The sequence below is a fragment of the Terrabacter aeriphilus genome (genome assembly GCF_039542985.1).
Taxonomy (GTDB): domain Bacteria; phylum Actinomycetota; class Actinomycetes; order Actinomycetales; family Dermatophilaceae; genus Terrabacter; species Terrabacter aeriphilus.
Window position 1 is genome coordinate 1 of record NZ_BAABIW010000025.1, and the last position, 42315, is coordinate 42315.

Annotated in this window: 39 protein-coding genes and 1 tRNA gene; 6 read left to right on the forward strand and 34 right to left on the reverse strand. The window is 72.7% G+C overall.

Going from position 1 to position 42315, the window contains the following annotated elements; all coding sequences use genetic code 11:
- Positions 1-72 precede the first annotated feature (72 nt).
- The 11 genes from ABD979_RS17460 to ald all read right to left on the reverse strand — a co-directional run bounded on the left by ABD979_RS17460 (position 73) and on the right by ald (position 10330).
- Positions 73-146: transfer RNA gene (locus tag ABD979_RS17460), tRNA-Pro, on the reverse strand.
- A 110-nt stretch (positions 147-256) separates the two neighbouring features.
- On the reverse strand, positions 257-1729 hold the full coding sequence (der, locus tag ABD979_RS17465) for a ribosome biogenesis GTPase Der (RefSeq protein WP_345508820.1): 1473 nt from the start codon (positions 1727-1729) through the stop codon (positions 257-259).
- Positions 1730-1783: 54 nt separating this feature from the next.
- The gene (locus tag ABD979_RS17470; RefSeq protein ID WP_345508786.1) at positions 1784-2458 is read right to left on the reverse strand and encodes a lysophospholipid acyltransferase family protein; all 675 of its coding nucleotides are present in this window, start codon (positions 2456-2458) and stop codon (positions 1784-1786) included.
- Complete coding sequence (cmk, locus tag ABD979_RS17475; RefSeq protein ID WP_345508787.1) at positions 2455-3162, reverse strand: (d)CMP kinase; 708 nt, start codon at positions 3160-3162, stop codon at positions 2455-2457. Before cmk ends, ABD979_RS17470 begins: the two co-directional genes overlap by 4 nt.
- Before the next feature lie 64 nt (positions 3163-3226).
- Positions 3227-4309 (reverse strand): prephenate dehydrogenase, encoded by a 1083-nt coding sequence (locus tag ABD979_RS17480; RefSeq protein ID WP_425584003.1) that lies wholly within the window; start codon positions 4307-4309, stop codon positions 3227-3229.
- A gap of 46 nt (positions 4310-4355) precedes the next feature.
- Complete coding sequence (locus ABD979_RS17485) at positions 4356-5333, reverse strand: pseudouridine synthase (RefSeq protein WP_345508788.1); 978 nt, start codon at positions 5331-5333, stop codon at positions 4356-4358.
- On the reverse strand, positions 5330-6058 hold the full coding sequence (gene scpB / locus ABD979_RS17490; RefSeq protein WP_345508789.1) for an SMC-Scp complex subunit ScpB: 729 nt from the start codon (positions 6056-6058) through the stop codon (positions 5330-5332). Before scpB ends, ABD979_RS17485 begins: the two co-directional genes overlap by 4 nt.
- The gene (locus ABD979_RS17495; protein ID WP_345508790.1) at positions 6051-7178 is read right to left on the reverse strand and encodes a segregation and condensation protein A; all 1128 of its coding nucleotides are present in this window, start codon (positions 7176-7178) and stop codon (positions 6051-6053) included. The genes scpB and ABD979_RS17495 overlap by 8 nt, the downstream gene beginning before the upstream one ends.
- Positions 7179-7192: 14 nt before the next feature.
- Positions 7193-8029, reverse strand: a complete 837-nt coding sequence (locus tag ABD979_RS17500) for a ParA family protein (RefSeq protein WP_345508821.1) — start codon at positions 8027-8029, stop codon at positions 7193-7195.
- 193 nt (positions 8030-8222) lie between these two features.
- On the reverse strand, positions 8223-9218 hold the full coding sequence (gene xerD, locus ABD979_RS17505; RefSeq protein ID WP_345508822.1) for a site-specific tyrosine recombinase XerD: 996 nt from the start codon (positions 9216-9218) through the stop codon (positions 8223-8225).
- Positions 9215-10330: an alanine dehydrogenase gene (gene ald / locus ABD979_RS17510; RefSeq protein WP_345508791.1), complete on the reverse strand. Its 1116-nt coding sequence runs from the start codon at positions 10328-10330 to the stop codon at positions 9215-9217. Before ald ends, xerD begins: the two co-directional genes overlap by 4 nt.
- 166 nt (positions 10331-10496) lie before the next feature.
- On the opposite strand from ald, the gene ABD979_RS17515 reads away from it, so the two are divergent.
- A complete protein-coding gene (locus ABD979_RS17515) occupies positions 10497-11108 on the forward strand; it encodes a hypothetical protein (protein WP_345508792.1) in 612 nt (203 codons plus the stop codon).
- A 48-nt stretch (positions 11109-11156) separates the two neighbouring features.
- On the opposite strand, the gene hisS is transcribed toward ABD979_RS17515, so the two are convergent.
- Complete coding sequence (gene hisS, locus ABD979_RS17520; protein WP_345508823.1) at positions 11157-12482, reverse strand: histidine--tRNA ligase; 1326 nt, start codon at positions 12480-12482, stop codon at positions 11157-11159.
- A 29-nt stretch (positions 12483-12511) separates the two neighbouring features.
- On the reverse strand, positions 12512-13213 hold the full coding sequence (locus ABD979_RS17525; RefSeq protein ID WP_345508793.1) for an MBL fold metallo-hydrolase: 702 nt from the start codon (positions 13211-13213) through the stop codon (positions 12512-12514).
- A gap of 183 nt (positions 13214-13396) precedes the next feature.
- On the opposite strand from ABD979_RS17525, the gene ABD979_RS17530 reads away from it, so the two are divergent.
- A complete protein-coding gene (locus ABD979_RS17530; RefSeq protein WP_345508794.1) occupies positions 13397-14242 on the forward strand; it encodes a peptidylprolyl isomerase in 846 nt (281 codons plus the stop codon).
- Positions 14239-15912: a DUF349 domain-containing protein gene (locus ABD979_RS17535; RefSeq protein ID WP_345508795.1), complete on the forward strand. Its 1674-nt coding sequence runs from the start codon at positions 14239-14241 to the stop codon at positions 15910-15912. Before ABD979_RS17530 ends, ABD979_RS17535 begins: the two co-directional genes overlap by 4 nt.
- Positions 15913-16039: 127 nt before the next feature.
- On the opposite strand, the gene ABD979_RS17540 is transcribed toward ABD979_RS17535, so the two are convergent.
- The 10 genes from ABD979_RS17540 to pdxT all read right to left on the reverse strand — a co-directional run bounded on the left by ABD979_RS17540 (position 16040) and on the right by pdxT (position 26619).
- Positions 16040-18325 (reverse strand): RelA/SpoT family protein, encoded by a 2286-nt coding sequence (locus ABD979_RS17540; RefSeq protein WP_345508796.1) that lies wholly within the window; start codon positions 18323-18325, stop codon positions 16040-16042.
- A gap of 28 nt (positions 18326-18353) precedes the next feature.
- Complete coding sequence (locus ABD979_RS17545; protein ID WP_345508797.1) at positions 18354-18878, reverse strand: adenine phosphoribosyltransferase; 525 nt, start codon at positions 18876-18878, stop codon at positions 18354-18356.
- 31 nt (positions 18879-18909) lie between these two features.
- Positions 18910-20067 (reverse strand): protein translocase subunit SecF, encoded by a 1158-nt coding sequence (gene secF / locus ABD979_RS17550; RefSeq protein ID WP_345508798.1) that lies wholly within the window; start codon positions 20065-20067, stop codon positions 18910-18912.
- Positions 20064-22025, reverse strand: a complete 1962-nt coding sequence (secD, locus tag ABD979_RS17555; RefSeq protein WP_345508799.1) for a protein translocase subunit SecD — start codon at positions 22023-22025, stop codon at positions 20064-20066. The genes secF and secD overlap by 4 nt, the downstream gene beginning before the upstream one ends.
- A gap of 7 nt (positions 22026-22032) precedes the next feature.
- Positions 22033-22377 (reverse strand): preprotein translocase subunit YajC, encoded by a 345-nt coding sequence (gene yajC / locus ABD979_RS17560; RefSeq protein WP_345508800.1) that lies wholly within the window; start codon positions 22375-22377, stop codon positions 22033-22035.
- 232 nt (positions 22378-22609) lie between these two features.
- On the reverse strand, positions 22610-23740 hold the full coding sequence (gene ruvB, locus ABD979_RS17565; RefSeq protein WP_345508801.1) for a Holliday junction branch migration DNA helicase RuvB: 1131 nt from the start codon (positions 23738-23740) through the stop codon (positions 22610-22612).
- Positions 23737-24339, reverse strand: a complete 603-nt coding sequence (gene ruvA / locus ABD979_RS17570) for a Holliday junction branch migration protein RuvA (protein WP_345508802.1) — start codon at positions 24337-24339, stop codon at positions 23737-23739. The genes ruvB and ruvA overlap by 4 nt, the downstream gene beginning before the upstream one ends.
- On the reverse strand, positions 24336-25022 hold the full coding sequence (gene ruvC / locus ABD979_RS17575) for a crossover junction endodeoxyribonuclease RuvC (RefSeq protein ID WP_345508803.1): 687 nt from the start codon (positions 25020-25022) through the stop codon (positions 24336-24338). Before ruvC ends, ruvA begins: the two co-directional genes overlap by 4 nt.
- A gap of 173 nt (positions 25023-25195) precedes the next feature.
- Positions 25196-25954, reverse strand: a complete 759-nt coding sequence (locus tag ABD979_RS17580; RefSeq protein ID WP_345508804.1) for a YebC/PmpR family DNA-binding transcriptional regulator — start codon at positions 25952-25954, stop codon at positions 25196-25198.
- Entirely contained in the window at positions 25951-26619 is a 669-nt protein-coding gene (gene pdxT / locus ABD979_RS17585) for a pyridoxal 5'-phosphate synthase glutaminase subunit PdxT (RefSeq protein WP_345508805.1), read from the reverse strand. The genes ABD979_RS17580 and pdxT overlap by 4 nt, the downstream gene beginning before the upstream one ends.
- A gap of 111 nt (positions 26620-26730) precedes the next feature.
- On the opposite strand from pdxT, the gene ABD979_RS17590 reads away from it, so the two are divergent.
- Both ABD979_RS17590 and kynU read left to right on the forward strand, forming a co-directional pair.
- Complete coding sequence (locus tag ABD979_RS17590) at positions 26731-27549, forward strand: class I SAM-dependent methyltransferase (protein WP_345508806.1); 819 nt, start codon at positions 26731-26733, stop codon at positions 27547-27549.
- A gap of 88 nt (positions 27550-27637) precedes the next feature.
- Complete coding sequence (kynU, locus tag ABD979_RS17595) at positions 27638-28891, forward strand: kynureninase (protein WP_345508807.1); 1254 nt, start codon at positions 27638-27640, stop codon at positions 28889-28891.
- On the opposite strand, the gene ABD979_RS17600 is transcribed toward kynU, so the two are convergent.
- The 11 genes from ABD979_RS17600 to ABD979_RS17650 all read right to left on the reverse strand — a co-directional run bounded on the left by ABD979_RS17600 (position 28884) and on the right by ABD979_RS17650 (position 41885).
- Positions 28884-29897 carry a DUF4037 domain-containing protein gene (locus tag ABD979_RS17600; RefSeq protein WP_345508808.1) on the reverse strand — a complete coding sequence of 338 codons (1014 nt, stop codon included), beginning with the start codon at positions 29895-29897 and terminating at the stop codon, positions 28884-28886. The genes kynU and ABD979_RS17600 overlap by 8 nt on opposite strands.
- A 101-nt stretch (positions 29898-29998) precedes the next feature.
- Entirely contained in the window at positions 29999-30946 is a 948-nt protein-coding gene (gene pdxS, locus ABD979_RS17605; RefSeq protein WP_345508809.1) for a pyridoxal 5'-phosphate synthase lyase subunit PdxS, read from the reverse strand.
- Between the two features lie 98 nt (positions 30947-31044).
- Positions 31045-31596 carry a LemA family protein gene (locus ABD979_RS17610; protein WP_345508810.1) on the reverse strand — a complete coding sequence of 184 codons (552 nt, stop codon included), beginning with the start codon at positions 31594-31596 and terminating at the stop codon, positions 31045-31047.
- Positions 31593-32765, reverse strand: coding sequence for a glycosyltransferase family 4 protein (locus ABD979_RS17615; protein ID WP_345508811.1), 1173 nt, complete (start codon positions 32763-32765; stop codon positions 31593-31595). Before ABD979_RS17615 ends, ABD979_RS17610 begins: the two co-directional genes overlap by 4 nt.
- Positions 32762-33763 (reverse strand): phosphatidylinositol mannoside acyltransferase, encoded by a 1002-nt coding sequence (locus ABD979_RS17620; RefSeq protein WP_345508812.1) that lies wholly within the window; start codon positions 33761-33763, stop codon positions 32762-32764. The genes ABD979_RS17615 and ABD979_RS17620 overlap by 4 nt, the downstream gene beginning before the upstream one ends.
- Positions 33760-34383, reverse strand: coding sequence for a phosphatidylinositol phosphate synthase (gene pgsA, locus ABD979_RS17625; RefSeq protein ID WP_345508813.1), 624 nt, complete (start codon positions 34381-34383; stop codon positions 33760-33762). Before pgsA ends, ABD979_RS17620 begins: the two co-directional genes overlap by 4 nt.
- Positions 34384-34490: 107 nt before the next feature.
- Positions 34491-35054 carry an HIT family protein gene (locus ABD979_RS17630; protein ID WP_345508814.1) on the reverse strand — a complete coding sequence of 188 codons (564 nt, stop codon included), beginning with the start codon at positions 35052-35054 and terminating at the stop codon, positions 34491-34493.
- A gap of 539 nt (positions 35055-35593) precedes the next feature.
- Entirely contained in the window at positions 35594-37579 is a 1986-nt protein-coding gene (gene thrS, locus ABD979_RS17635) for a threonine--tRNA ligase (protein ID WP_345508815.1), read from the reverse strand.
- Positions 37580-38387: 808 nt separating this feature from the next.
- Complete coding sequence (locus ABD979_RS17640; RefSeq protein ID WP_345508816.1) at positions 38388-39245, reverse strand: MaoC family dehydratase; 858 nt, start codon at positions 39243-39245, stop codon at positions 38388-38390.
- A 7-nt stretch (positions 39246-39252) separates the two neighbouring features.
- Positions 39253-40587: a 3-oxoacyl-ACP reductase gene (locus ABD979_RS17645; RefSeq protein ID WP_345508817.1), complete on the reverse strand. Its 1335-nt coding sequence runs from the start codon at positions 40585-40587 to the stop codon at positions 39253-39255.
- A 2-nt stretch (positions 40588-40589) separates the two neighbouring features.
- Positions 40590-41885, reverse strand: coding sequence for an acetyl-CoA C-acetyltransferase (locus ABD979_RS17650; protein WP_345508818.1), 1296 nt, complete (start codon positions 41883-41885; stop codon positions 40590-40592).
- A gap of 108 nt (positions 41886-41993) precedes the next feature.
- Here ABD979_RS17650 and ABD979_RS17655 point away from each other — a divergent pair.
- Positions 41994-42315: TetR/AcrR family transcriptional regulator (locus tag ABD979_RS17655; protein ID WP_345508819.1), on the forward strand; the 322-nt coding region annotated here is incomplete at its 3' end.

Genomic DNA, 42315 nt, shown 5'->3' on the forward strand with positions numbered 1-42315 from the left:
CCGCAAAAACGAATGAGCCGGACCTACATTCCGTAGGTCCGGCTCATTCCGATGTCTTGCGACATCACACCGTCGGGCTGACAGGATTTGAACCTGCGACCCCTTGACCCCCAGTCAAGTGCGCTACCAAGCTGCGCCACAGCCCGAGTGCCCCGCGGGGCGAAAGGAACATTAGCGCACCGGATGCCGCTGGTCCCAATCGGCCCCCGCGAGGGCCCCGCGAGGGCCCCACGAGAGCCCTGCGAGGGTCTTCGCGTCAGCGGCGGCGCTTCTCGCGCACGCGCACCGAGACCTCGATGGGCGTGCCCTCGAAGCCGAACTGCTCGCGCAGGCGACGCTCGATGAAGCGCCGGTAGCCGGCCTCGATGAAGCCCGACGCGAAGATGACGAAGCGCGGCGGACGGGTCGACGCCTGGGTGGCGAAGAGGATGCGCGGCTGCTTGCCACCGCGCAGCGGGTGCGGGTGCGCCGCGACGATCTCGCCGAGGAAGGCGTTGAGGCGGGCCGTGGGCACGCGGCTGTCCCACGACTCGAGCGCGGTCTCGATCGCCGGCACGAGGCGGTCCATGTGGCGTCCCGTGCGGGCCGAGATGTTGGCCCGGGGCGCCCACGGCACCTGCACGAGCTCCTTGTCGATCTCGCGCTCGAGGTAGTGACGACGCTCCTCGTCGAGGGTGTCCCACTTGTTGTAGGCGATGACGAGGGCGCGGCCCGCGTCGATGACCTGCTGCACGACGCGCACGTCCTGCTCGGCGATCGGCTGCTCGGCGTCGATGAGCACGACGGCCACCTCGGCCTTCTCGAGGGCCGTCTGGGTGCGCAGCGACGCGTAGAAGTCCGCTCCGCGGGCCTGGTGCACCCGACGCCGGATGCCGGCCGTGTCGACGAAGCGCCACGTCTTGCCACCCAGCTCGATGAGCTCGTCGACGGGGTCGCGCGTGGTGCCGGCGACGTTGTCGACGACGACGCGCTCGCTTCCGGCGAGCTTGTTGAGCAGGCTCGACTTGCCGACGTTCGGGCGGCCGATGAGCGCGACCCGGCGCGGACCGCCCTGGGCGTAGGCGCCGTGCGCACTGACGTCCGGGAGCACCTCGAGCACCGCGTCGAGCGCATCGCCGCTGCCCCGGCCGTGCACGGCCGAGACGGGGTAGGGCTGGCCGAGCCCGAGGCTCCACAGGGTGGCCGCGTCGGCCTCACCGCGCTGGTCGTCGACCTTGTTGGCGACGAGCACGACCGGCTTGCCCGAGCGGCGGAGCAGCTTGACGACCGACTCGTCGTCGTCGGTGGCACCGACCGTGGCGTCGACGACGAACATCACGACGTCGGCGAGGTCGATGGCGATCTCGGCCTGTTCGGCCACGCGCAGGTGGATGCCCGTGGCGTCGGCCTCCCAGCCGCCGGTGTCGACGATGGTGAAGCGGTGCCCGCCCCACTCGGCCTCGTAGGACACGCGGTCGCGGGTCACGCCGGGCACGTCCTCGACGACGGCCTCACGGCGGCGCAGGATGCGGTTGACCAGGCTCGACTTGCCGACGTTGGGGCGCCCGACGACGGCGAGGACCGGCAGCGGTCCCTGCTCGGTGGCGCCGGCGGCATACGGCCCCTCGGCGTCGAGCAGCGCCTGGTCCTCGGGGCTCAGCTCGAAGTCGTCGAGACCGGCCCGGAGCGCGCGCTCGACCGACACCTCGTCAGGGGCGTCGACGGCGACGGTGGGGTCGGCGGTCGAGATCGGAGCGCCCTCGTCGGTGGGGCGGGCGGTCTCGTCAGTCACGGTGTCCTCGAATCAGTGAACGTCTGTTGAAGGACCATTCTCCCACCGCGCGGAGCGTACGTGCGACGCGAGGGCGTCGCGCAGCTGGTCGCTGGCGAGCCGGAGCCGGTCGCGGCCCGGCACACCGCTCGGAACGGTCAGCGTGAACGGCTCCCCGAAGACCACGTCGAGGGTGCTGCGCGGACGCGGCCAGGCGTCCGCTGAGCCGCCCGGGGGCCGCGTTCCGCTCACCGCGACCGGCACGATGGTCGCACCGGTGCGCAGGCCGATCCAGGCCGCGCCCTGGTTGACCTGCTCGACCTCGCCGGTGCCGCGGTTGCCCTCGGGGAAGATGCCGACCGCTCCCCCGCGCTCGAGCACGGCCGTCGCCGTGGCGAGGGCTGCCCGGTCGCCCACGGTGCGGTCGATGGGGATCTGGCCGACGGCGCGGATGAGCCAGCCGAAGAAGCCCCTGAAGGCCTCCTGCTTGACGAGGAAGTTGACGGGTCGGGGTGCCATCGAGAAGACGAACGGACCGTCGAGGAAGGCGGCGTGGTTGGCGACCAGGATGACCGGACCCGTGAGGGGCACGCGCTCGACGTGCTGCGCCCGGCCGCGGTAGAGCGAGTGGAAGATGGCGATGCCGATCCAGCGGCCGACGACGGCGCGCCGCGGGTGCGGCGCGGCGGTCTCGCCGGTGGCCGTCATGCCCGTGCCGCCTCGACGACCTGGAGCACCGCCTCGACCGAACCCTCGAAGTCGAGGTGCGAGGTGTCGATGGTCGTCACCCCGTCGGCCGCCACGGTGAACTGCGTCACGGCCGAGTCGGCCTTGTCGCGGTCGACGATCTGCGAGCGGGTGGCCGCGACCGAGTCGGCGTCGGCGGCGCCGTGCAGCTCCTTGGAGCGCCGGGCGAGGCGGGCTTCCTCGGAGGCGGTGAGCAGCACGCGCACCGGCGCGTCCGGCGCGACGACGGTCGTGATGTCGCGACCCTCGGCCACGACCCCGCCGCGGGCCGCGCCCGCCTCGGAGATGAGTCGACGCTGCAGCACGCGGAGGATCTCGCGCACCGGGATGACGCCCGCGACGGCCGAGACGTTCGTCGAGATGCGCGTCTCACGGATGTCGGCCGCGACGTCGGTGCCGTCGACCTCCACGGTCGGCGCCTCGGGGTCGGTGCCGATGGTCAGCGGGAAGCGTTGTGCCGCAGCGAGAACCGCGTCGGCGTCCGTGGGGTCGACGCCCTCGTGCAGGCACCACCACGTGAGGGCGCGGTACATCGCGCCGGTGTCGAGGTAGCCGTAGCCGAGCGTGCTGGCCACGCGCCGGCTCACGCTCGACTTGCCGGATCCCGAGGGGCCGTCCACGGCGATGACGAATCCGGACAGGTGCTCCTCGGCGGTCTCAGGCATGGCGACGAGGATAGTGCCTCCCCCGCCGGCCCCCTGCGGTCGTCCGCCGCGGCGCCGGTCTCGCTCAGTCGTGGACCCGCCAGCCGAGCCGCGCGAGCTCGGTGAGCAGCGGCTCCACCGACGCCGGCACGACGGAGATCTCCGCGACGCCCACCGCCTGGCCCAGGCCGTGCTCGAGGTGCAGGTCCTCGAGGTTGATGCCGGCGTTGCCCATGTCGGTGAGCAGCCTTGCCAGAGAGCCCGGTTCGTCGGGAACGACGACCGACACGACGCCGTATGCCGCCGGCGCGGACCCGTGCTTGCCCGGGATGCGCGCGTGGCCGAGGTTGCCCGCCTCGAGCACGCGGCTCAGCGTGCCGAGCGACCCGTGTCCGTCGGCCTCCACGAGCTCGTCGAGCGCCCCGATGACCGCGTCGACGTCGGCCCGCACGTGGCGCATCACGTCGCGGACGGCCGGGGCGTTGCCGGCGAGGATCTGCGTCCAGAGCCGGGGGTCGCTCGCCGCGATCCGCGTGACGTCGCGGATGCCCGGGCCGGCCAGCCCGACCGCCGTGTCGGGCAGGTCGCGCAGGCAGGCCGCGACGATGCTCGAGGCGAGCTGCGGCACGTGCGAGACCGCGGCCACCGCCTCGTCGTGCTCGTGGGCCGGCATGACGCTCACGGCGGAGCCGACCGCCACCGCGAGGGAGCGCACGAGCCGCACCGCGGCCTCGGTCGAGCCCTCGTGAGGCACGACGACCCACGCGCGGCCGTCGAAGAGGTCACCGCGGGCGGCAGCGGCGCCGGAGCGCTCGCGCCCCGCCATCGGGTGCGACCCGACGTAGCGGCTCGCGTCGGCGCCCGAGTCGAGCACGACGCGCAGGATCGACTCCTTGACGGAGGCCGTGTCGGTCACGACGGCGTCGGGCCAGCGGTTCAGCTCCGTGACGACCACACGGGCCGCGACGTCGGGCGGGGCCGCGACCGCGACGACGTCGGGCGGGGGCATCGCGTCGTCGGCGATCTCACCGGCCCGGAGGTCGCGCGCCAGCCGCACGGCCGTCGGGGACGGGTCGACCAGTGAAACACGGAATCCCTTGTTCGACAGGGCGATTCCGAGGCTGGTGCCGATGAGGCCGGCGCCGACGATGCGGACGTGCGTGGTCACCTCGTCAGCGTAGCGAGCGGACGAGGCGACCGGCGCAGCGTCCGGATCACAGACCGGCGGCCTTGTACAGGGCGCCGATCTCCGCCTTGTTGAGCCGCCGCGTGCGACCCGACTTGAGGTCGGCGAGGCGGATCGGCCCCACCTCGGTGCGCACGAGCTCGACCACCGGGTGCCCGACGGCGTCGAGCATGCGGCGCACGACGTGCTTGCGTCCCTCGTGGAGCACGACCTCGACCATGGCCTTGCCGGGCTGGTGGTCGACGATGCGGAACGAGTCGACGCTGACCGGGCCGTCCTCCAGCTCGACGCCCTCGCGCAGGCGCTTGCCGACGTCGCGCTGGACCGGCCCGCGGATCGTCGCGACGTACGTCTTGAGCACGCCGTATGCCGGGTGCTGCAGCCGGTGCGCGAGGTCGCCGTCGTTCGTCAGCAGGAGCAGGCCCTCGGTGTCGGCGTCGAGCCGGCCGACGTGGAAGAGGCGCTGCTCGCGGTTGCCGACGTAGTCCTCGAGCGAGACGCGGCCGAGCTCGTCGTGCATCGTCGTCACGACGCCCTTGGGCTTGTTGAAGGCGAGGTAGACCCGGTCCTCGTCGAGGTTGACGCGCACCCCGTCGACGTGGACGGTCTGGGTCTGCGGGTTGATCCGCACGCCCAGCTCGGTGACGACCTGCCCGTCGACCTCGACCCGGCCCTGCTCGATGAGGTTCTCGCAGACGCGGCGCGAACCCACGCCGCCCGCCGCCATGAGCTTCTGCAGGCGCACGCCGTCGGGGTCGTGGACGTCGATCTCGGGGCGGGCCTGGCGCTCGGGCAGCCGCGTGGGCTGGCTCGCCTTGGTGGACCCGGCGAAGCGCGGACCGGCGCCCTTGGTGCCGCGGGCCGGCTTGGCGTGCTTGCCACCGGCCACCGGACGACCGGCGCCCTTGCCGCCGGGGCCGCCGCGACGGGCACCTCCCGGGGCGCCGCCCGAGCCTCCCGTCGACTTCTTGCGGGGCTGGCGGGGAGACCTGGAGTACTCGCTCATGCGTGTCCTTCCTCGATGAGCTCGTCGATGACGTCGACGTCCGGTAGATAGGGCGCGAGGGCCGGCAGGTCGTCAAGACTCGACAGGCCCATGCGCTGGAGGAAGAAGGGCGTCGTGCGGTAGAGCACCGCGCCGCTCTCCCCCACGTCCTCGACCTCCTCGATGAGGCCGCGCGAGGTGAGCGTGCGCACGACCCCGTCGACGTTGACGCCGCGGACGGCGCTGACGCGGGCGCGCGAGACCGGTTGGCGGTAGGCGATGACGGCCAGCGTCTCGAGGGAGGCCTGGGTCAGCTTCGCCTGCTGCCCGTCGAGCACGAACTTCTCGACGACGGGCGCGTAGTCGGAGCGGCTGTAGACGCGCCACCCGCCCGCGACGCTGCGCAGGGTGAACCCGCGCTGGGCGGCGGCGTACTCCTCCTCGAGCGCCTCCAGGTGGCCGCGCACGTCCTTGACCGGCAGCTCCAGCGCCGACGCGAGGGCGAGCTCGGTCACCGGCTCGTCGACGACCATGAGCACGGCCTCGAGCGCCGAGCGGGCCCCACCGGGGAAGGCGTTGATGTCGAACGCGATCTGCTCGTCGGCGCCCTCGACGCCCTCGGCACTCTCGTCGCCCTCGGCGTGCGCGTCGAGCTCGGCCGCCCCGGTGGGCTCGGCACGCTCGTCGATCTCGGTGGGAGGGGTGGCGTCGGTGGTCGCCTCGGGCGGCGCCGCCTGGTCACTCATCGTCTGCTCCTGTCGCTGCGGGGACGTCGCCGCCGCGCGGGGGCCCGTCGGCGTCCGTCGGGGTCTGCGTGTCGTCCGTGGGGGTCGCGGCGTCGTCCGGCGCCTCCGCGCCCACCTCCGCGTCCGACGTCCCGTCCGCGTCCTCGTCGAACTCGTCGTCGATGGCGACGTCGCCGTCCTCGGTGCCGGTCCAGCGCACGTCCAGCTCACCGAGCGCCTCGGCCTGCTCGAAGGCGATGGCCGCCTCCTTGAACAGCTCGAGGAGGGCGAGGAAGCGGGCGACGATGACGAGGGTGCTGTCGGCATCCGCGACGAGAGCGCGGAAAGAGACCTGGCCGCGGTGGCGCAGCCGGTCGACGATGATGGCGGCCTGCTCGCGCACGCTGACCTGCGGCGCGTGCAGGTGCTCGAGGCCGACCGTCGGTGCGACCTTGGGGGTCATCGCCCGGGCGGCGATGCGGGCGAACTGCTCGGGCGTCACGGCGATGACGAGCTCGGGCAGCAGCCGCTCGAACTCGGGCTCGAGGCCGGCCTGGCGCGCGGTGATGCGCCCCGCCGTGGCCATCCGGTCGCGGAACGTGCCGGCGATCTGCTTGTACGCGCGGTACTGCAGCAGCCGCGCGAAGAGCAGGTCGCGCGCCTCGATGAGCGCGAGGTCCTCGTCGTCCTGCGGTCCGGACTGCGGCAGCAGGCGCGCGGACTTGAGGTCGAGCAGCGTGGCGGCGACGAGGAGGAACTCCGAGGCCTGCCCGAGGTCCCAGTCGCTGTCGGCCGCCTGCGCGGCCTTGATGTGCGCCACGAACTCGTCGGTGACCTTGGCGAGCGCCACCTCGGTGATGTCGAGCTTGTGCTTGCTGATGAGGCCGAGCAGCAGGTCGAAGGGGCCGGAGAAGACGTCGAGGTGCACCTCGAACGTGGTGCCGCCGCGGCGCGTGATGACGCCGCCCGGTGTCAGCTCACGAGCCGGGGCGGGGAGCTGCGCGTCGGCGACGAGCGTGTCGCCGTCGTCGAGGCCAGCGGGCTCGGTGGGGTCACCGACAGCGGTCGTCCCACCTTCCGCCTCCCGCTCGGCCACCTCGCGCTCGACCAGCTCGCGGTCGACCGTGCCCTGCCCGTTCATCGGGTCACGGCCGGTCAGGCCGCGCCGCCGCGGGCGATGAGCTCGCGCGCGAGCTGGCGGTAGGCGTTGGCGCCCGAGTGGTCGGAGGAGTACGACGTGATCGGCTCGGCCGCGAGCGTGGCGTCGGGGAACTTCACCGTGCGGCTGATGACCGTGTGGAACACCTGGTCACCGAAGTGGTCGACGACCGAGCGCACGACCTCGCGGCTGTGCAGGGTGCGGCCGTCGTACATCGTGGCGAGGATGCCGTCGACCTGCAGGCGCGGGTTGAGCCGGTCGGTGATCTTGTCGATGGTGTCGATGAGTAGGGCCACGCCGCGCATCGCGAAGAACTCGCACTCGAGCGGGATGACGACCCCGTGCGCGGCCGTGAGCGCGTTGACCGTGAGCAGCCCGAGCGAGGGCTGGCAGTCGATGAGGATGACGTCGTAGTCGTCGGCCACCGGTCGCAGCACGCGCGCGAGGATCTGCTCACGGGCCACCTCGCCGACGAGCTGCACCTCCGCCGCCGACAGGTCGATGTTGGCCGGCACGACGTCGAGGTTGGCCGTGCGCGTGGGCGTGATCACGTCGCGGATGTCGTGCCCGCGCTCGACGAGCAGGTTGTAGATCGTGACGTCGAGCTCCTGCGCGTTGACGCCGAGCCCGACCGACAGGGCGCCCTGCGGGTCGAAGTCGATGACGAGGACGCGACGCCCGAGCTCGGCGAGCGCCGCACCGAGGTTGATCGTCGTCGTCGTCTTGCCGACGCCGCCCTTCTGGTTGCACATGGCGATGATGCGCGCCGGCCCGTGGCTCGTCAGCGGCGCGGGGTCCGGGAAGTCGGGCACCGGTCGGCCGGTGGGGCCCATGACGGCGCCGTTCGACTCGATGCCGGGCAGGTGGGCCACCGGGGAGGCACCGGCCTGCGCCGGAGGGGCGAGGTCCTCGGACGGCACGGACTGCATGGTCTCGTGTGACTCCTCGTTCACCGGGTGTTCCAACTCCGCTCGGCCTTGCCCTGAGATGCTGCGGTCAGCCTCTCGCTGATCACGTGTGACCCTATCAGCGGGCTCGGGGGTGGGCGCCCGCGTACACCTCGCGGAGCCGCTGGACCGAGACCATGGTGTAGATCTGCGTCGTCGTCACCGACGCGTGCCCGAGCAGCTCCTGCACCACGCGGACGTCGGCGCCGCCGTCGAGCAGGTGCGTCGCGAACGAGTGCCGCAGCGTGTGGGGCGACACGTGCTGGCCGAGGTCGGCCCGCTCGGCCGCCTGCTGGATGACCGCCCACGCCGACTGGCGCGAGAGCCGGGCGCCGCGCCGCCCGAGGAAGAGCGCCGGTCCCCCGCGCCCGCTCGCCGCCAACGTGGGTCGTCCCCGCACGAGGTATGCCGTCACGGCCTCCACCGCGTAGCGCCCCACCGGCACCACGCGCTCCTTCCCGCCCTTGCCGAGCAGGCGCACCGAGGCCGCACCCCCACGACCGGGGTCCCCCGGGCTGCCGGAACCGCCGCGTGCGGCGTCACCGAGGTCGAGGTCGTCGACGTCGAGGCCGACGGCCTCGCTGATCCGTGCGCCCGTGCCGTAGAGCACCTCGAGCAGCGCGCGGTCGCGGAGCGACTCCGGGGTGTCGCCGAGCGAGGCGGCCGCGAGCAGGCGCTCGACGTCCTCGACGGGGATCGCCTTGGGCAGCCGTGCCGGCGGCTTGGGCGGCGCCACGGCCGCCGCGGGGTCGGAGCCCACCTGGCCCTCGAGGGCGAGGAACCGGTGGAAGCCGCGCACCGCGACGAGCGTGCGGGCCGCGGACGACGCCGCGAGGCCGCGCTCGCGCAGCGAGGCGAGGAAGTCGGTGACGTGGGCCTCGGTGACGGCTCCGGCGTCGTCGACGCCCCGCCCGGCGAGGAACGCGCTGTAGGCGCGCAGGTCGCGCGCGTAGGAGCTCAGCGTGTTGTCCGAGGCGCCCTTCTCGACGCGCACGTGGTCGAGCCACCCGCGGACGTCGCGCTCGAGGCGTGAGGCGCGGCCCGCGGGTGGCTCGGTGGGGGCGTGCTCCGTCAGGACAGCGCCGTCTCGAGGCTGACGGACTCCATGCCGTGCGCCTCGGCGACGCCGGCGTACGTGACGTGACCGGCGTGCGTGTTGAGGCCGAGCGCGAGGGCGTGGTCACCGCGCAGCGCCTCGTGCCACCCCTGGTTGGCGAGCTTGACGGCATACGGCAGCGTGGAGTTCGTCAGCGCGTAGGTCGACGTGTTCGGCACGGCGCCGGGCATGTTGGCGACGCAGTAGAAGACCGAGTTGTGCACGGTGTAGGTGGGGTCCGCGTGCGTCGTCGCGTGGCTGTCCTCGAAGCAGCCACCCTGGTCGATGGCGATGTCGACGAGCACCGAGCCCGGCTTCATCTGCGAGACGAGCTCGTTCGAGACGAGCTTCGGGGCGGCGGCGCCGGGGATGAGCACCGCGCCGATGACCATGTCGGCCTGCATCACCTGCTCCTGCACGGTGAGCTTGGAGGACGCGAGGCCGTGCACGCGGTTGTCGTAGCGCCAGAACGACATCCGCAGCTTGTCGAGGTCGGTGTCGAGCAGCGTGACGTCGGCGCCCATGCCGAGCGCGATGTTCGCGGCGTTCTGGCCCGAGACGCCCGCACCGAGGATGACGACCTTGGCGTTGGCGACGCCGCCGACGCCGCCCATGAGCACGCCGCGGCCACCCTGCGCGCGCATGAGCGCGTGGGCGCCCACCTGCGGGGCGAGGCAGCCGGCGACCTCCGACATCGGGTAGAGCAGCGGCAGGCCGCCGGAGGGCAGCTGGACCGTCTCGTAGGCGATGCCGGTGACCTTGCGCTTGACGAGCTCCTCGGTGAGCGGCTTGTCGGCGGCGAGGTGCAGGTAGGTGAAGAGGGTGAGCCCCTCGCGCATGCGGTGGTACTCCTCGGCCACGGGCTCCTTGACCTTGAGCACCATGTCCGCGTCGCCCCACACGTTGTCGGCCGAGTCGAGGATGCGGGCGCCGGCGGCGACGTAGTCCGCGTCGCTGATCTGCGAGCCGACCCCGGCGTCCTTCTCGATGAGCACGTCGTGACCGTGATCGGTGAGCTCGTGCACGCCCGAGGGGGTGATGGCCACCCGGTACTCGTGGTTCTTGACCTCGCGAGGGATGCCGACCTTCATGCGCTGACACTTCCTTGTCCGAGTTGCCCTGTCCGGGTTGCCCCGACAGGGGGTGACGACCGGTCGGCTCTGACCGGCGAGCCCACTCTAGCGACGCCGGGGCGCGCCCTCGCGCGGCACCGGTCCCCGTGACCTAGGTTGGGCTCGCAGGACGACGGGAGGCGCCATGAAGCTCTACGCGGACACCACGGGGCGACGCACCCGGCAGCTGCTCTCCGACGTGCTCGTGCTGCTGTGGGTGGCCACGTGGGCGTACGCCGGTCGCCGGGTCCACGACACCGTCGAGCAGCTGCGCGGACCCGCCGACTCGATCACCTCGGCCGGCCGGTCGGTGAACGGCTCGCTGTCCGGGGCGGGCGAGCAGGCGGCCCAGCTGCCCCTCGTCGGTGACCAGCTCAGGTCATGGCTCGACAGCGCGGCCGGCTCCGGCACGACGCTGGCGCAGGCGGGCACCTCGATGTCGGGCACGGTCGACCAGCTGGCGCTCGCGCTCGGCTGGACCGTCGCGCTCGTGCCCTCGCTGCTCGTGCTCGGTGTCTGGCTCTTCGTGCGAGGCCGGTTCGTGCGCAACGCCCTGACGTCGCAGCGCTACCTCGACGCGAGCGAGGACCTCGACCTCTTCGCCCTGCGCGCCATGACGACCCAGCCGGTGCGGGCGCTCGCAGCGGTCTCCGACGACCCGGCGGGCGCGTGGCGCCGCCGGGACCGCGACGTCATCCGCCGCCTCGCCCTGCTCGAGCTGCGCGACGAGGGCCTGCGGCCGCCACCCGGGGTGTGAGGTCCGCGTGGCGACCGCTCGCCGCCGGCCGGCGTGTGCGGTGGGCGCTCAGCTGCCGGCGTCGGTGCGGGTGACCACGGGCGCCAGGTCCTCGGCCGGCGGCGTCCAGGCGTCGGCGGAGGCCGGCACCTGCTCGCCGCTGCGGATGTCCTTGACCTCGTCGCCCGCCTCCCCCGCCCCGGGGAACCAGACGTAGGGGATGCCGCGGCGCTCGGCATACCGGATCTGCTTGCCGAAGCGGGCGGCCGCGGGCGCGACCTCGCAGGCGATGCCCCGACGGCGCAGCGCGGTGGCCACCGAGACGGCCTGCTCGCGCGAGTCGTCGTCGGTGAGGGCGACGAGCACGGCCGCCGGCGTCGAGCGCGAGGCGGTGACGAGCCCACGGCCGACGAGCAGCCCGAGGATGCGCGTGACGCCGATCGAGATGCCGACGCCGGGGTAGGTCGTCCTGCCGTCGCTCGCCAGCGCGTCGTAGCGGCCGCCGGAGCAGAACGAGCCCCACGACTCGTGGCCGACGAACTGCGTCTCGTAGACCGTGCCGGTGTAGTAGTCGAGGCCGCGGGCGATGCGCAGGTCGGCCACGAGCCGGCCGGGCGCGTGCGCCATGCCGGTGCGGATGACGTTCGCCAGCGACTCGAGGCCCTCGTCGAGGAGGGGGTGCTCGACGCCGAGGGCGCGCACCTGCTCGACGAAGCCGAGGTCGGTCGAGCGGATGGCGGCGAGCGCGAGGCACTGGTCGGCCTGCTCGGGGGTCGTGCCGGACTCGACGAGCAGCGCCTTGACCTTGTCGGGCCCGATCTTGTCGAGCTTGTCGACGATGCGCAGGGTGCCGATGACGTCGGTGATGCCGATGCCCTGGTAGAAGCCGTTCGGGATCTTCCGGTCGTTGACCTGGATGACGAACTCGCCGACGGGGAAGCGGCTGAAGACGTCGGCGATGACGAGCGGCATCTCGGCCTCGAAGTGCGGCGAGAGCTGCCCGACGTCGACGACGTCGATGTCGGCCTGGGTGAACTCGCGGTAGCGGCCCTCCTGCGGGCGCTCACCGCGCCATGCCTTCTGGATCTGGTAGCGCCGGAACGGGAAGGCGAGCTTGCCGGCGTTCTCGAGCACGTAGCGGGCGAACGGCACCGTCATGTCGAAGTGCAGGCCCCACCGGGCCTCCTCGTCGCTGCCGCCGGCGAGGCGCGAGACCGCGTAGATCTCCTTGTCGGCGTCCTCGCCCTGGCTGCTCAGGCGCTCGATCGGCTCGATCGAGCGCGTCTCGACCGAGCTGAAACCGTGCAGCTCGAAGGTCTCGCGGATGACGTCGAGGAAGCGCTGCTCGACGATGCGCTCGGAGGGCAGGTACTCGGGGAAGCCGCTGATCGGCATGACCTTGGCGGCCTTGGGCTGCGGGGAGTTCACGCGGGCAAGTCTTTCAGGTAGGGGTTCGTGGCACGCTCGTGGGCCATCGTGGTGGCGTGGTAGTGCCCGGGGAGCACGAGCGTCGTGTCGGGCAGCGGGAGCACGACGTCGCGCAGGCTGCGCTGCATGGCGGCCGCGTCACCGCCCGGAAGGTCGGTGCGGCCGATCGAGCCGGCGAAGAGCACGTCGCCGCTGACCATGGTGCGGTCGACGTCGACCTGCTCACGGATGCCGTCGGGCACGCCGTCGATGCCGAACATCACCGAGCCCTCGGTGTGACCGGGCGCGTGCAGCACGTCGACGTCGAGCCCGGCGAGCTTCAGTCGGGTGCCGTCGCCGATCTCCACGACGTTGGTCGGCTCGGTCCACGTCGCCGCACGGCCGAACTGCTGCTCGAGCATCGCGACGAGGCCGGGGTTGCTCTGGCCGAGGAGGTCGTGCAGCCGGTAGCGGTCGTCGCGGTGGATGTAGGCGGCGGTGTCCGCGCCGCACACGGGGGTCACCGAGTAGACGTGGTCGACGTGCCCGTGCGTGAGCAGCACCGCGGCGGGCCGGAGCCGGTGCTCGGTGAGCACCTCGCGCAGCGTCTCCTCGACCCCGATGCCCGGGTCGACGACGAGGCACTCCTCGCCCGCCTGCGTCGCGAGGACGTAGCAGTTGGTGTCGAAGGCCTGGGCCGGGAAGGCGATGGTCAGCACGTCTGGAGCCTAGCGACGGCCCCGCAAGGGGGCCCACCGCATCCGGCCCGGGAGGACGAGCCGGAGGGCGAACGGGAGATGTCACGCAGTCGTGACCCCTCCCGCTGCGCCGACGCGCGAGTCGTTCCCTAAAATGACCGGACGCCCGGCGACATGCCCTGTGGCCCGTACGAGGAGAGGTTCGTGACCAAAGAGCAGGAACGCGCACGTGCGCGCCGCCGCCATGAGGAACAGCAGAAGACCGCCAAGCCCCCCGTGGGTGACGCGACGCGCGACAAGCAGGTCTTCGGTGTGATCCTCGCGGTCATCCTCGTCATCGCCGCCGTCATCGCGGTGCCCAAGATCGTCGGCAGCTCGGACACCCCGTCCGCGGCGTCGACCGCGCCGGCGACCCAGCCGACCGACGGCGCCACGACCTCGTCGGGTGGCCTCGCCGCCGGGCAGAAGCTGGCGGCAGGCTGCACGGCCCCCCCGGCGCTCCAGGCCAAGCCCAAGCAGCAGACCACGGTCCCGTCCAAGGCGACGGCAGCCGGCAAGACGTTCGTCGCCACGGTCAAGACCACCTGCGGTGACCTCGTGCTCGAGCTCGACGGCGCCAAGGCCCCGCAGACGGTGGCGTCGTTCCTCAACCTCGCCAAGACCGGCTACTGGGCGCCGAGCCCGTGCCACCGCCTCACGACCGAGGGCATCTACGTGCTGCAGTGCGGCGACCCCACCGGCACCGGCCAGGGCGACCCGGGCTACGGCTTCGGCATCGAGAACGCACCCAAGGACGGCAGGTACCCCCGTGGCGTGCTCGCCATGGCCCGCACCCAGGACCCGAACAGCAACGGCGGCCAGTTCTTCATCACGTACAAGGAAACCCAGTTGCCCACCGACGGTGGCGGCTACACGATCTTCGGGAAGGTGACCAAGGGCCTCGACATCGTCGACAAGATCGCCGCGGGCGGTCTCGTCGCGGCGGGCGAGCCCACGCCGGTCAACCCGATCAGCATCCTCAGTGTCACTGTGACGGAGAAGAAGGCATGAGCGACATGAACCAGCCCGAGCCTGACGAGATCACCGCGGTCGCCGAGGCGACGGAGACGTCTGAGACGTCTGAGCCCGTGACGCCGGCGGAGGCCGAGACGGCCGACGCCGTCGCATCGGTGGCCAGCACGGAGGGCGCCGACAGCGCCGAGGCCACGACCCACTCGCCGGAACCCGTTGCCGCAGAGGCGGCCTCGACCGAGGACGCGCCCGAGGCAGAGGCGCCCGCACTGCCCACGCCGGCCCCTGCACCGGCCCCTGAGCCGGCCCCTGCCCCGTCGGCCCCGTCGGCCCCGTCGGCCCCGACGCCGGCGAGCGTGCCGAAGCCCTCGGCCATCCCGACGCCGGCGGCCCTCGCCAAGGCGGTGCCGCACCCCGCGGTGCCGACCGCGCCGGCGCTCATCACGACGGACCACTCGGCGTCGGCGGCATACGGACGCGTCGACGACAACGGCACCGTCTTCGTGCGCACCAAGGAGGGCGAGCAAGAGGTCGGCTCCTACCCGGGCGCGAGCAACGAGCAGGCGCTGACGTACTTCGCGCGCAAGTACGACGAACTCTTCGCCTCCGCCGTCCTGCTCGAGCAGCGCCTCGCGCAGCCGGAGGTGCCGAGCAAGGACGTCGCCGAGGGGCTCAAGACGCTCACCGCGCAGGTCACCGACGCGACCGTCGTCGGCGACCTCGACGCGCTCGCGGCCAAGCTCGACGAGATCCAGTCGGGCATCGCGAGCAAGCGCAAGGTCGAGCAGCAGCACCGGGCCGAGGCCCGTGCGGCGGCGACCGCCGAGCGCGAGCGGATCGTCGCCGAGGCCGAGGCCATCGCCGGCCAGCCCGAGAGCCGCATCCAGTGGAAGACGAGCGGCGCGCGCATGCGTGAGCTGCTCGACGAGTGGAAAGCCCACCAGCGCGCCTCCGTCCGCCTCGAGCGCGACACCGAGTCGAGCCTGTGGACCCGCTTCAGCTCGGCGCGCAACGGCTTCGACAAGGCCCGCCGCAGCCACTTCGCCGGTCTCGACGCCGCGCACGCGGACGCCAAGTCGGCCAAGGAGCGCCTCGTGGCAGAGGCCGAGGCCCTCGCCTCGAGCACCGACTGGGCGGCCACGGCCGGGGCCTTCAAGCGGCTCATGGACGAGTGGCGCCGGGCCGGCCGGGCGAGCCGCTCGGACGACGACAAGCTGTGGGCCCGGTTCAAGGCGGCGCAGGACAGCTTCTTCGCGGCCAAGGACGAGGTCGTCGCGGCCGAGGAGGAGCAGTACCGCGGCAACCTCGAGGTCAAGGAGGCCCTGCTCGTCGAGGCCGAGGCGATCCTGCCGGTCACCGACCTCGAGAAGGCCAAGAGCCAGCTGCGTACCATCCAGGACAAGTGGGACGCCGCCGGCAAGGTGCCGCGCGCCGACATGGACCGGGTCGAGAAGGCCATGCGCCGGGTCGAGCAGACGGTGCGCGACGCCGAGGACCGCAAGTGGAAGTCGAGCAACCCCGAGGTGGCCGCGCGCGCCAAGGCCATGGTCGACCAGCTCGAGCGGGCGGTCGCCGACCTCGAGGACGACCTCGCCAAGGCGGAGGCCTCCGGCAACGCGGGCAAGGTCAAGAAGGCGCGTGAGGCCCTCGAGGCCCGCCAGGTCTGGCTCGACCAGGCCCGCGCCGGCGTCGCCGAGTTCGGCGGCTGACACCCACCCCACCCGTCGAGAGGCCACAATTTGCGGCTTCGCACCCAACGAGAGGCCAGTTCCTGCTGCAGGAACTGGCCTCTCGTTGGGTGCGATCCCGCGAGAAGTGGCCACTCGACGGGTGGGGTCAGGCGGTCGACTTGCCGCCGTTGACGCGGTAGACGTCGAAGACGCCGTCGATCTTGCGCACGGCCTTGATGACGTGGTCGAGGTGGGCGGGGTCGCCCATCTCGAAGGTGAACCGCGAGATCGCCACCCGGGCGCGTGACGTCTGCACCGAGGCCGACAGGATGTTGACGTGCTGGTCGGAGAGCACCCGCGTCACGTCGCTGAGCAGCCGGTTGCGGTCGAGCGCCTCGACCTGGAGCTGGACGAGGAAGACGCTCGCCGAGCTCGGGGCCCACTCGACGTCGATGAGCCGCTCCGGGTTGGCCGTCAGCTGGTCGGCGTTCGTGCAGTCGACGCGGTGCACCGACACACCGCTCCCCCGGGTGACGAACCCGATGATCGGGTCGCCCGGCACCGGGGTGCAGCACTTCGCGAGCTTGACCCACACGTCGGCCGTGCCGACGACGACGACACCCGGGTCGCCGGCCCGCCGCCGGCTCGCCGCCCGCGTCGGCACCGTCGCCTCGGCGAGGTCCTCGGTGGCCCCCTCGACGCCGCCCATCGAAACGACGACCTTGCCGACGACGTGCTGGGCCGAGACGTGCCCCTCGCCGACGGCGGCGTAGAGCGCCTCGATGTCCTGGTAGCGCAGGTCGGTCGCGATGGCCGTCATCGAGTCGTGGCTCATCAGCCGCTGGAGCGGGAGGTTCTGCTTGCGCAGGGCCTTGGCGATGGCGTCCTTGCCCGCGTCGATGGCCTCCTCGCGCCGCTCCTTGGAGAACCACTGCTTGATCTTGTTGCGCGCGCGCGGGCTCTTGACGAACTGGAGCCAGTCTCGCGAGGGCCCGGCGCCGTCGGCCTTGCTCGTCAGCACCTCGACGACGTCGCCGTTCTCGAGCGTCGACTCGAGCGGCACGAGCCGGCCGTTGACGCGCGCGCCGATGCAGTGGTGGCCCACCTCGGTGTGCACGGCGTAGGCGAAGTCGACGGGGGTGCCACCGACGGGCAGGGCCACCACGGATCCCTTGGGGGTGAAGACGTAGACCTCGCTGCTGCCCATCTCGAAGCGCAGCGAGTCGAGGAACTCGCCCGGGTCCTCGGTCTCGCGCTGCCAGTCGAGCAGCTGGCGCAGCCACGCCATGTCGTTCTGCGGCGTGATCTCGCCGGGCCGCGCGGGCCCGCCGCCGGCCGCCTGGTCCTTGTACTTCCAGTGCGCGGCGACGCCGTACTCGGCGCGACGGTGCATCGTGTGCGTGCGGATCTGGATCTCGACGGGCTTGCCCTGCGGACCGATGACCGTCGTGTGGAGCGACTGGTACATGTTGAACTTCGGCATCGCGATGTAGTCCTTGAACCGGCCGGGCACCGGGTTCCACCGCGAGTGCAGCGCGCCGAGCGCCGCGTAGCAGTCACGCACCGTGTCGACGAGCACGCGCACCGCGACGAGGTCGTAGATCTCCTCGAAGTCGCGGCCGCGCACGATCATCTTCTGGTACACGCTGTAGTAGTGCTTGGGCCGGCCGGTGACCACGGCCTTGATCTTGGCCGCCGTGAGGTCCTCGTTGACCTGGCTGCGCACGCTCGCGAGGTACTCCTCGCGGGCCGGGGCGCGCTCCGCGACGAGCCGCACGATCTCGTCGTAGACCTTGGGGTAGAGCGTCGCGAACGAGAGGTCCTCGAGCTCCCACTTGATGGTGTTCATGCCGAGCCGGTGCGCGAGCGGCGCGTAGATCTCGAGCGTCTCGTTGGCCTTGCGCTTGGCCGACTCGGCGCTGACGTAGCGCCACGTGCGCGCGTTGTGCAGCCGGTCGGCGAGCTTGATGACGAGCACCCGGATGTCGCGGGCCATCGCGATGACCATCTTGCGGACCGTCTCGGCCTGGGCGGCCTCGCCGTAGGTCACCTTGTCGAGCTTCGTCACGCCGTCGACGAGCATCGCGATCTCGTCGCCGAAGTCGCGCCGCAGCTCGTCGAGGCCGTATGCCGTGTCCTCGACGGTGTCGTGCAGTAGCGCCGCCGCGAGGGTGGGCGGCGTCATGCCCAGCTCGGCGAGGATCGTCGTCACGGCGAGCGGGTGCGTGATGTACGCGTCGCCGCTCTTGCGCATCTGGCCGTCGTGCGCGCGCTCGGCGACGGCATACGCCCGCTCGATGACGGAGAGGTCGGCCTTGGGGTGGTTCTGCCGGACCGCCGTCATGAGCGGCTCGAGGACGGGGTTGCCCGTCGGGCGCGTGGCGCCGAAGCGGGCGAAGCGCGCGCGCACCCGCGACGGGGTGGACAGCTCGCTGCGGACGTCCTCGCTCATGGAGAGAGTCTAGGCGCTCGCGCGGAGGTCACACCGTGAGGATGGCGTTGACGGGCCGGTCGCCGAGCCGGCTGCGCCCGTCGAGGAACCCGAGCTCGAGGACGACCTCGATGGCGGCGACCTGCGCACCGGCGCGCTCCACGAGGAGCGCCGTCGCCTCGGCGGTGCCGCCGGTGGCGAGCACGTCGTCGATGACGAGGACGCGCTGGCCCGGCTCGAACGCGTCGGTGTGCACCTCGATCTCTGCCGTGCCGTACTCGAGGGCGTAGGACTCCTTGAGCGTCTCCCCCGGCAGCTTGCCGGCCTTGCGCACGGGCACCATGCCGAGGCCGAGCTCGTAGGCCACGGCCGCACCGAGGATGAAGCCGCGGGCCTCGATGCCGACGACGACGTCGACCGACCCGGCGTAGCGCTGCGCGATGTCGCGCACCAACTCGCGCAGGGCGGGTCCGTCGGCGATGAGCGGTGTGAAGTCCTTGAAGAGGACGCCCGGCTTCGGGAAGTCGGGGATGTCGCGCAGCCTGCTCGCGACGAGGTCACTGATCTGGCTCACGCCGTGTCTCCTGAGGTGGTGCCCGCCGCGGTCAGCGGCGCGACTTGGGGGCGCGCTTGGGCTGGTTGCGCGGGCCGGCGGCCTGGGCGTACTTGTGCACCGGGCGCGGTGCCCCCTCGGGCAGCGTCGCGTCTGAGGCGACCGCTGCAGCACCCGTGCGGTCGGCACCGACGGCTACCGGCTCCTCGGCATGAGCCGCTGGAGCTGCACCTGCCTTGGCGGCCTGGCGGGCGACGTGCTTGTCGAGCTCGAGCACGGCCGGCTCGTTGCGACGCAGGTCGACGAGCAGCGGGGTGGCGATGAAGATCGAGGAGTACGCACCGACCGCGATGCCGATGAAGAGGGCGAGCGACAGGTCGAGCAGGGTGCCGGGGCCGAGCAGCGTGAAGCCGACGAACAGCACGGCGGCGATCGGCAGCAGCGCCACGACCGTCGTGTTGATCGAGCGGACGAGCGTCTGGTTGACGGCGAGGTTGGCGGCCGCCGAGTAGGTCATCCGACGTGTCTGGAACGCCTCCGCCGTGTTCTCGCGCACCTTGTCGAAGACGACGACGGTGTCGTAGAGCGAGTAGCCGAGGATCGTCAGGAAGCCGATCATCGAGCTCGGCGTGATCTCGAACCCGAAGAGCGCGTAGATGCCGACGGTGATGACGAGGTCGTGCAGCAGCGCGACGAGGCCCGACACGGCCATCTTCCAGGTGCGGAAGTAGAGGGCCATGACGATCGTCACGAGGACGAGGAAGACGATGAGGCCCTGGATGGCCTGCTTGCTCACCGAGGCGCCCCAGCTCGGGCCGATGAGCGAGGCGCTGACGGAGGTCTTGGCGACCCCGAACTCCTGGGCGAGCGCGGCGCTGGCCTCGTCGGTCAGGCCGGCGGCGGCCTCCGTCTGAACGCGCACGGTGTTCTGCCCGACGATCGTCGAGACGACGTTGCCCTCGATGCCGGCGTCGGAGACGGCGGTCTGCGCCTTCTGCTCGTAGTTCTCGCTGTTCGTGACGCCCTGGACGCGGAACTCCGAGCCACCGCTGAACTCGATGCCGAAGTTCAGGCCGCGGGCGAAGATGCCGAGCAGGGCGAGCGCGATGAGGACGGCCGAGACGGCATACCAGGTCTTCTGGCGCTTGATGAAGTCGATCGAGCGCTTGCCGGTGTAGAGGTCGTTGCCGACCTGGGCGAAGTTGATCATGCCTGGGCCTTCCCCTCGGCGACGCGGGCCGAGCCCACGGTGGCGGGCGGGCGCTGCGCGCCGGGAGCCCCGAACTGGCCGCGCCCGCGGTAGCGGACCGACTCCTTGGCGCCGAGGCGCTGCGGGTCGAGGCCCGACCACTTGTGCCCGTTGCCGAAGAACTCGGTGCGGGCGAGCAGCTGCACCATCGGGTGGGTGAAGAGGACGACGACGAGCAGGTCGATGAGCGTCGTCAGGCCGAGCGTGAACGCGAACCCGCGGACGTTGCTCGAGGCGAGGAAGTAGAGCACGCCGGCCGCGATGAAGTTCACGGCGTCGGCCGCGATGATCGTGCGACGGGCGCGCTTCCAGCCGGTCTCGACGGCGGCCACGAGCGGACGGCCGTCACGCACCTCGTCACGGATGCGCTCGAAGTAGACGATGAAGCTGTCGGCCGTGACGCCGATGGCGACGATGAGGCCGGTGACGCCCGCCATGGTGAGGCGGAAGCCGTGGGTCGTGCCGAGCACCGTCACCGCGAGGTAGGTGATGGCCGACGCGACGACGAGCGAGAGCACCGTGACCATGCCGAGGGCGCGGTACTGGATGAGGGAGTAGACGACGACGAGCAGCAGGCCGATGAGGCCGGCGAGCAGGCCGATGCGGAGCTGCTCCTCGCCGAGCTGCGGCGTGATGTTGTCCTGCGTCTGAAGCGCGAAGGAGATCGGCAGCGCGCCGAACTTCAGCTGCTCGGCGAGCTGCTTGGCCGAGTCGATGGTGAACGAGCCGGTGATCGAGGCGCGACCGTCGGTGATGACGGCCTGCGACCGCGGCGCGCTGATGACCGACTTGTCGAGCACGATGGCGAACTGGTCGAACGGCGGCTGCGACTGCTGGGCGTAGAGGCGCTTCGTGACGGCGGCGAACTTCGTCTTGCCGGCGTCCTTGAACGACAGCGCGACCTCGACGATGGAGGTGGGCTGGCCGTTCGGGCCGACCTGGAAGCCGCTCGAGGCGTCGGCGATCTCGCTGCCGTCGATCTCGCTCGGGCCGAGGACGTACTTGGTGACGCGGTCCTCGCCGCAGGTGGCGAGCGGCAGGGCCGGGTCGTCCTTGATCCTGTCGACGGCGCCGGGCGTGGCGCAGTTGAGCGCGGCGTACTGCCGGGCGACCGTCGCGGCGGCCGCGTCGGCCTTCTCCTTGGTCCAGCCGAGGCCGACGAGCCCGGTGCTGGCCTGCGCCTTGACGGCGGCCTCGGTCTCGGCAGCGGTGGGGGCGGGCGCGGTCTGCGCGGGGGTGGGCGTCGTCGCGGACGGCGCCGGGGTGGCCGAGGTCGAGCCCGTGGGCGTCGCGGCGGGGGTCGGCGCCGTGGTGGCGGCGGCGAAGGCCTGCGGGACGACGCCGTTCGCGGCGGTCGAGGAGCCGGACGGCGTCGCGGTGGCGCTCGGGGTGCCGGTGGCCGGGGCGGTCGCGCTGCCCGTGGACGTGGCGGTCGAGGTGCCGGACGGTGTCCCGGTCGAGGTGCCGGACGGCGTCGGGGTGCCGCCGGGGTTGACGGTCGAGCCGGCCTGGGCGGCGTTCGGGTCGACGGCCTCGACGAAGACGGCGCGGAAGCGCAGCTGCGAGGGCTTGCTCAGCGCGTCGAGCTGCTCGGCCGTGGGCGCCCCGGGGATCGAGACGACGATGTTCTGGCCACCCTGCGTCGAGATCTCCGACTCGGAGACGCCGTTGGCGTCGATGCGCTGGCGGATGATGTCGACGGCGCGGTTGACCTGGCCCTCGTTGACGGTCTGGCCGTCGTTCAGCTGCGGCTTGAGCACGAGCTCGGTGCCGCCCTCGAGGTCGAGGCCGAGGCGCGGGACGGCCTGACCGTCACCCCACTTGGTCAGGCCGCCGACGAGGGCGCCCAGGCCGAGGATGACGACGATGAGGGCGAGGAGGCTGCGTCTCGCCGACTGCTTGGTGGAACTCTTGGCCACGGAACCCTCACTGACCGTTCTGCGGGGAGCCCGGCGTCGTGCCCGGGGCGTCGTCGGCGACGGGAGCGGCAGGGGCACCCGGAGTCGTGGGGTCGGCCTGCTTCATGGCGATGGCGCGGCGGTCGACGCGGATCGTCGTGCCCTCCGCGATCTCGAGCCACGCGCTGGCGTCGTCGAGGTGCTTGACCGTGCCGTAGATGCCCGAGGACGTGACGATCGCGTCGCCGACGTTGAGCGAGGAGCTGAAGTCGCGCATCTGCTTCATCCGCTTGTTCTGGGTGTAGAACAGCCAGCCCAGCAGGAGCAGGGGAAGGGCGAAAATCAGCAACGAGAAGGTCCCGTTGGTGCTCATGTCAGCTCAGTCCTTCGTGTCTTCGTCCGGTTGTCGGGGCGCGCGCCACGACCCGGCGATCGGGGTCGGATGTCGCGTCAACGACCGGGGGCACCGGATGGTGCCGCGGCACCGGCGATGGTGCCCGCAGGAGTCTACGGGCGCCGGTGCAGTTTGTCAGACCACACGGGCCCGCGGACCGTCACGCGCCGGTCACGTTTCGACCGGTTTCGCCGGCACGTGCGCCAGCCGCTCAGGCGTCGAAGCGCGCGCCGCCGGCCTCGTCGATCGGCAGGGTCGCCGACCACATCGACTGCGCCTCGATCGGCGGGGTCAGGCCAAGGTGCTCCCAGGCGAGCGAGGAGGCCGCGCGGCCCCGCGGCGTGCGGACCATGAAGCCCTCACGCACGAGGTAGGGCTCGGCGACCGTCTCGACGGTGTCGGGCTCCTCCCCCACGGCGACGGCCAGGGTGGAGAGGCCGACAGGCCCCCCGTTGAAGCGTCGGCACAGGGCCTCGAGCACGGCCCGGTCGAGGCGGTCGAGGCCGCGCTCGTCGACGTCGAAGAGCTCGAGCGCCTGGCGGGCCGCGCCGTGGGTGACGCGGTTCTCGCCGTGCACCTGCGCCCAGTCGCGCACGCGGCGCAGCAGCCGGTTGGCGATGCGCGGGGTGCCGCGAGAGCGCAGCGCGATCTCGGCGATGCCGTCGGCGTCGGCGTCGAGGCCGAGCAGCCGGGCGGAGCGGTGCAGGATCGTCTCGAGGTCGGCGGCCGCGTAGTAGTCGAGGTGCCCGGTGAAGCCGAACCGGTCGCGCAGCGGGGCCGGCAGCAGTCCGGCCCGGGTCGTCGCGCCGACGACCGTGAAGGGCGGCAGCTCGAGCGGGATCGCGGTCGCGCCCGGGCCCTTGCCGATGATGACGTCGACGCGGAAGTCCTCCATCGCGAGGTAGAGCATCTCCTCCGCCGAGCGCGACATCCGGTGGATCTCGTCGAGGAAGAGCACCTCCCCCTCGGCGAGCGACGACAGCACCGAGGCGAGGTCACCGGCGTGCTGGATGGCCGGCCCCGAGGTGATGCGGATCGGCTGCTCGAGCTCGCTCGCGACGATCATCGCGAGGGTCGTCTTGCCGAGGCCGGGAGGACCCGAGAGGAGCACATGGTCGGGAGGCGTGCCGCGGTGCCGGGCCGCCTTGAGCACGAGCCCGAGCTGGTCGCGTACGCGCGTCTGCCCGGGGAAGTCCTCGAGGCGCTTGGGGCGCAGGGCCGCCTCCACCACCCGCTCGTCGCCGTCGCTGCCGACGTCGACGATGCGGGCGGTGGCGTCGAACGAGCCGTCGGCCCAGGTCTCGGGGGCCTGCTCGAGCTCCCAGCCGCCGTCGACGCTCATCGGCCCAGCTCCTGCAGGGCGGCGCGGAGCAGCGCCGACACGCCGGCGCCCTCGGCCGCGCGGGGAGCGACCTTGTCGAGCGCGTCGTCGGCCTGGCGCACGCTCCAGCCGAGGCCGACGAGGGCCTCGCGCACCTGCTCGCGCCAGGCCTCGCCGGTGTCGAGCGGGGCCGGCTCGGCGTGACCGGTCGAGCCCGGCAGCGCGCCGAGCTTGTCCTTGAGCTCGAGCACGAGCCGCTCGGCGCCCTTCTTGCCGATGCCGGGCACCTTCGTCAGGGCGACGAGGTCGCCCGTGCCGAGGGCCACGCGCACGGCATCCGGCGAGTGCACGGCGAGCACGGCGAGCGCGAGGCGCGGCCCGACGCCCGAGACCGTCTGCACCGTCTCGAAGACGTGCTTCTCGTCCTCGGTGGCGAAGCCGTAGAGAGTCAGGGAGTCCTCGCGCACGACGAGGCTCGTGGCGAGCTCGGCCGGCTGGCCGAGCCGCACCGAGGTGGCCGTGGCCGGGGTCGTGTGCACGAGCATGCCGACCCCGCCCACGCCGACGACGACGGAGTCGAGGCCGACCTTGAGGACGGTGCCGGAGAGCGAGGCGATCATCGGGGCTGGGCTCCAGGGGTCTGGCGGGTGGGGCTGGTGGGAGGCAGCCGGGTGGGCGTGCCGGGAGACTGTCGGGTGACGGCGTCGGAGGCGGCACGCAGGCGGCGCTGGGCGGGCGCGGCCCCCGGCGGCACCCGACGAGGGATGCCGGTCCCCCGGCTGCCGCTGCGCGCGAGCACCTCGAGCCGGGCGTCCTCGAGACGGCTCTGGGTGCCACCGCGCCACACGTGGCAGATGGCGAGGGCGAGCGCGTCGGCGGCGTCGGCCGGCTTCGGCGGCGTGGCGAGGCCGAGCAGGCGGGTCACCATCGTCGTCACCTGGGCCTTGTCGGCCCGGCCGTTGCCGCTCACGGCCGCCTTGACCTCGGTCGGCGTGTGGAGCGTGACCGGCAGGCCCAGGCGCTCGGCCATGATCATGACGATGCCGGTCACCTGCGCGGTGCCCATGACGGTGGAGACGTTGGTGTCGGCGAAGACCCGCTCGATGGCGACCGCCTCGGGGCGGTGCCGGGCGAACCACTGGCGCATCTCGTCCTCGACGGCGACGAGGCGCTTGGGCGTCGGGTCGCCGGCCGGGGTGCGGATGACGCCCACCTCGACGAGCGAGAGCCGCCGACCGGGCACGCCGTCGACGACGCCGACGCCGCACCGCGTGAGCCCGGGGTCGACCGCGAGGACGCGCACGGCATACCTCCTCGGGGTGCGGGTGGGCGGGACGGTCGGGGACGAACCGAACAGGTGTTCGGGACCAACGCTAACGGGCGGGTGCCGGAACGACGGGAGGCACGCCGGTCACCGGCGTGCCTCCTGCTCGGACCTGTGGGCCCGGAGCCCGTCGCGGGCGCGTGCCCGCGGGCTCACTCCTCGTCGTCGAGCTGGGCCAACACGTCGTCGGGGATGTCGCCGTTGGCGAAGACGTTCTGCACGTCGTCGCTGTCCTCGAGCGCCTCGATGACGCGGATCATCTTCTTCGCGCCGTCGAGGTCGAGCGGCACCTGCAGGTTGGGCACGAAGGACGCCTCGGCGGACTCGTAGTCGATGCCGGCGTCCTGGATCGCCTGGCGCACCGCGACGAAGTCGGTGGCCTCGGAGATGATCTCCCAGGTGTCGCCGTTGTCGTTGACCTCCTCGGCGCCCGCCTCGAGGACGACCTCGAGGATCTCGTCCTCGGAGCCGGCGTCCTTGAGCACCGTCACGACGCCCTTGCGGTTGAAGACGTAGGACACCGAGCCCGGGTCGGCGAGCTGGCCGCCGTTGCGGGTGAGGGCCGTGCGCACCTCGGCGGCCGCGCGGTTGCGGTTGTCGGTGAGGCACTCGATGAGGACCGCGACACCGTTAGGGGCGTAGCCCTCGTACATGATCGTCTGCCAGTCGGCGGCGCCCGCCTCGGCACCCGACGCGCGCTTGACCGCGCGGTCGATGTTGTCGTTGGGCACCGACGTCTTCTTCGCCTTCTGGATGGCGTCGTAGAGCGTGGGGTTGCCCGTCGGGTCGGCACCGCCCTGGCGGGCCGCGACCTCGATGTTCTTGATGAGCTTGGCGAAGAGCTTGCCGCGCTTGGCGTCCTTGGCAGCCTTCTGGTGCTTCGTGGTGGCCCATTTGGAGTGGCCGCTCATGCAGTGTCCTCGCGTTCCGGTGACTGGCGGGCAGCCGACTGCTGGAGTCGGTGCTCTCTGACGATCGAGACGAACTCGGCGTGGATCCGGCGGTCGGCGCCCACCTCGGGGTGGAACGACGTGGCCATCAGGTTGCCCTGCCGGACCGCGACGATCCTACCGGCGGCGGGCCCATGACCCACGCGGGCGAGCACCTCGACGTCCGGGCCGGCCTGCTCGACCCACGGCGCCCGGATGAAGACGGCGTGGACCGGGCCCGCCGGGGCGAGGGCCTCGGGGTCGCTCCACGCGTAGTCGAGCTCCGTCTCGAAGGAGTCGACCTGGCGGCCGAAGGCGTTGCGCCGCACCGTGATGTCGAGGCCGCCGAGCGTCTGCTGGTCGGGACGGCCGTCGGCGATGCGGTCGGCGAGCATGATCATGCCCGCGCACGAGCCGTAGACGGGCAGGCCCTCGGCGATGCGCCGCACGAGCGGCTCGCGCAGCTCGAAGGCGCGCACGAGCTTGTCCATGACCGTCGACTCCCCGCCGGGGATGACGAGCCCGTCGACGGCCGCGACCTCGGCGGGGCGTCGCACGGGAACGGCCTCGGCGCCGAGCGACACCAGGGCGGCGAGGTGCTCGCGCACGTCGCCCTGCACGGCGAGGACTCCCACGGTGATCTCCACAAGAGCCAGATCGTATGCCGTGCGCGCGCGACCGTCGGGACCGGGTGGACCGGCGCGGCCCGTCCCGCGGAACGGCGGCCGTGGCCGGCTCCCCGGCGGCACACTGGTGGGGTGGACGGCGAGCTCCCTGCCGGCGCCCGCTGGGACCGCCCGGCGGGCATGACCGGCGCCGCCTACGACGCCGGCTACGTGGCCACGGCGAGCACGTCCCTCCTGCGCGACCTCGCGGCGCAGGCCTACGGCGAGGACTACCCGAGGGAGGTCGAGCCCTTCGGCATGACGACGTGGTGGGTGCTCGGCCAGGTCGTGGCGCACGCGCGCGTCGGGCCCGGTCATCGGCTCGTCGACCTCGCCTGCGGCCGCGGCGGGCCCGGGCTGTGGCTCGCGCGCGCGACCGGCGCCTCGCTCGTCGGGGTCGACTGGTCGTCCGTCGCGGTCGAGGCCTCCCGGGAGCGGGCTGCCTCGTTCGTGCCCGAGGGGCGGGCGCGGTTCGTGGTCGGCGACCTCGCGGAGACCGGCCTGCCCGACGGCTCCGCCGACGCCGTCGTCTGCCTCGACGCCATCTTCTTCGCGCCCGACCGGGTGGCGACGCTGCGGGAGGTGCGCCGGGTGCTCCGCCCCGGGGGCCGGTTCGTCTTCACCGCGTCGGAGGGCGTGACCGCCCCGGGTCGGCACGCCGTGCCGGACTGGGAGCCGCTCCTGTCGGCGGCCGGCCTCACCCTCGAGTGGCGGGCGCCGGTGCCGGGCTTCGCCGAGCACCTCAGGCGGATGTACGCCCTGTGGCTCGAGCACCTCGACCGGATCGTCGCCGAGCTGGGCCCGGGCCCGGCCCGGTCGATGGAGCAGGAGGCGCGCAGCCTGGGTCCGACGCTGCAGCCCGGCCAGGGGGTGCTCGTCGTCGCACGCCGCCCGGGCGGCACGGACTCGTGAGGTCGCGCCGGTCGACAAGCGTCTGGCATGCGAGACACCGTGGGTGGGCGCCTGACGACGAGCGCCCGTCACCGGATACGTTGCGGCCATGACGACGGTGCACACCTCAGACGACCTCACCGCCCGCGCCCGCGAGGCCGACGACGCCTCGCCCCTGCGGGGCCGGCGCGACCTCTTCACGCTCCCCGACGGCGTGGTCTACCTCGACGGCAACTCCCTCGGCGCGCTGCCCTCGGCCGTGCCGGGGGTCGTCGACGACGTCATGCACCGGCAGTGGGGCGAGCGCCTCATCCGCTCCTGGAACGAGGCCGACTGGTGGGGCGCGCAGACCCGGGTCGGCGACCTCGTCGGCCGGCTCGTCGGCGCCGCACCCGGCCAGGTCGTCGTCACCGACTCGACCTCGGTCAACCTCTTCAAGGCCGTCATCGGCGCAGGGCGGCTGCGACCGGGCCGCCGGGTCGTGCTCACGGACCCCGACTCGTTCCCCACCGACCTCTACATGACCGAGTCGGCCGCCGCCCTCGCCGGGCTCGAGGTGCGCCGGGTGCACCCGCGCGACGTCGTGGCCGCGATCGCCGAGATCGGCGACGACCTCGTCCTCGCGTCGTACTCGAGCGTCGACTACCGCACCGGCGAGCTGTGGGACCTGCGGGCCGTCACCGAGGCGGCCCACGCCGTCGGTGGGCTGGCCTGCTGGGACCTCTGCCACTCGGCGGGCGTCGTCGAGGTCGACCTCGACGCCGGCGGCGCCGACCTCGCCGTGGGCTGCGGCTACAAGTACCTCAACGGGGGTCCCGGCGCGCCGGCCTTCCTCTACGTCGCGACGCGGCACCAGGACGACTTCGACCAGCCCCTCACCGGCTGGCAGGGCCACGCCCACCCCTTCGCCATGCGCCCGGACTACGAGCCGGCCCCCGGCATCACCCGGGCCCGCGTCGGCACCCCGCCCCTGCTGTCGGTGCTCGCGCTGGAGGCGGCGCTGACGGCCTACGACGGGCTCTCCCCCGCCGACGTGCGCGCGGCGTCGCTGTCGGTGACGCAGACGTTCATCGACGCGCTCGACGCGCTGGGGGTCGACCTCCCGCTCGCGACGCCGAGGGAGCCGGAGCGCCGCGGCTCGCAGGTGTCGCTGCGCCACCCGCAGGCCTTCGCGGTCGTGCAGGCGCTCATCGCGCGCGGGGTCATCGGCGACTTCCGCGAGCCCGACATCATCCGGCTCGGCTTCGCTCCCCTCTACGTCACCCACGTCGACGCGGTGCGCGCGGCCGAGCACCTCAAGGCGGTGCTCGACGGGCGCGAGTTCGAGCGCCCCGAGTTCGCCGAGCGCGGCGCCGTCACCTGAGGCGTCGCGACGCGTCCACGAGCACGTCGACGTTGTCGCTCCACTGCTCGACCGACCCGACGCCGCGGGGCAGGGCACGCACCTCCGGGTCCTCGATGCCCTCCTCGAGCGCGACGACGACCGCCTCGCGCACGCCGCGGTAGGGCCGGTCCCAGAACGGCTCGACCGGGTCGTCGACGGTCGGCAGCCCCACCTCCCCCTGCAGGTCGTGCAGCAGGCGGAGCGCCTGGACAAGCGCGCCCTCGCGCTCCCGCCAGCCGTCCGCGGCCAGGGATGCGTGCAGTCCTTCGGTCGCCGCCGCGGCGCGCGGCAGCCGGGCGAAGCTCGTGCCGAGCCACTTGGCGTAGGGCGGCCAGCGCCGCTCGAGCAGGTGCCCGAGGTGCATCGCGATGCCGGCGAGCCGCGCGGCGACGACGCGCGAGCCGAGCTCGTCGCCGCGCTCGGCCGTGCGCCCGACGAAGGGCAGCTCCTGCCCGAGCCGCGCCCAGTCCACGGCGACGACGTGGCGCCAGACGTCGTCGGGGTACCACGCCAGCCGACGCCGTATGCCGCCCAGCTCGCCCGCGCCGTCGGCGAACACCTCTCCCCCGGTGACCTCGAGGACGGCTTGGCCCGTCAAGGCGAGCCAGTCGTCCACCGTCAGCTCGCCGGTGGGGTCGACGCCGAGCCGCGAGACAGCGAGGTCGCGCGCCGTCTCGACCTGCACGCGGTGGCGCACGGCTGGGTCCCACGTCGTCGCGAACGCGGTCGGGTGGCCGGCGAACGACTCGGGCAGGTGGGCGGCCAGGTGCGCGTCGACGTCGACGACCACCTCGCGCGGCACGAGCAGGTTGAGGCGCAGGCCCCAGTCGTGGTCGCGCGACAGCGCGTCGTCGAGCCCGAGCACGTCCGATCCGCTGCCGAGGCGGGCGGCGGCAGACGGCAGCCCCGGCCAGCGCGCCTCGACGAGGGGTCGCACGACCTGCTCGAAGTACGACCGCGACAGCTGCGCTCCGGTGGGGCTCACGCTCCCGATCGTGCCAGCCCGGCGCGGGGATGACGCACGTATGCCGCCGCGCCTGGTGGGGCACGGCGGCATACGTCAGCGGGTGGCGGGGTGGCCGCAGGTCACCAACCGCGCTCGGCGAGCCGGTGCGGCTGCGGGATCTCGTCGACGTTGATGCCGACCATGGCCTCGCCGAGCCCGCGCGACACCTTGGCGATGACGTCGGGGTCGTCGTGGAAGGTCGTGGCCTTGACGATGGCCTCCGCGCGCTGGGCGGGGTTGCCCGACTTGAAGATGCCGGAGCCGACGAAGACACCCTCGGCACCGAGCTGCATCATCATCGCCGCGTCGGCGGGCGTCGCGATGCCGCCGGCCGTGAAGAGCACGACGGGGAGCTTGCCGGCCTCGGCCACCTCGCGCACGAGCTCGTAGGGCGCCTGCAGCTCCTTCGCCGCGACGTAGAGCTCGTCGGGGCTCATCGAGCGGAGGCGGTTGATCTCCGCGCGGAGCGTACGCATGTGCGTCGTCGCGTTGGAGACGTCGCCCGTGCCCGCCTCGCCCTTGGAGCGGATCATCGCCGCACCCTCGGTGATGCGGCGCAGGGCCTCGCCGAGGTTCGTCGCGCCACAGACGAAGGGCACGGTGAACTGCCACTTGTCGATGTGGTTGGCGTAGTCGGCGGGCGTGAGCACCTCGGACTCGTCGATGTAGTCGACGCCGAGGCTCTGGAGCACCTGGGCCTCGACGAAGTGGCCGATGCGGGCCTTGGCCATGACGGGGATCGAGACGGCCTCGATGATGCTGTCGATCATGTCGGGGTCGCTCATCCGCGACACGCCGCCCTGCGCGCGGATGTCGGCGGGCACGCGCTCGAGGGCCATCACGGCCACCGCGCCGGCGTCCTCGGCGATCTTGGCCTGCTCGGCCGTGACGACGTCCATGATGACGCCGCCCTTGAGCATCTCGGCCATGCCGCGCTTGACGCGCGTCGTGCCGGTGCTGCTGCCCCCGGCGGGGGCGTTCTGCTGGTCAGCCGCGGGCGTGCTGCCCGTGGTCGGGGTGGTGCTCACGATGTCCTGCTTTCCCGGGGACCCGGTAGAGGGTGGGGGTGGAATGACACACAGGGTAGGCCCCTCGGCAGGGTGCGCACGACGGGGTCCGGGCCGCGTCACGCGGGCGCGAGGTGCTCCGGCATCTCGTCGTTGAACTCGACGGTGTGCGGCATGGGCGTGTAGCCGGCGAGGTGGAAGACGCGGATCGGCCACGTGCGGCGCACCCGGCGCACGTCGGTGACGGCGTCGTTGTGGAAGCGGCGCGCCAGCTGCACGCGGGTGCACGCGGAGCCGACCCGGCCCAGCACGTCCTGGCCGAGCGCCGTGGCCTGCAGGTGGCCGACCGCCTCGGGGCTGAGCGCGAGGTCGAGGGCCTCGGTGAGGTCGTTCTCGGCGAGCTCGCGGGCGCCACCGTGCTCGGTGGGGGCCTCGAGCGACTCGGCCGCGGCGTTGGCGAGGATGAGGGAGGTCGCGCCGTCGAGCAGGCCGCTCGTGGCGAGCTCCATGGCGGCCTCGGCCCGCCGCACGAGGCGGGCGTCGAGGGCGGCGAGCGTGCCGCTCAACCGGACGTGCAGCCGGTCGAGGCGGGCCGCCGTGTAGGAGAGGTACCACGCGATGACGACGACCACGAAGAGGATCGCGAAGACCCACGAGAGCACCTCGCTCACCGGGCACCCCCTCGCAGGAAGCGGTTCCAGCGGTGCGGGGGCTCCCAGCTGGCTGCGGCCCGCCCCTCGATGACGGTCTCGTAGACCGCGAGGATCTGGCCGGCGACGACCGACCAGTCGAAGAGGCGCGCCCGGCGCTGCCCGGCCTCGGCGAGCTCGGCACGGCGCGGCGCGTGGCCCAGCAGGTCGACGAGCACGCGGGCGAGGTCGTCGGGCTGCTCGTTGGCGAACATCGCGCCCGCGGCGCCGCCGTCGAGCACCCGGGAGAAGGCCGAGATGTCGCTCGCCAGCACGCAGGCGCCCGCCGACATCGCCTCGATGAGGATGATGCCGAAGCTCTCGCCGCCGGTGTTCGGGGCGACGTAGACGTCGACGGAGGCGAGCAGCGAGGCCTTGTCGGCGTCCGAGACCGAGCCGAGGAAGGTGCACGCGGCCACGACCTCGGGCGGCCACCCCTCGGTGACCTCCTCGGGGTCGCCCGGACCCGCGACGAGCACCCGCAGCCCGGGCACCGCCCGCAGCACGGCGGGCAGGGCGGCTGCGAGCACGGGCAGACCCTTGCGCGGCTCGCCCATGCGGCCGAGGAAGGCGATCGTCGGCGCGGCAGGGCTGCCCATCCAGGCCGCGCGTCGCGGTGCGTCGGCGAACCGGTCGACGTAGACGCCGTTGGGGATGACGACGGCGTCGCCGCCGACGTGCGTCGTGACGGTGCGGCGGGCGTCCTCGCTGACGGCGATGCGCCCGGCGATCTTCTCCAGGCTGGGCCGGATGATGGGGTATGCCGTCTGCATCGTGCGAGACCGCAGCATCGAGGTGTGGAAGGTGGCCACGATCGGCCCGTCGGCCGCCATCAGGGCGAGGACGCTGACGCTGGGCGTCACCGGCTCGTGCAGGTGCAGCACGTCGAACTCGCCGGCCTCGAGCCAGCGGCCGACCTTGGAGGCCGTGACCGGCCCGAAGTTGAGGCGCGCGACGGAGCCGTTGTAGCGCACGGCCGTTGCCCGCCCCGCCGATGTCACGTAGTCGGGCAGCTCGGTCTCGCTGTCGGCCGGCGCGAGCACCGACACGTCGTGGCCGAGGCCGATGAGGTGCTCGGCCAGGTCGCGCACGTGGAACTGGACCCCGCCCGGCACGTCGAACGAGTACGGGCAGACGATGCCGACCTTCACGCGGTCGGCCCCGAGGTCGTGGTGGTGGCGGTGGTGGCGGTGCTCGGCGCGGGCCGGTTTCCGCGGGCCGGGTCGAGGTCGTCGACGAAGACGCGCTGGAGCATGTGCCAGCTCGACGTGTGCTCGCGGATCGCGCCCGCGAGGTGGTCGGCGCACTGCTGCACGAGGTCGGCCGCGCGCTCCGGGGTCGGGCCCTGCACGCGCGGGTGCAGCTGCTCGCTGAACTCGATGACGGTCTTGTGGCCTCCGAGGCCGGTGCCGGGTGCGGCGGGCTCGTACCAGATGCGGGCGCAGAAGAGCGGCGCCCCGGTCATCAGCGAGAGCACGGCGGGGCCCTTGGCCATGCGGGCCCGGTGACCGAGCAGGTCGACCTCGACGCCGTGGTGGGTGAGGTCGCGGTCGGCGGCAAGGGCGATGATGCGCCCACCCGAGCGGGCGGCCTCGAGCAGTCCGTGGAACGGGTCGTCGCCGCCGGTGAGCGGGATGATGTCCATGTCGATGCTGCGCCGGAACGCGACGAACTCCTGGAACACCTCCTCGGGCTTCAGCCGCTCGGCGACCGTCGTCACGGGCATCAGGCTGCCCGCCGACCAGGCCGCCGCGAGGTCGAAGTTGCCGAGGTGGCCGACGAAGACGACGACGGTCTGCTGCTGCGCGCACAGCTCGCGCACCGGGGCGTCCCCGCGCACCTCGACGGCGCCGTCGATCTGCGCGCGCGTCAGCGACGGCAGCCGGAACGCCTCGCAGTAGTAGCGCATGTAGGAGCGCATGCCCGCCGAGACGAGCGCGTCGAGCTCGGCCTCGGACAGCTCGGGCCGCGCACGCCGGTAGTTCGAGCGCAGGCGCTCGATGCCCTTGCCCCCACGGCGCACGACCACCGCCGCCACCCGGTCGAAGAGGGCGTATGCCGTGCGCTCCGGCAGCGCGCGCACGACCTTCCAGCCCGCCCGGAAGCCGAGCACGCTGAGCGTGTCGGTCACGCGAGCGGTCGCGCTCACGGCTTGACCTCGCCGGACGCGAGGGCCTGCCGGCGCACGGTGAGCATGCGCTGCAGCACGGTGACGAAGCTCGCGACGGCGAGCAGGCCGAGCACCACGCCGAGCAGGACGGTCGAGTTGAAGACGTCGGCGAAGAACGCGGCGACGAGCACCGCCACGAGGCGGTCGGCGCGCTCGGCGATGCCGACGTTCGCGGTGTAGCCGAGCCCCTCGGCGCGCGCCTTGGCGTAGGAGACGACGCTGCCGAGGATGAGGCAGGCGAGCGCGAGCCCGGCCATCAGCTGGTTGTTGCCCCGGCCGGCGTAGAAGAGCACGAGGCCGCCGAAGATCGCGGCGTCGCCCACGCGGTCGAGCGTCGAGTCGAGGTAGGCGCCCCACTTGCTCGAGCGGCCCGACTCGCGGGCCATGATGCCGTCGACGTTGTCGGAGAAGACGAAGGCCGTGATGACGAGCACGCCCACCCAGATCTCCCCGCGGGGGAAGAACGCGAGCGCGCCGACGCACACCCCGGCCGTGCCGACGATCGTGACGATGTCGGGGCTGATGCCGAGCCGGAGGAAGAGGTGGGCGATCGGACCGAGGATCTTGGTCATCGACGCGCGCAGGAGTCTGTTGAGCATGGTGGGGACAGCGTACTGATGACGACCCCGGCCTCGGGCACACGGACCACGGCTGGCGCGTCAGCCGTGCGCCAGGTCGTGCGCCAGGTCGTGCGTCAGGTCGTGCGTCAGGTCGTGGGCCAGGCCGACACGAGGCGCGACCGGGTGTCTTCGAGGAGCACCGGCAGTGCCTTCGTCTGGCCGATGATCGGCAGGAAGTTCGAGTCGCCGCTCCAGCGGGGCACGACGTGCTGGTGCAGGTGCGCCGCGACGCCCGCGCCCGCGACGGCGCCCTGGTTCATGCCGAGGTTGAAGCCGTGCGGACCGGAGGCGGCCTCGAGCGCGCGCACCGCCTGCTTGGTGAGGGCCGTGAACTCCGTCGTCTCCTCGTCGGTGAGGTCGACGTAGAGGGAGACGTGGCGGTAGGGGCAGACGAGCAGGTGGCCCGGATTGTAGGGGAAGAGGTTGAGCACGACGTAGCAGTGCTCGCCGCGGTGCACGACGAGTCCCTCCGCGTCGCTCTTGCCCGGGGCTGCGCAGAACGGGCACCCGGTCCCGGCGTCCTCGCTCGGCTTCTCGCCCTCGATGTAGGCCATCCGGTGCGGTGTCCACAGGCGCTCGAAGCCGTCCTCGACCCGGGCGAAGTGCTCCGCCGGCTCGGGCGTCGTCGGGCCGCTCCCCTGCGTCGTCATGACACGTGATCCTAGGACGCGGGCGCCGACGGCCCGCGCGCGGCTCCCGCGCCCCGGCGCCGCGTGTCGATTTCCGGTTGCCCCGGGCGTTCGGTTCAATGGACACGGCCCTGCGGTGTGTGAGACCGCAGGGCCTACGACGTCCCCCAACCGTCGAGGGGCCACTTCTTGCGGGTCTCGAAACGTCGAAAGGCCACCTTTCGCTGGTCTCGAAACGTCGAAAGGCCACCTTTCGAGGGTCCCGCAGGGTCGAGGGGCCACTTCTTGCGGGTCTCGAAACGTCGAGGGGCCGATCCCGGCGGGTGCCCGACGGGCCGACCTGCCGCTCAATGACTCGCGCGAACGATTGCCTCTCGACGGGACGCATCCGCAAGAGGTGGCCTCTCGACGGTGGGCACCCGCAAGAGGTGGCCTCTCGACGGTGGGCACCCGCAGAAGGTGGCCTTTCGACGGTGGGGAGGCGGGAGCCCCCGCCGACGACGTCGGCGGGGGCTCCCGGACCGTCACCACCCGGCATACGTGCTCGGTGGCCGGCGACCTCAGACCTGCGCGCGGCTCTCGATGGCGGCCAGGATCTCGGCGATCGCGTCGTCGACGGGCACGCCGTTCTTCTGCGAGCCGTCGCGGTAGCGGAACGAGACGGCGCCGGCCGCGCGGTCCTCCTCGCCCGCGATGAGCGTGAAGGGCACCTTCGACTTGCTCGCGTTGCGGATCTTCTTCGGGAAGCGGTCGTCGCTCTCGTCGAGCTCGACACGCACTCCCTTGCGCTTCAGGCGGTTCAGCACCTCGGCGAGGTAGTCGGCGTAGTCCTCCGCGACGGGCACGCCGAGCGCCTGAACCGGGGAGAGCCACACGGGGAAGGCGCCCGCGTAGTGCTCGACGAGCACGCCGAGGAACCGCTCGATGGAGCCGAACTTCGCCGAGTGGATCATGACCGGCTGCTGGCGCGAGCCGTCGGCGGCCTGGAACTCGAGGCCGAAGCGCTCGGGCTGGTTGAAGTCGTACTGGATCGTCGACATCTGCCAGGTGCGACCGATCGCGTCGCGGGCCTGGACCGAGATCTTCGGGCCGTAGAAGGCGGCGCCGCCCGGGTCGGGCACGAGCTCGAGCCCCGAGGCGGTGGCGACGTCCTCGAGGACCTTCGTCGCGACGGCCCACTGCTCGTCGGAGCCGATGAACTTGTCCTTCTTGTCGCCCTCCTCGTCGCGGGTCGAGAGCTCGAGGTAGAAGTCGTCGAGGCCGAAGTCGCGCAGCAGGCTCAGCACGAAGTCGAGCAGGTGCTGGATCTCGGCGGGCGCCTGCTCCGGGGTGACGTAGCTGTGCGAGTCGTCCTGCGTCATGCCCCGCACACGGGTCAGGCCGTGCACGACGCCCGACTTCTCGTAGCGGTAGACGGACCCGAACTCGAAGAAGCGCAGCGGCAGCTCACGGTAGGAGCGGCCCCGCGAGGCGAAGATGAGGTTGTGCATCGGGCAGTTCATCGCCTTGAGCTGGTACTTCGCGCCCTCGAGCTCCATCGGCGGGAACATCGTGTCGGCGTAGTACGGCAGGTGCCCGGACGTGTGGAAGAGCCCGTCCTTGGTGATGTGCGGGGTGCCGACGTAGTCGAAGCCCTCCTCGATGTGCCGACGGCGGACGTAGTCCTCCATCTCGCGCTTGATGACGCCGCCCTTGGGGTGGAACACCGGCAGGCCGGAGCCGAGCTCGTCGGGGAAGCTGAAGAGGTCGAGCTCGGCGCCGAGCTTGCGGTGGTCCCGGCGCTCGGCCTCGGCAAGGCGGTCGAGGTAGGCCTTGAGCTCGTCCTTCGTCGGCCAGGCGGTGCCGTAGACGCGCTGGAGCTGCGGGTTCTTCTCCGACCCGCGCCAGTACGCAGCGGCCGAGCGCATCAGCTTGAAGGCGTTGCCGATGAGCTTGGTGCTCGGGATGTGGGGGCCGCGGCACAGGTCGCCCCAGGCGCGGGTGCCGTCGCGGCGGATGTTGTCGTAGATCGTCAGCTCGCCCGCGCCGACCTCGACGCCCGCGCCCTCTGCCGCCTCGTCCGCGTTGCCGCCCTTGAGGCCGACGAGCTCGCACTTGTACGGCTCGTCCTTCAGCTCCTCGAGCGCGTCGGCGTCGCTGACGACGCGGCGCTCGAAGGTCTGGCCCTCGTTGATGATCTTCTGCATGGCCTTCTCGAGGGCCTTGAGGTCGTCGGGGTTGAACGGGGTCTCGACGTCGAAGTCGTAGTAGAACCCGTCGCGGATGGGCGGGCCGATGCCGAGCTTGGCGTCGGCGTGGAGCGACTGCACGGCCTGGGCGAGCACGTGCGCGGTCGAGTGCCGCAGCACGGCGAGGCCGTCCTCGCTGTCGACCGTGACGGCCTCGACGACGTCGCCGTCGGCGAGGACGTGGAAGAGGTCGCGCAGCTGGCCGTTGACGCGCGCGACGACGACGGCGCGGTCACCCTCGAAGAGCTCACCCGCCGTCGTCTGCTCCGCGACCGATCGCTCGCTCCCGGCGACGGTGACGGTGATCTGTGCAGACACGGTTGGTGCTCCTCGTTCGTGGGGGACCCGCCGGTGGGGCGGGTCGGGCTGGCTCTGCCGCCGGTGGCGGCACGAGCAAGGGTATCGAGGCCCCGAGCCGCCCAGCGACACGGTTTGGTCGCCGGCGGATACTGGCCTGGGCGGCAGGTGCATGCCATCCGCACGGACTTCGCGTGGCTCTTCACCTCCCCCGACCTCTACGAAGGTCTCGTCGCGCTCGAGGCGGTCGACCCCGATGGCGCGATGCTCGGCGTGGGGTTCACGGCGCACCCGCGCTACGCACCGCCCGGGCGTGCCTTCCTGCGCATCACCGTTGCGCGCGCGCACGAGCGCCGGGGCGTCGGGCGGGCGCTGAGGGCGGCGCTGGTCGCCCGCCTCCCTGCGGGCACGACCGACCTCGTGGGCGGCGTCTTCGACGACGACCCGCGCTCGCTCGCCTTGGCCCACCACTGGGGTTTCGAGGAGGTGGAGCACGCCGTCGAGTCGGTGCTCGAGCTCACCGACCTGCCCCGGGCGCAGCCGCCCCCGGGAGTCACCCTGCACGAGGTGCCCGACCTCGTCGTCGACGACCCTGAGGCGGTCGAGCGGATGCTCCTGGCGAGCCAGACGAATCCCGAGGCCGAGCAGGGCTGGCTCTTCGACCTGGCGAAGCTGCGCGCGCTGGTGGCCGAGGGCGAGGTCCCGGTCGGTGTGCTCGCCCGGGTCGACGGGGTGCCGGCCGCGATCACCTACGGCGGCGTCGAGGGGGCGTCCCTCTCGATCGCCTACAGCGGCGTCGACCCCGCCTACCGCGGGCGTGGCCTGATGGTCACCAGGTGTTCTCGACGACGGCGTGCTCGACGTCGCCGGTCGCGCTCCGCAGGACCGACAGGGTGCGGTGCGGTGCGGCGGCGGTGCGCAGCGCCACGGTCGACGGGAGGCGCACCGGCTTGCGGAACCAGACCCGGCTCGTCAGGCCGCGCTGCGGCAGTCGCGGGCCGAGCGAGGCCATGACCCGGGCGTAGGTGTACATCCCGTGCGCGATGGCCGACGGGAAGCCGAGCGGGCGGGCGGTCAGGGCGTGCACGTGGATCGGGTTCCAGTCGCCCGACACCGCGGCATACGCCCGCCCGGTGCCCGCACCGAGGCGCCACGTCGGCCCGCCCGCGACACCGGCGAGCGCGCCGAGGTCCGGGGGGTCGGATGCCGGCGCGTCCGGGTGCTCCGTGCCGCGCGCCAAATAGGTGCTGACCCCGCGCCAGACGACCTCGCCTGCCACGGCGACCTCCGAGACGAGGTCGACCTGCCGGCCCCGTCGGTGCGGACGCAGGTCCTGCGCCCGCACCGTCACGTCGAGCCGCTCGTCGACACCGACGGGCCGCACGACCTCGATCCGGTTCTCGACGTGGACGGCGCCGAGCAGGGGCAGGGGGAAGCCCTCACCGCCCATCACCGCCAGCTGCAGCGGGAACGCGAGCAGGTGCGGGTAGGTGACCGGAAGGTCTCCCCCGACGCCGAACCGGCACACCCGGGCGTAGGCGACGAGCTCGTCCACGTCGACCCGGACGCCGGCGCGCGAGAAGCGCACGTCGGGCAGCGTGGTGCCGGTCGCACCGCGGCGGCGCAGGGCCGAGGCGTAGACGCGTCGCACGTCGGGCGGGCCGGCGAGCGTGATCTCGCGCGTCATCCCACCCTCACGCCCCCAGCAGGCTCTGGCCGCACACCCGCACGACCTGCCCGGTCACTCCGGCGGCGCCGGGCTGGGCGAACCAGCCGATGGTCTCGGCGACGTCGCGCGGCTGCCCACCCTGCTGCAGGGAGTTCATCCGTCGCCCGATCTCCCTCGTGGCGAACGGGATCCGCGCGGTCATCTCGGTCTCGATGAACCCGGGCGCCACGGCGTTGACGGTGATGCCCCGGTCGGCCACCTGCTCCGAGAGCGCCGTGACGAGGCCGATGACACCGGCCTTGCTCGCGCCGTAGTTCGTCTGCCCGCGGTTTCCCGCGATGCCGGCGATGGACGCGACGCACACGATCCGGCCGTCGTCGCTGATGCCGCCCTCCCCGAGGATCGCCTCGTTCATCCGCAGGATCGAGCGGAGGTTGACGTCGACCACGGCGCCCCAACGGTCCTCGTCCATGTTGACGAAGAGCTTGTCGCGGGTGATGCCGGCGTTGTGCACGACGATGTCGAGCGACCCGTGCCGGCCCTTCGCGTGCTCGACGATCCGGCGGCCGGCGCCGTCGGCCGTCACGTCGACCTGCAGGGCGGTGCCCTTCACCTCGTTGGCCACCGCCGCGAGCGCGTCACCCGCGGGTGGCACGTCGACGGCGACGACGGTCGCGCCGTCGCGGGCGAGCACCCGGGCGATCTCGGCGCCGATGCCGCGGGCGGCGCCCGTGACGACGGCCACCTTGCCGGCGAGCGGGCGCAGCGGGTCGGTGTCGGTGTCGGTGCGCGTCGAGGTGCCGACCCGCACGGCCTGGCCGTCGACGTAGGCGGAGCGGCCGGAGAGGAAGAACTCGACCGCCGACCGGACCGCGTCGCGCGCGTCGCCGCTCGCGAGGACGAGGTTCGCGGTGGCGCCGTGGCGCAGCTCCTTGGCCAGTGACCGAACGACGCCCTCGAGCGCCCGCTGGGTGGCGGACGCGCCCACGTCGGTCACGGTCGCCGGGTCGGTGCCGACGAGCACGACCCGCCCGTTGCGCGCGAGCGCCTTGACGGCAGGCGCGCCGAGCACCCGAAGTTGGTCGAGCTCGGACGGGTCGGTGGCCGCGCTGAGGTCGAGCACGACCGCGCCGACCGTCGTGCCCGTCCGCGTCTGGTCGTCGACGTTGCGGACCGTCGGGATGCCGAGGCCGTCGAGCCAGGCGGCGATGCCCTCGGCGAAGCGGCCGCCGCCGGCGACGAGGACGGGCCCCTCGCACAGGGGTCCACCGGGCACGTGGCGGCGCAGCCGGGTCGGCTGCGGGACGCCGACGCGCTTCGCGACCTGAGAGCCGACGATGGACGAGAAGAGGTCAGCCATGCTCACGCCTCCAGGATCGCGACGACGCCCTGGCCGCCGGCGGCGCAGATCGAGACGAGGCCCCGCCCGCCTCCGGCCTCGGCGAGCTGCTTCGCGAGCGTGGCGACGATGCGCCCGCCCGTGGCGGCGAAGGGGTGGCCGGCGGCGAGGGACGACCCGTTGACGTTGAGGCGGGTCCGGTCGATGGCGCCGAGGGGGGCGTCGAGGCCGAGCCGTTCGCGGCAGAAGTCCGGGTCCTCCCACGCCTGCAGGGTCGCCAGCACCGTGGCCGCGAAGGCCTCGTGCAGCTCGTAGAAGTCGAAGTCCTGCAGCGTCAGGCCGTTGCGCGCGAGGAGACGCGGCACGGCATAGGCCGGCGCCATGAGCAGGCCCTCGTCGCCGTGCACGTAGTCGACGGCCGCGGTCTCCGCGTCGACGAACCACGCGAGCGGCGTGAGGCGGTGCGCCGTGGCCCACTCCTCGCTCGCGAGGAGCACGGCAGAGGCGCCGTCGGTCAGGGGCGTCGAGTTGCCGGCGGTCATCGTGGCGCCCTCCCCCGAACCGAAGACGGTGCGCAGGGCAGAGAGCTTCTCGACGCTCGTGTCGGGGCGCAGGTTCGTGTCACGGGAGACGCCGAGGTAGGGCGTCACGAGGTCGTCGAAGAAGCCCCGGTCGTAGGCGGCCGCCAGGTTGCGGTGGCTCGCGGCCGCGAGCTCGTCCTGGGCCGCCCGGGTGATCCCCCACTGCGCCGTCGTCAGCGCCATGTGCTCGCCCATCGACAGGCCGGTGCGCGGCTCGACGTTCTCGGGCACCGAGGGTACGAGGTGGCCGGGGCGCAGCCCGGCCAGCGCCTTGACGCGCTCCCCCACCGAGCGCGCGCGGTTGGCCGCGAGCAGCGTCTGGCGCAGGCCCTCGCTCACCGCGACGGGGGCGTCGCTCGCGCTGTCCACGCCGCCGGCGATGCCGGCGTCGATCTGGCCGAGCGCGATCTTGTTCGCCACGAGGACGGCCGCCTCGAGCCCGGTGCCGCAGGCCTGCTGCACGTCGTAGGCGGGGGTCGCGGGGTGCAGGCGCGTGCCGAGCACCGTCTCGCGGGTGAGGTTGAAGTCGCGGCTGTGCTTGAGCACCGCACCGGCGACGACCTCTCCCAGCCGTTCGCCCGCCAGCCCGTGGCGGGCCACGAGCCCGTCGACGGCGGCCGTGAGCATGTCCTGGTTCGAGACCTTCGCGTACGGCCCGTTCGAGCGGGCGAAGGGGATGCGGTTGCCGCCGAGGACCGCGACGCGCCGGGGCGTGCGCGGGGTGGACTGGGGCGCCATGGGGGTCTCCTGGTCTGCGGGGTGCCGTCCGGGTCGCGCCCGGACGTGCGACCAAGATAACCGAAACCGCCAGTAGTCGATACAGCGCGTACCTGTTACTTTCGCTGCATGAGCGAGACCGCACCGGAGGCCGAGGGCCGCGACCCCCGTGCGCGGGCCGACCGGCGTGACGGGCGGGACGCCCGGTGGGAGCGGCATCGCGCCGAGCGTCGGGCGGCCATCGTCGACGCCACCATCCGGGCCATCCGCCGGCACGGCGCCGGGGTCGGGATGGACGACATCGCGGCCGAGGCGGGCACGTCGAAGACCGTCGTCTACCGCCACTTCGACGACAAGGCCGGCCTCTACCGGGCCGTCGCGGCCCGCATCGACGGCCGGGTCGTCGGCCACGTGGGCGCCGCCCTCGCCACCGCGCCCGGCCAGGGCGGCG

Coding starts and splice junctions, on each gene's coding strand:
- ABD979_RS17515 (WP_345508792.1), top strand. CDS start 10,497: ATGAAGCTCTACGCGGACACCACGGGGCGACGCACCCGGCAGCTGCTC.
- ruvB (WP_345508801.1), bottom strand. CDS start 23,740: ATGAGCGTCGACGGCGGCTGGGAGCTCGAGCAGGCCCCCGAGACCTGG.
- ABD979_RS17535 (WP_345508795.1), top strand. CDS start 14,239: ATGAGCGACATGAACCAGCCCGAGCCTGACGAGATCACCGCGGTCGCC.
- ABD979_RS17500 (WP_345508821.1), bottom strand. CDS start 8,029: ATGGGCCCCACCGGCCGACCGGTGCCCGACTTCCCGGACCCCGCGCCG.
- ABD979_RS17470 (WP_345508786.1), bottom strand. CDS start 2,458: ATGACGGCCACCGGCGAGACCGCCGCGCCGCACCCGCGGCGCGCCGTC.
- ABD979_RS17495 (WP_345508790.1), bottom strand. CDS start 7,178: ATGAACGGGCAGGGCACGGTCGACCGCGAGCTGGTCGAGCGCGAGGTG.
- ABD979_RS17485 (WP_345508788.1), bottom strand. CDS start 5,333: ATGAGCGAGTACTCCAGGTCTCCCCGCCAGCCCCGCAAGAAGTCGACG.
- ABD979_RS17630 (WP_345508814.1), bottom strand. CDS start 35,054: ATGACGACGCAGGGGAGCGGCCCGACGACGCCCGAGCCGGCGGAGCAC.
- cmk (WP_345508787.1), bottom strand. CDS start 3,162: ATGCCTGAGACCGCCGAGGAGCACCTGTCCGGATTCGTCATCGCCGTG.
- scpB (WP_345508789.1), bottom strand. CDS start 6,058: ATGAGTGACCAGGCGGCGCCGCCCGAGGCGACCACCGACGCCACCCCT.
- pgsA (WP_345508813.1), bottom strand. CDS start 34,383: ATGCTCAACAGACTCCTGCGCGCGTCGATGACCAAGATCCTCGGTCCG.
- secF (WP_345508798.1), bottom strand. CDS start 20,067: ATGATCAACTTCGCCCAGGTCGGCAACGACCTCTACACCGGCAAGCGC.
- yajC (WP_345508800.1), bottom strand. CDS start 22,377: ATGAGCACCAACGGGACCTTCTCGTTGCTGATTTTCGCCCTTCCCCTG.
- kynU (WP_345508807.1), top strand. CDS start 27,638: ATGACGACGGTGCACACCTCAGACGACCTCACCGCCCGCGCCCGCGAG.
- ruvA (WP_345508802.1), bottom strand. CDS start 24,339: ATGATCGCCTCGCTCTCCGGCACCGTCCTCAAGGTCGGCCTCGACTCC.
- ABD979_RS17645 (WP_345508817.1), bottom strand. CDS start 40,587: ATGGCTGACCTCTTCTCGTCCATCGTCGGCTCTCAGGTCGCGAAGCGC.
- ABD979_RS17540 (WP_345508796.1), bottom strand. CDS start 18,325: ATGAGCGAGGACGTCCGCAGCGAGCTGTCCACCCCGTCGCGGGTGCGC.
- ABD979_RS17640 (WP_345508816.1), bottom strand. CDS start 39,245: ATGACGCGCGAGATCACGCTCGCCGGCCCGCCCGACGTGCGACGCGTC.
- ABD979_RS17580 (WP_345508804.1), bottom strand. CDS start 25,954: ATGAGCGGCCACTCCAAATGGGCCACCACGAAGCACCAGAAGGCTGCC.
- ABD979_RS17650 (WP_345508818.1), bottom strand. CDS start 41,885: ATGGCGCCCCAGTCCACCCCGCGCACGCCCCGGCGCGTCGCGGTCCTC.
- ald (WP_345508791.1), bottom strand. CDS start 10,330: ATGAAGGTCGGCATCCCTCGCGAGGTCAAGAACCACGAGTACCGGGTG.
- hisS (WP_345508823.1), bottom strand. CDS start 12,482: ATGCCGATCAGCGGCTTCCCCGAGTACCTGCCCTCCGAGCGCATCGTC.